The organism is Pseudotabrizicola sp. (assembly GCF_030684215.1).
In the GTDB taxonomy this organism is placed as follows: domain Bacteria; phylum Pseudomonadota; class Alphaproteobacteria; order Rhodobacterales; family Rhodobacteraceae; genus Pseudotabrizicola.
Window position 1 is genome coordinate 169,587 of the sequence record NZ_JAUXOV010000073.1, and the last position, 57,671, is coordinate 227,257.

A 57,671-nucleotide genomic window follows, 5' to 3' on the forward strand; every position below is an offset into this window, starting at 1 on the left:
CAGCGCCGGATTGTCGTCACAGATCGCCCGGATCACCTGCGGCAGTATGTAATTCGCGCAGCCATCCGGCGCGCCCAACCGGATCTGCCCCGAAAGCCCTGCGCCTGCGCCGCCCGTCAACGCCTCTGCCGCGCCCATCAACGCAGCTTCGGCGGCCTCGGCATGGGGCACAAGCTTTGCGCCTTCCTCGGTCAGGCTGTAGCCCTGCGGGGATTTCAGGAACAGGCGCGCGCCAGCCCCTTGCTCCAGCCGGGCCACGCGCCGTCCCACCGTTGCCGGGTCCAGCGCCAGCCGCCTGCCCGCGCCCGACAGGCTTTCATCCCGCGCCACCGCCAGAAACACCCGCAGATCATCCCAATCCATACCTCTGCAATCCTGCAAAACCTTTTTGAGATATTGACGCTTTATCCGACATTTCCGCAAGACTATACTGCGCCCAACTCAAGGGAGGCTTTTATGAAAAACATCGGTCACTGGATCAACGGCAAGCATGTTCCCGGCACGTCAGGGCGCTTTGCCGATGTGTTCAACCCCGCAACGGGCGAAGTGCAGGCGCGTGTCGCCCTCGCGTCCAAGGCGGAACTGGACGCCGCCACCGCAGATGCTGCAAAAGCACAGGTCAAATGGGGTGCCACCAACCCGCAGCGCCGCGCGCGGGTGATGATGAAGTTCGTCGACCTTCTGAACCGCGACATGGACAAACTGGCCGAGGCGCTGTCGTCGGAACACGGCAAGACCATCCCCGACGCCAAGGGTGATATCCAGCGCGGGCTGGAGGTGATTGAATTCTGCATCGGCGCGCCGCATCTGCTGAAGGGGGAATTCACCGACAGCGCAGGCCCCGGAATTGACATGTATTCCATGCGCCAACCCATTGGCGTTGCTGCTGGAATTACGCCGTTCAACTTTCCTGCCATGATCCCGATGTGGAAGATGGGCCCCGCATTGGCTTGCGGCAACGCGTTCATCCTGAAGCCGTCAGAGCGCGACCCGTCAGTGCCGATGATGCTGGCAGAACTGATGCAGGAAGCTGGCCTGCCAGATGGCGTGTTGCAGGTCATCAACGGCGACAAAGAGTCAGTCGATGCCATCTTGGACAATCCCGAAATCGCAGGGATCGGCTTTGTCGGATCAACCCCGATAGCCGAATATATCTACGGTCGTGGCTGTGCGAACGGCAAGCGGGTGCAGTGCTTTGGTGGTGCGAAAAACCACATGATCATCATGCCCGACGCCGATATGGATCAGGCCGCCGACGCGCTGATCGGCGCAGGTTACGGCGCGGCAGGCGAGCGGTGCATGGCGATTTCCGTCGCAGTGCCCGTGGGCGATGAAACCGCAGACCGTCTGATCGAAAAGCTTATCCCCCGGATCGAGGCGCTGAAGGTCGGCCCCTATACCTCGGGCAATGATGTGGATTACGGGCCCGTTGTCACCGCCGCCGCCAAGGCCAATATCCTCAAACTGGTGGAATCTGGTGTGGCCCAAGGCGCGAAGCTGGTCGTCGATGGCCGCGGCTTCAAGCTGCAAGGCTATGAGGACGGCTTCTTTGTTGGCCCGCATCTGTTTGACCACGTCACCACCGACATGGACATTTACCGCAAGGAAATCTTTGGCCCGGTCCTGTCAACCGTGCGCGCAAAAACCTATGAAGAAGCCCTCGGTTACGCGATGGACCACGAATATGGCAACGGCACCGCGATTTATACCCGCGACGGTGATACCGCACGCGATTTTGCCAACCGCGTTAATGTGGGGATGATCGGTATCAACGTGCCAATCCCGGTTCCGTTGGCGTATCACACCTTTGGCGGCTGGAAAAAGTCGTCCTTTGGCGACCTGAACCAACACGGGCCGGATGCGTTCCGTTTCTACACCCGCACCAAAACAATCACATCACGTTGGCCGTCGGGTATGAAGGAAGGCGCGAGCCTGAACTTCAAGCCCATGGACTGAACCTTGGCTGACCCGGCAATGCGGCGCCCCCCTTTGGGGCGCCGTTTTGCGTTGCGCCCACTTGCGTCGACTTGCCGCTGGACCGAAAGGTCAAGATCACATATCATTCTTGAATATGTTTATAAGATCTGGATGGTCAAACATGATCCCCAACCATCATTATCGCAAGGAAAACACCATGTTCAAAACCAATGTCGGCGGCATTGACCGTATTTTGCGTATCGTCGTCGGACTCGCCCTGATCGCCGGATTCTTTCTGAACGCAGACGCCAGCTATCGCTGGCTGTATCTGATCGGGATTATCCCGTTGGCGACCGGACTGATGCAAACCTGCCCGCTGTATTCGATTTTCGGCCTGAACACTTGCTCGCTCAAGAAAGGCTGAAATAACGGCCCCCGGGTCAGGGGGCCGCATCGTTTCAATCTTGCGCCCCCACCGACACCGACCAGTTTGCACGGGGTCATAGCGTCGCGCGTCTACTCTGCCGCATGCCGTCGCGGTTTGAGCATGTCTTTCAGATAGCGACCGGTGTGGCTGGCCTCATTCAGCGCCACATCTTCCGGCGTGCCTTCGGCCACGACTTGGCCTCCACCATCGCCGCCCTCTGGCCCGATGTCGATGATCCAGTCGGCGGTCTTGATGACATCAAGGTTGTGTTCAATCACCACAACAGTGTTGCCCTGCTCGACCAGTTCATGCAGCACTTCCAACAGCTTACGCACGTCTTCAAAGTGCAGACCTGTCGTCGGTTCGTCCAGAATATACAGCGTGCGCCCCGTCGCGCGACGGCTGAGTTCCTTGGACAGCTTCACCCGCTGCGCCTCACCGCCCGACAGAGTGGTCGCCTGCTGGCCCACCTTGATGTAACCAAGCCCCACCTGACACAGTGCATCCATCTTGTCGCGGATGCTGGGAACGGCTTGGAAAAACTCCAGAGACTCCTCACATGTCATATCAAGAACATCTGATATACTTTTGTTTTTGAACTTTATTTCAAGCGTCTCGCGGTTATAGCGCTTGCCCTTGCATGTCTCACAGGTCACGTAAACATCGGGCAAAAAGTTCATCTCGATCTTCAAGACGCCATCGCCTTGGCATGCCTCGCACCGCCCACCCTTTACGTTGAATGAGAACCGCGCCGGCTGATAGCCGCGCGCTTTTGATTCAGGCAGCCCGGCGAACCAGTCGCGGATCGGACCAAACGCCCCGGTATAGGTCGCGGGGTTGCTGCGCGGCGTGCGGCCAATCGCGCGCTGGTCAATGTCGATGACCTTATCGAGATGCTCAAACCCGGTGATCGTCTCACAGGGCGCGGGCGTCTCACGGGCGCCGTTCAGCTTGCCAGCGGCAGTTTTGAACAGCGTCTCAATGGTCAACGTGGATTTCCCACCACCCGAAACCCCGGTCACACACACGAACTTGCCCAAGGGGAAACTGACTGTAACATCCCTTAGGTTGTTCCCAGAAGCCCCTACAATGGTTAGCTTTTTTCCACTCCCCTTGCGCCGCGTCTTAGGCACAGCGATTTCGCGAGCACCCGACAGATACTGCCCAGTCAAGCTGGCCGGGTCGGCGGCCACCTGCGCGGGTGTCCCGTGCGAGATCACCCGACCGCCATGAATTCCAGCGCCGGGACCAATGTCGAACACATAGTCCGCCTCGCGGATCGCATCTTCATCATGCTCTACCACCAGCACGGTATTGCCCTGATCGCGCAGGTTTTTCAGCGTGGTCAGCAGGCGGTCATTGTCGCGCTGGTGCAGGCCGATAGAAGGCTCGTCCAGCACATACAAAACGCCCGTCAGCCCCGACCCGATCTGGCTCGCCAGCCGGATGCGCTGCGATTCACCCCCAGAAAGTGTGCCCGCATTACGCGACAGGGTCAGGTAGTTCAGCCCGACATTCACAAGGAATCCAAGACGTTCGCGGATTTCCTTCAGAATTGCCTTGGCGATTTCATTCTTCTGCCCGGTCAGCGCCTCGGGCACCGTCTGAATCCAGGCATGCGCCTCGCTGATCGACATGCGGACCACTTGGCCCACGTGCAAGCCGCCGATCTTTACCGCCAAAGCCTCGGGGCGCAGGCGATAGCCGCCACAGGCCCCGCAATCGCGATTGTTCTGAAACCGCTCCATATCCTCACGCGACCATGTGCTGTCGGTTTCCTTATACCGACGCTCCATGTTCGGGATCACGCCCTCAAACACCCGCCGCACCTTGTAGACGCGACCTCCCTCGTCATAGGAAAAATCAATCTCCTCACCGTGGGATCCATGCAGGAACAGCTGATGCACATGGGCGGGCAGATCTTTCCATTTCTGTTTTTTATCAAACTCATAGTGCCGCGCCAAAGCGTCAATGGTCTGTGTGAAATACGGGCTTTTCGACTTTGACCACGGCGCAATCGCGCCTTGCATCAGCGTTAGCCCCTGATCGGGCACCACAAGGCGTTCGTCAAAGAACTGCTCTACCCCAAGCCCGTCACAGACCGGGCAAGCCCCGAAGGGCGCGTTAAAGGAAAACAGCCGGGGTTCGATCTCGGCAATGGTGAAGCCAGACACCGGGCAGGCAAATTTCTCGGAATAGGTGGTGCGTGCAGGATCGCCCTCGCCCTCTGCAGGGGCGTTTTCAATCACGGCGATGCCATCGGCAAGGTTCAACGCGGTGCGAAAACTGTCGGCCAGACGGGTCTCCAACCCCTCACGCACCACGATCCGGTCAACCACCACGTCGATATTGTGGCGAAACTTCTTGTCCAGAACCGGTGGCTCTTCCAGCTCGTAAAACGCGCCATTCACCTTGACCCGTTGAAAGCCTTGCTTTCTAAGGTCAAGAAACTCCTTCTTGTATTCGCCCTTCCGGTCGCGAATGATAGGCGCCAGCAAATAGGCACGGCTGCCTTCCGGCATCGCCATCACCGCATCCACCATGTCTTGCACCTGCATCGCCGTAATCGGCAGGCCAGTGGTGGGCGAATAGGGCGTGCCGACCCGCGCAAACAGCAGGCGCATATAGTCGTAGATCTCGGTCACTGTGCCAACGGTGGACCGGGGATTCTTACTGGTGGTCTTTTGTTCGATGGAAATGGCGGGCGACAGGCCGCTGATATGGTCCACATCAGGCTTGCCCATCATGTCCAGGAACTGACGCGCATAGGCGCTCAGGCTCTCGACATATCGGCGCTGCCCTTCGGCATAGATGGTGTCGAAAGCAAGGCTCGACTTCCCAGACCCCGACAACCCGGTGATCACCACCAGCTGATCGCGCGGAATATCCACATCAATGCTCTTGAGGTTGTGCTCACGCGCGCCGCGCACCTCGATGAACTTCTGTTCCGCCATGACCTACCCCGTGATACCGCGACACAGATAGGCTCTTTCGCGCGAGTCTCCAAGATGAAATTAAGAACATATTAAGAACATGCGCAAAAGCTGTCAGATCATCCGCGCCCGCCGGCGCGCCTGCACACTGTGCAGCACAATACCAAGCGCACAGGCCAGACCCGCCACCAGCGCCAGCCCCCATGGCCCCGCCCCCAGCAGCAGAGCCGCAAGCACCGGGGTTCCGGTCGTTGTGCCCAGATTACCCAGTTGGGCGATCGCTCCTGCCGCCTGCGCCCGGCTCTGAGCGCTTTGGTTCAACTCGGGGATTGACGCAAAACTCGCCCCTTGCACCACACCCAAGGCAGCAGAAACCCAAAGCGCGCCCGCAACCATTCCCATCCCCCGCCCCCAGAACAGCGCCAGCACCACAAAGCCCGGCACTGCGATCAGATAGCCCCATTGCACCAACCGCACCGCCGACATCCGGCTCAAAAGCCAGACCCCCAGTGTCAGCGACACGGCAATCGAGATCAGCGGCATCCCCGCCGCCGTCAAAGCGCGCTGCGCAAGCGGCACATCCGGCGGTACAAGAGTCAGCACCGCAACATACAGAAACGTATAGCAAAAGAACCCCATCGCCGGGGCCGACAGGCGTGGCGAGGCATAGATCGCCACATGCTGTCGAAATATCCCGGCCTGTGCGATCTTGGGCGCCAGCGGATCACGCGGCAACAATCCCCACAGGCAAATGCCCATGGCCGCCATCCAGACTGCATGGGCCACAAACACTGCGCCCGTGCCATAGGCCGCGATCAACGGTGGCGCCAAAAGCGCCAGAACCGCGTATGTCACACCGAAAAAGCTGGACCAGAGCGTCATCGCCAACCCGCGAAACCGCTCCGCCGCCAGCCCGGCAATAACCGTGGGGCCAACCACCACGATGGCCAGATGCGACACGCCCTCAACCACGCGGCTGGCAATCATCGCGCCGTAGGTCAGACCGACAGACTGTACCGCACTCATGGCGGCCCCCATCACCAGTGCCGCCACCATGGCCCGGCGCGGCCCGATGCGGGCCACAAACAACCCCGCCGTAGTGCCAAACACCAAGCCAATAATGCCAACGATAGAGACGATCAGCCCCAGCGCCACCGCAGACGCCCCGGAATATTGCGCGCCCAATGCCTCAAACAGCACCGAAATCTTGCCAAACTGCGCCGCGGCCCCAAGCCCCGCACACCAGACCGCCAGCACCGTCACAACAGCCCGCATGCCCGGCCCCATTTTCTGTTTCTAAATATCCTCAGGGGTGAGGCCAAAGGCCGAGGGGGGGCGAGCCCCCCCTAACCCCGATCGTCACATATGCAACGCACGCCCGTAAGCATCCAGCACCGCTTCATGCATCATCTCCGACAGGGTCGGATGCGGGAAGACCGTGTTCATCAGGTCTTCTTCGGTCGTCTCCAGCGCGCGACCCACCACATAGCCCTGAATCAACTCGGTCACTTCCGCGCCGATCATGTGCGCGCCCAGCATTTCGCCGGTTTTCGCGTCAAAGATCGTCTTGATCATGCCCTCCGACTCACCAAGCGCGATGGCCTTGCCGTTGCCGATGAAGGGGAAGCGCCCAACCTTGATCTCATGGCCCGCTTCTTTCGCCTTGGCCTCGGTCATGCCGACGCTTGCGATCTGCGGATGGCAATAGGTGCACCCTGCGATGCTGCCCGGCTTGATGGCATGCGGATGGCCGCCTGCGATCAGTTCAGCCACCATCACGCCCTCATGGCTGGCCTTGTGCGCCAACCACGGTGCGCCCGCGATATCGCCAATGGCAAACAGGCCCGGAACCCCGGTGCGGCAATATTCATCCGTGACAACGTGGGTCCGGTCAATCTTGACACCCAACGCCTCCAGCCCAAGGTTTTCGACGTTGCCAACGATCCCAACGGCGGAAATCACGGTGTCAAATTCGTGCAACTCCACCTTGCCGCCCACCTCAATATGGGCGGTGACGCCAACACCGGGCTTGCGGTCCAGCTTCTTGACCGCCGCCTTTTCCATAATCTTCATGCCCTGCTTGATAAAAGACTTCTTCGCAAAGGCAGAGATTTCAGCATCTTCCACCGGCAGAATGCGGTCCATCACCTCAACCACCGTGGTATCTGACCCCAGCGTGTTGAAAAAGCTGGCAAATTCGATACCAATCGCGCCCGAGCCGATCACCAGCAGCCTTTTGGGCATCCGGGTGGCAACCAGCGCGTGCTTGTAAGACCAGACCAGATCGCCATCCGCTTCCAGTCCCGGCAATTCACGAGCCCGCGCACCGGTGGCGAGGATGATGTTCTTGGCCGTCAGCTCCTCGGTGCCCTTGTCGGTTTTGACCGATACCACACCCGCCTTTGGCAAGGTGGCAGCGCCCATGAACACCGTCACTTTATTTTTCTTCATCAGATGGCCAATGCCGCCCGAAAGCTGCTTGGCGACGGCCCGACTGCGGGCCACCACGGCAGGCAGGTCATAGCCGATCCCTGTCGCGGTCAGGCCAAATTCCTTGGCCCGCTCCATCAGGTGAAACACCTCGGCGCTGCGCAGCATGGCCTTGGTGGGGATGCAGCCCCAGTTCAGGCAGATACCGCCCAGATGCTCGCGCTCAACAATCGCGACCTTTTGGCCCAACTGGCTGGCGCGAATTGCCGCCACATAGCCGCCGGGGCCTGCCCCAACCACGATCACATCAAAGCTCTGAGCTGCCATTCGTCCCTCCCTGGAAAAAGTGGTTTACCCTTAAACTATTCCTGAAACCCAAGCAACGAAGCTGACGCCTATGCCCTATGCGCCAGGCGCATAGCTGTCACGCAGCTTGTTCACAATCTTCATATAGCCGCCGTCGGCCATGAAAGCGGCCTCGTCGGCCGTGCTGTCGCGGCCCAAGGCTGCGTTACGGAACGGAAAGCGGCCAAAGCGCGCGATGATCTCACGGTGCGCGCGGGCGTGCAGCAGCGTCTCGGCGGCTCCCTCCATCCGCTCGGCCATCAGGCTGACCGCCAGATCCTGATCGGCCATGTCTTCGGAATGCTCAAACGGCATATAGAAAAACTGGCGTTCCGGCACCGGGGCCTGCATATCCCAGCCCGCCTCCAGCGCGCGGCGCGCGGCGTCGCGGGCGCGCGGGTCATTGGCAAATGCCTGCGCCTTGCCACGATGGATGTTGCGCGAAAACTGGTCAGCGACGATCAGATAGGCCAGCGTGCCCACCACACCATCCACCCAATGTTCCAGCCCACCGTCGTTCTGCGCATCCCACAACGCGCCAAACCGCACCGCGCAGGCGTCGTCAATCTCTTCGCTGCCCGCATACCAGCCCTCGGGGCCGATTTCGCCCAGCCAGAAATCCAGAACCTCTACCGGATCAGACATGCCGTCCCCCTGTTTGTAACCAGCCTGACAGGGCAAGCGTTGAAAGGCAAATCAGTTCCGCGCCTTGCCCTGCCGCGCGTCTTCCGCCTCAACCAGTGCGGCGGTTTCCACCGCGACAATAGACGCGGTTGGCGACACGGGCGTATAGCCGGACGTAACCTCTGGCGTTTCACGCCGCTGGGTCATCCGCCAGCCCGCATAGGCCGCAAGAATTGCGAACAGAATGCCCATGAACAGGAAAAATCCAGACGATCCGATTTCTTCCATCATCCACCCCGTGATGACCGGACCAGAGATCGCGCCAAGGCCGTTTATGAACATCAGCCCGGCCGAAGCAGCGGCCATGTCACTCTTATCCAAATAATCGTTCACATAGGCCAGCAGCAACGAATAAAGCGGGTTGGACACGCCGCCACAAACGGCGGCAACGCCGACCAGAACCGCAAAGGGCGGATCAAAGATCACCGGAATCATCAGCACCACCGCGCCAAGAACCGCCAGCCACAAAACCACGATGCGGCGGTCAATCCGGTCTGAAAGCCAGCCGATCGGGTATTGTAGTACCAGCCCGCCAACATAGATCGCCGAGACAAAGACCGTCAGATCGGCAATACTAAGCCCCGCTTGTGTGCCCCAGACCGCCGCCATCCCGAACTGCGCCGAAAACACGCCGCCCAGTAGGAACATACCAACACAGCCCAAAGGTGACGCCTGATACAAGCGGCGGAACGACATCGGCTTGGTCGATTCAAAGGCCGGCGCCGGACTTGCCGACAGCAAGATCGGCGTGAAGGCCAGCGACACCAGAACCGACGGGATGACAAACAGGATATAGCCCGACGCATCTCCCACGTTCAGCAAAAGCTGCGCCGCTATAATGCCGATCATCTGCACGATCAGGTAAAGTGACAGCGCCTGACCACGGTTTTCATTGGTGGAAGCGTTGTTCAGCCAGCTTTCAGTGGCAATATACACGCCCGAGAACGAAAATCCGATGATCACCCGCAGGGCCGCCCAGACCATCCAGTCGGGGGCTGCCGCATAGAGGATCAGCACCGCAGAAATCAACGACCCAAGGGCCGCAAACACCCGCACATGCCCAACCCGGCGGATCATCAACGGCGCAAGGCGGCTGCCGAACAAAAAGCCCACAAAATAGGCCGACATCACGAGAGACATCTGAAAGGTCGAGAAATTCTCTATCCCGCCCCGAATGCCCAGCAACGTGCCCTGCATGCCATTGCCCAGCATCAAAAGGCCAAGGCCCAAAAGCAGCGCCCAAGTGTTGCGCAGAACGGTCAGCATGGTGTGGTCTTCCTTTGGTCAGTCGAGACAAGCTACGCGGATGGCGTGAAGATGTCATGTCGAACAGGGGTCAGAGTGCGCAAACCGCTCCTAGGGGATCAGCAGCGACGCATCGCCATAGCTGAAAAACCGATACTGCCCCGCGATGGCATGGGCATAGATCCGGTCCATCCGATCCTTGCCCATCAGCGCCGACACCAGCATCAGCAGCGTGGATTTCGGCAGGTGGAAATTCGTCATCAGCGCATCGGTCGCGTGAAATGTGAAACCAGGATAGATGAAGATATCGGTCGGTCCCTCCCACGGCTCCACCCGGCCCGACCGCGCTGCGGTTTCGATCAGCCGCAAGGCTGTGGTGCCGACCGGGATCACCCGCCCGCCCGCCGCGCGTGTCGCGTTGATCTGGGCCGCCGCTTCGGGCGTGACCTGCCCCCATTCGGCGTGCATCTTGTGCGTGGCTACATCCTCTACCTTGACAGGCAGAAAGGTGCCTGCGCCGACATGCAGGGTCACTTCGGTAAACTGCACGCCCTTGGCCCGCAGCGCCGCCAGCAGCTCGGCATCAAAATGCAAAGATGCCGTGGGGGCCGCGACCGCGCCCTTGTGGCGGGCAAAGACGGTTTGGTAATCGTCATCATCCTGCGCATCGGGGCTGCGTTTGGCGGCGATATAGGGTGGCAGGGGCATCGCACCCGCCTGTGCCAAAGCCGCGTCGAAATCGTCGCCCGTCAGGTTGAACTCCAGCCGCAGATCGGTGTCGGACTTTTCCGCAACGGTGGCCGAAAGCTGGGGGGAAAAGGCAATCACCTCTCCCACCGCGACCTTGCGCAAGGGCTTTGCCATGGCACGCCAGCCTGTCGCCGCTGGCTCCATAAGGGTGATCTCGATGCGCGCGACCGCCTCACCCCGTGTGCGCTGCCCCGTCAGACGCGCGGGGATAACGCGGGTGTTGTTCAGCACCAAACGATCGCCCGGCTGCAACAGATCCACCAGATCGCGCACATGCAGATCACGGAAGTTATCCGCCTCTGCCAGCAGCAGACGCGCAGCGGTGCGCGGTCGCGCGGGGCGGGTGGCAATCAACCCTTCGGGCAGATCAAAGTCGAAATCAGACAGTTTCATCAATAGCCCAATCAGTTGCCTTGGCGCAGCACAGGCGCGGGGCTGCGGAAAATCTCGCGGAACATGCCCGGCGTCAGGATCGACAGCGGGTTGACCTGAACTTGTGGCGCGTCAGACGTTCCGCCAAGCGAATAGTTGAAGCCGAACACACCTTCACCGCGCCGGGTCAGCAACGCGCCGATGCCATTGACCAGATAGATCGGCGACACAACCCCCTGCAAGGCCAGACGTTTGGTCTGGGTGCCATAAAGCCCCGCCATCGACACCCCAAGACTGGCCCCCATAGCCGAACTGCGCGTGACCTCGATCGCTTGCGGTGTGATGATAAAATCGGCTTCGGCTTCACTGAAAAAGATACCCTCGCCGTTCAACTGCTCCAGCAGCCCCACGACCGAAATCGCCGACAAAAGCTCGGCCAGCACATTGGCCCCCCGGACCCGAAGGCGCGTAATCTCTGCACGACCGTCATAAACCCCTTTTTGCGCCCGGGGTGTCAGCCGCAAATCCAGAGCGCCCCCACGGGCCGAGGCAAAGATGCCCGCCGCGCGCAAAGCCGCTCCTGCATCGGCAGATTGCAATCGCACCGCGATGCCGTTGCGCGACGGAACGGCGGTGCCAGTGACGGGAACCTCACCGTTGAGACTGGCACGAAAACTGCCGTTCAACCCGCCGCGCTGCGAGAAATCACCGCGAAAACCGGTCAGCGCAATGCCTTCACTGACAATCAGACGATCAAGGCTCAGTGACAGCGCGCCCTGGGCTTGTGCGCTGCCCTGATCCGCCCCAGCTGGCCGGTCAAAGCGGCGCAGGTCCACTGTGCCCCGCGTCACAGCCACATCGGGCGCGCGTCCCGCGCCGCGCCCGGTCAGGGTGACCGCGCCCGTCAGCCAGTTGTTCAGCTTGACCGTTGCAAAGCGCGCTGTCTGCAAACCGCCACCCGCCGACAGGGTGATGGCACCCTCTGCTTCCAGCCCGCCGCCGCGTACCGACAGCCGCGTGATATCGGGCACGCTTCCCAGCGTCGCCTCTACCTCCAGCCGCCCTGCCGATCGTGCTGGCTTTGTCCAGCCAACCGGCGGCAGGGTCAGGCCGATGCCACCCAGATCCGATGTCAGACGCAACCGCCCCGGCGCGTTGCGTTCCAGATCTATCACCACCTCGGCCCGGCCCGAGCCGCTGACCATGCCTTGCGGCAGGCCCAGCCCGAATTCGGCAACCGTGGCGGGCGACAGGGTGACAGAGCCCGCAACCCGGCTTTTGCCCTGCTGCTCGGGGCCAAAGCCTTGGGTAAAGGCCACGTCAAACGGCACCTTACCAATCCGCCCCGGCCCTTCTATCCGCAAGCCTTGCGGGTCTGCGGTCAGGGTCAGCCCTTCGGCGGTGATGGTCTTGCCCGGCACCAGCGCATCGGATGACAGGCCCAGAATCTGGCCGCGTACCTGATAGGCCACATCCTTGACCTCAACCCGCCTGACAAGGGGCAAAGACAATTGCGTGTCGACCACAGCCCGGCCCTGCCCCAGATCCGGCGCGCGCCCGGCCTTGGTCATGAAGCCAAAAGGAGGCAGATCGAGCAGCGACAGCGCGGCCGTCAGAGAACTTTCGCTGCGCAACCTGATCTCGGCCTGTGCCGGTTTGGCTGTAACATCAGGCACCGAAAACACCGAGCCTGCCACATCAATGTTACCGCCAACGGGCGCCTGAACCGTGCCGCCATCCAGAACCAGCGTATAGGCGTTGTTTTCAATCGTTGACCGTCCCCGCCCGTTGCGAATGGGGGGTAAGGTGCGCAGGAAAGTCACCTCAGCCCCGTCAAACTCATACCCCATCGCAAGCCGTGGCTCTTGCCCAGGGGTCACACGCAGCGCGGCCTTGACGTTGGTCAGCAGACCCTGCGCCACGTTTTGCCCCACCCATTCGCGCGTGCCCGGCACAGCCCCCTTGGGCCAGACCTGCAACAGCCGGTCATGGGCAATCGCATCCAGCGCCAGATCCAGCGCGACACTCCACCCCGCAGTCAAAGCCTCGACGCCACCCGCAAGCGTCAGGCGGCGGCCGGTTTCCTCGATCAGCGCAACCTGCCCGATTTCCAGCCGGAACGGTTGCAACGTCAGGCGCGCATCCATAGCCCCACCGGAAAACCGCAAGGGCCGGTCGAACAGGCCCTCTGGGTCAAGCTCTGCGCCCGAAATCTGCACCTGCCCCAAAAAGCCACTTGGCAAGCGCTGCCCAAGTGGCCCGGTCAGAATATCCCCGTCATCGCCCAGCAAATAGGAATGCCCCGACGCCTTGACCCGCAAGGTCCGGCTTTCGATCGACAGATCGCTGATCACCACCCGCCCGCGCGCCGGTTCATAGCCCAAAGACAGCGCCGCACCGTCAAAACCGATGGGCGGCGTTGCCGGGTCTGGGCGCAAAGCCCCTGCCCCAAGGGACATCTGCGCGCTGAGTGCGGTCAGCCCGTCATTGTTCAACTCTGCCGAGATCCGCCCCGAAATCGGCGCGTCCAGAACACCCAACACACCAAGAACCGGCGTCTGCGCTGCGATATCAGCCGCCGCCACCCCTTCGACCGCCGCCGTCACGCGCAGCAACGCCTGCCCCTTGGGCCGGACCAGAGTGACCAGCGCCTGAGCGGGTTCCCCCGACTCTGACGCCAGCGACAGCCCCACCTCGGCCGCCAAAGCGTCCTCGCGGTTTTCCAGCGTGATCCGGCCGTCACCCACCGTCCATATGCGGTTCAGCCGAGAATCAATCATCGTCAGGCTGGCGGCTTCGGCCTCGATCCTGTCCAGCCGCGACAACAGCGGCGTATCCAGGGCCCGGTCGATCTGGGCAAACAGATCGCTTAACCCGTTGATCGGGGGGGCCTGCCCGGTTGCGCCGATCTGAAGGTCCAGACTGCCATCCGCGCGCCGGTTCAGCGTGACCGCGCCGCCAATGATCCGCAAGGATGCCGGACGCAAGCGCCGTTCAGTGATAAACGCCCCTGCGTCAAAGCTCATGCGCAAGTCGGGCAGGGCCAGCAAGGTGCTGCCCGGCCCTTGCAACAGGCGCAGGTCCTCCAGTCGCAGGCGCGGGGTCCAGTCCTGATCCAGCGTGATCTCGATGGCACCCACCGACACGGCAGCACCGGGCAGCACGTCCTGCAGTGCCGCATTGGCGCGGGTCTCGACCTCGGCCACAGTCCAGACTGGCAGACGGATCGGCTTGCCGGTCAGCGCCAGCACCCCCAGCATTGAAAGTGCCGCCACAACCACCAGCACCAAAAGCATCACAAGACCGGCGCGGCCCGCACGGCGCATGCCAGCTTTGCGGGGCCGGGAGATATCTGCCCCCAGCCCGTCGCCCCGTGCCTCTGCCTGTGCCGGGGTGTCTTGCGCTGACATGTCCGTCATCGCGCCTGTGCCCTTCCGCCGTATACTGGCAACCCGTTTCTCGCCCCTTATCCCAATTGTCTCTTGGGCTTGCCTTTATCTTCGCGGATCGGCAACTAAAACGCAAAGGGTCGTGACCCAAAAGGCAAGGAGCCGCTGAAATGACTGCCAAGATCCCCGAGACGGGAACCATCGCCCCTGATTTCACCCTGCCGCGTGATGGCGGAGAGGCTGTTACGCTGTCAGCCTTCCGCCCCGGCAAGGTGGTCTTGTACTTCTACCCAAAGGATGACACCTCCGGCTGCACGCTCGAAGCGCAGGATTTCACCGCGCGCGCCGCCGACTTTGCCGCCGCTGGCACAACTGTCATCGGCATCAGCAAAGACAGCGTAAAGGCCCATGACAAGTTTTGTAAAAAGTACGGGCTGCAGATCATTCTGGCCAGTGATGAGGAAGGCCAGACCTGTGAAGATTACGGCGTCTGGGCCGAGAAAAGCATGTATGGCAAGATCTATATGGGCATCGTGCGCGCCACGTTCCTGATCGACGGGTCGGGGCGGATCGCCCGCGTCTGGCCAAAGGTCAAAGTGAAGGGCCATGCCGACGAGGTGCTGGCCGCAGCATTGGCGCTGTGATGGCAAGCCTTGCCGAACGCGCAGTGCAGGTGCTGACCACCGCAGACGGCCGCGCAAAATGCGCGCTGTCGCGTGCGCATGCTGCCGAATGGATGGCGTCGCGCGCCGCCGGCTCCCCGCTGCCGATCGGCAAGGCGACCCCGCCCGATGCGCCCGCCCGCCCCGAGCGGCCAGAACTTCTGGACCCGCGCGATGTGCCGCGCCGCCGTCCCGGATCGCCCACCGGGCGCGCAGCGCTTCTGCATGCGGTGGCGCATATCGAACTGAACGCGGTTGATCTGCACTGGGATATCGTCGCACGATTTACCGATCATCCGATGCCCTTGGGTTTTTACGATGACTGGGTGAAGGCAGCAGATGAAGAATCAAAGCATTTCAACCTGATGGCTGATTGTCTTGAAGCACTTGGCAGCCATTACGGCGCCATGCCCGCCCATGCCGGGATGTGGCGCGCGGCAAGCGACACCGCCACCGATCTGCATGGACGTCTGGCCGTTGTGCCCATGGTGCTGGAGGCACGGGGTTTGGACGTGACGCCGGGTATGATAGATCTTTTCCGCAAAGCCGGAGAGGCCGGGCCGGTGGCGGCACTAGAGGTGATCTATGCCGAAGAAGTCAGCCATGTTGCCTATGGCTCCAAATGGTTCAACTGGCTGTGCGGGCGCGAAGGATCAGACCCGAAAGAGGTGTTTCACCGGCTGGTGCGCCATTACTTTCACGGTACGCTCAAACCCCCGTTCAATGAAGAAAAACGCGCCGATGCGGGCCTGCCTCCGGATTTTTACTGGCCCCTGACCGAAACCGCGCCCGACCCTGCGTGAAATCAGCCAAGGCAAATCGGCGGGAACTCGCCGATCTATCCCGGCGAACGGCGGGATAACGGCAGGCTGCGGTCAAAATTGTTGCGATATCGTAAAGCGATGGCTAATCAGAAGGCGCTTGCCCCCCGCATGGGAGGTGCGGGCATTCGCCCTTCCCGTGTCTTACGAACGGAACGCCAGCAGTGCTCACGCGACTAACCTATCGCATCAATCTTGGACTTGAGCGGTATTTTCCCGAACAACGTCTGTTTCTGAAATCTGACACCGAAACCCGCTTTATCCGTCTTCGCCCGACCACGCAGGCCGTGGCCATGGCGGGGGGAGCGGTTGTGCTGGGCTGGACCATTCTGGCCACCGCGATCATCTTGATGGATTCGATCAGCGCCGGATCAGGCCGCGATCAGGCGCAACGCCAGCAGATGCTTTACGAACAACGCCTGAACGCCCTGAGCCAAGACCGCGACGCCCGCGCCGATGAGGCGGCAGGCGCACAGGAACGGTTCAACCTTGCGCTGCAACAGGTCGCCGAAATGCAGGGCCGCCTGCTGGCATCAGAAGACAGCCGCCGCGAGCTGGAAACCGGGATCGACGTGATCCAGAACACCCTGCGCCGCACCATCAAGGAACGCGACGAGGCCCGCGCACATGCCGAGGCCGCAGGTGTCGCGCAAGTCGCGGAAAACGGCACCACCAAATCAGACGCAGGACGTGCCAAGGATGCGATGGCCACGGTGGATATTCTGGCTGGTGCCTTGTCCGCCACCGCGCAAGAGCGCGATGTGATGGAAGGTGCCGCCGCCAAATCCGCCGAACGTGTCGAAACTGTGCTGGCCGAGAAAAAGGCCCTGCAAACCCGCAACAACGAGATTTTTGCCAAGCTGGAAGAAGCTGTCAGCGTTTCCATGGAGCCGCTGGACAAGATGTTCCGCGCGGCAGGCATGTCGCCCGATGACCTGCTGAACCAGGTGCGGCGCGGCTATTCCGGTCAGGGTGGGCCGCTGACCCCGCTTTCGGTGTCGACCAAAGGCTCCGTCTCCAACCCGGACGAGCAGCGCGCGAATGCGATTCTGCAGGGGCTGGACCGGATGAACCTGTATCGTCTCGCCGCATTCAAAGCGCCCTTTGCGATGCCCGTCAAAGGCAACTTCCGCTGGACCAGTGGCTTTGGCACCCGCAACGACCCAAAAGGTATGGGGCGGCGGATGCATGAAGGCACAGATATGGCCGGGGCTTACGGTCTGCCGATTCTGTCCACCGCCGATGGTGTGGTGACAGATGCGGGCTGGTCGTCGGGTTATGGCCGTCTGGTGAAGATCCGGCATGAATTCGGAATCGAAACGCGCTATGCTCACTTGTCTGCGATCCGCGTAAAGGTTGGCGATAGGGTATCGCGTGGCGACCGGATCGGTGATATGGGCAATTCGGGTCGGTCCACCGGAACCCACCTCCATTACGAAATCCGCATCGGCGGCAGAGCCGTGAACCCGATGACCTTCATAAAGGCAGCGAACCATGTTTTCTAAGAGCCGAATCAATGAACCCGGGCCGAAGGCAGACGACAAGTCCAAGGCCCCCGAAACCCAGGCTTCGAAACCGAACATGGACTTCACGCCATCAGCCCCGAAGGGCAAAGTTAACGCATCCGTCCTGTCCTCTGATCTCACGATCGTGGGCAACCTGCGTACCACCGGCGACATTCAGGTCGAAGGCACGGTCGAGGGTGACATTCGCGCCCATCTGCTGACCGTGGGCGAAAGCGCCACGATCCGCGGCGAAATCGTGGCCGATGATATTGTGGTCAATGGCCGGGTGATTGGCCGGGTGCGCGGGCTCAAGGTCCGCCTGACCGCGACTGCGCGGGTTGAGGGTGATATCATCCACAAGACCATCGCGATTGAATCCGGTGCCCATTTTGAAGGCTCGGTTCAGCGTCAGGAAGACCCGCTGGCACAAGGCCGTATCTCGGCCCCTATCGCACAGCCACAACTGGCCCCACCGAACGCCGCAACTGCGGTTCCGGCTCCAAAGCCAGCCGACGGCGTCTAAGACCCGTCACCACGGCCCCAGACACAAAGGCGCGCCCCATAACGGGCGCGCCTTTTGCATGTTCCCCGATGGCTTCCCCAGTTTAGGCCACGCTGTCAGTCAAAGGCCAGTGCGCGGCGATACAGATGCCATGTCGCATGGCCCAGCACCGGCAGCACCACAAGCAGCCCCAGAAACCCCAGTGCCATGCCTGCAAACAACAGCGCCGAAATCACCAGCCCCCAGACCAGCATCGTCCCTGGGTTTTGCGTAACAACCGCAAAACTGGTGATCATCGCGGTGATGAAATCCACTTCACGGTCCAGAAGATACGGCAGGCTGACCACCGTCAACGCAAACAGCGTGCCCGCAAAGGCGGCCCCGACACTCGTGCCAACCACCAGCATCATCATGCCCTGAGCCGTCTGAAACACCGCAAAACTGCTGGAGATATTGGTCATCGTGGCATTGCCAAGAAACACGGCAAAGATCATGTGGCCCAGAAAATTCCAGAACAGGAAAAACACCACCACCACCGCCGCCATCGACGGGATCTGACGATCCTTCTGGGAGAAAATCACCCCGGCGACCCCGGCAAGATCCAGTGGCTCCCCGGCCTCCAGTCGCCGTGATACCTCATAGAACCCGCAGGCGATGAACGGACCCAGAATGGGGAAACCTGCCCCGGCGATGATGGTCCACCACACCTGCCCCTTGGCCAGCAGCGCATAGGTGATCAGCCAGCCCGCCGCGACATAGACGGATGAAAACATCACCCCATAGAGCGGTGCGGCCAGAAAATCACGCCAGCCGGCGGAAAGCGCGGCCCGCAGGTCTGACAGGTCCAGTTCCATGATTTCGCTGGCTGGATTTGCTCCGACCTGCTTTTCACTCGCGCTCATAAAGCCTCCCATGTTCTGGTCAGGCTACGCGCAAACGATGGCTTGCTCAAAGATGTATTTCAGCTTTGGAATATATCCGCAGGCTTATTCAGCATTAGCCTCGGCGCGGCTTTTGCCCGACACATCCAGCGCCAGCGTGGCGGCCATGAACTGATCGAGGTCGCCATCCAGCACGCCACTGGTGTCTGACGTCTCAACACTGGTGCGCAGGTCTTTGACCATCTGGTAGGGCTGCAGGACATAAGACCGGATCTGGTTGCCCCAGCCCGCCTCGCCCTTATTGTCATAAGCCGCGTTGATCGCGGCGTTCCGCTTGTCCAGCTCAATCTGATACAAGCGCGAGCGCAACGCGTTCATACAGATTTCCCGGTTCTGGTGCTGCGACTTCATGCTGGAGGTGACCACGATATTGGTCGGCAAGTGGGTGATCCGCACCGCCGAGTCGGTGGTGTTGACGTGCTGCCCGCCCGCACCGGATGACCGATAGGTATCGATGCGAATATCGCGGTCGGGAATGTCGATCTCGATATTCTCATCCACCACCGGGTAGACCCAGACCGACGAAAAAGACGTGTGACGACGTGCGGCGCTGTCATAGGGGCTGATCCGCACAAGACGATGCACACCCGATTCCGACTTCAGCCAGCCATAGGCATTGTGGCCGGAAATCTTGTAAGACACCGACCGGATGCCCGCTTCTTCGCCAGCGGTTTCGGACTGCATCTCAACCTTGTAGCCCTTTTTCTCGGCCCAACGGACATACATCCGCGCCAGCATCGACGCCCAGTCACAAGATTCTGTGCCACCAGCGCCTGCGTTGACCTCCAGGAACGTATCATTGCTGTCGGCCTCACCATCCAGCAGCGCCTCCAGTTCTTTGGCGGCAGCCAGCTTGGTCAGATCGCGTAAGGCGGTCTCGGCCTCGGTCACGATCTCGGCGTCACCCTCGGCCTCCCCCATTTCGATCAGCTCGACGTTGTCGCTCAGCCCCGATGAGATCAGGTCATAGGTCGAAATCGACTCCATCAACGCCTGACGCTCTTTCATCAGCTTTTGCGCCTTGGCCGGATCGTTCCACAGGTTCGGATCTTCGATCATCGCGTTGAATTCTTCCAACCGATGCGGCGCGGTTTCCCGGTCCATCCGCTGGGACAGAAGCTTGAGCGATTTCTCAACGGCGGCAATATTGTTCTGCGTCTCGGCGCGCATGGGTCTTGATCCTTCGGGCTGATGCCCGGCACATAGCGAAAAGGGCGCGGCGCGGCAAGGGTCCGCCCCTGCCGCAGCCGCGCCCCGCTTGCTGGTTAATACAATCCGCCCGAACTGAGCGTGCCAAAATCGGCCTTGGCCGGCACCGATTTGCGCTCGCCCGTGGCCGTGGTTACTGTTGCAGCACTGCCGCCCCGGTCGGTCTCGCCATAAGCGAACAACGGCAGGTTGCCCCCCATCTGGAAGCCACCATCCACCATCGCGCCCAGACCAAAGATCGGCTCTTCGCCTTCACGGAAGTATTCGGCCACCACATTGTCGCCCTTGGCCCCATCGCCAAGACGTGCGCCGCTGAAGCGGTCGATGTTGATAAAATAGCCCCCCGGTGGCACTTTGAACTTGGCGCCGCCGTATTTCTTGATCGCCGTGCGCATGAACTGTTCAAACACCGGGCCGCAGAATCCCCCGCCCGACGCACCATTCATGGTGCGTGGCTGGTCATAGCCGATGTAGCATCCAGCCACGATGTTGCTGGTATATCCGACAAACCACACGTCCTTGGCGTCATTGGTCGTTCCGGTCTTGCCCGCCACCGGCACTGGCAGGTTAATCCCCCGTGCGGTGCCGCGTTTGACCACACCCTCCATCATCGAGGTCAGCTGATAGGCGGTGATCGCATCCATCACCCGTTCGCGCTTTGACGTCAGGCGCAAGGCGTCGCCGGGGTTCAGGCTGGCAAGCTGGCAATCTTCGCAGATCCGCTGGTCGTGGCGATAGACAGTGCGGCCATATCGGTCCTGCACCCGGTCCACGAGGGTTGGCTCTACCCGCTCGCCGCCATTGGCGAACATGGCATACGCCGCCACCATCTTGAACAGCGTGGTTTCCTGTGACCCGAGCGAGTTTGCCAAAAACGCGTTCATCCGGTCATAGACCCCAAAGCGTTCGGCATAGCCTGCCACGGTATCCATGCCGATTTCCTCGGCAATCCGCACCGTCATCAGGTTGCGCGACTGCTCGATCCCGGTGCGGATCGTGGTGGGGCCGTAGAACTTGTTCGACGCGTTCTTGGGCCGCCACAGACCTTGCGGCGTGTTCACCTCAATCGGCGCGTCAACCACGATTGTGGCGGGGGTAAAACCAGAATCCAGCGCTGCCGCATAGACAAACGGCTTGAAGCTGGAGCCGGGCTGGCGCGTGGCCTGTGTGGCCCGGTTGAACACCGAGTCCTGATACGAAAAGCCACCCTGCATCGCCAGAACGCGCCCGGTCACAACGTCCATCGCCATGAACCCGCCCTGCACCTCTGGCACCTGCCGCAACGACCAGCGCACAAAGCTGCCGTCACCATCCTTGGTCACCGCGCGCACCAGCACCACATCGCCCACCGAGACCAGATCGCTGGCCCGCTGCGCCCTTGGCCCCAGGCGCCCGTTTTCCTGCCGCTTGCGCGCCCATGTCACGTCATCGGCGGGGATGAAATGGCCATCTGCGTCTTCTGGCTGGCCCTCAATCCCGATCCGCGCCGCGCGCTCGCCGGTTTCCAGCACCACCGCAGGGAACCAGCCGTCCACATCGCGCGGCACCTCCACCTCGGCCAAAGCCGTGCGCCAGTTTTCCTCGGATGTCAGCTGATCGACCGGCACCGTCTTGCCCGTGCCACGCCAGACGCCCTGCCCCCGGTCATAACGCTCCAGCCCCCGACGCAAGGCAGCAGCTGCGGCATCCTGCAATTCCGGGTCAGCGGTCGCGCGGATCGACAGGCCCCCGCCAAAGAACTCCTCTTCGCCAAAGGTGCCCGACAGCTGGCGACGGATTTCATCGGTAAAGTAATCGCGCGGCGGCAAAGCATCGCGGAACGCCGGAAAATCGCCGTTCTGCACAGATTTCAACGGCAAAACCCGCTCTGCATCATAGGTGGCCTGATCAATATAGCCGTTCTGCCACATCTCGCGCAGCACATAATTCCGGCGTTGCGTCACGCGCTCCTTGGCGCGAACAGGGTGGTATTGGCTGGGAGCCTGCGGCATCGAGGCCAGCATGGCGGCCTCATGCGGGGCCAGATCAGTCAGCGGCTTGTTGAAATAGGTCTGCGACGCTGCGGCGACGCCATAGCTGTTCTGCCCAAGGAAGATCTCGTTCATGTATAGCTCAAGAATCTTGTCCTTGCTCAGCGTTTCCTCCAACCGGCTGGCAAGGATCAACTCCTTGATCTTGCGCTCACCGGTCTTGTCGCTCGACAGAAGAAAGTTCTTCATCACCTGCTGGGTGATGGTCGACGCCCCGCGCAGGTTTTCGCCCCGGCTGACCACCGCATCGCGCAAGGCCGATGCCATGCCCGTCACATCATAGCCACTGTGGGTGTAGAAATTCTTGTCCTCGGCGCTAATGAACGCCTGTTTAACCAGATCTGGAATTTCCTCAACCGCCACGAACAGCCGCCGTTCCTTGGCAAATTCATCAATGATCTGCCCCTCACCGGAATAGATTCGGCTGATCGTGGGCGGCGTGTATTGCGCCAGGCGCTCGTGGCTCGGCAAGTCACGGGAATACATATAGAAAATCGCACCAACCGACAGGGCTGCAAACAGCAACCCCATCGTGATCATAGTGAATATCCCACCAAAGAATGAGCCTATAAAGCGGATCAACCGATAACTCCCGTATCTTCTGCGCGCCTTATACATGCCAAGGCCGCCCCGGTCAAAACGAACGCCCCGGCACAAGCGCCGGCTCGCGCAAACGTCACCAGCCCCCGCACGCGTCTGCGCGTGCAAGTTGTTCGCAGACGGATCAGCGCTTCAAAGCTTGCAGCGCTGCATCCTCACCTGCCCAGAGTTTCAGCCCGTCGCGCAAGGCAACCGCCATTTTTGTCCGCCATTCGGGATCAATCAGCCGCGCCAGATCGCGGGCCGAAGACATGAAGCCCAACTCTATCAGCACTGACGGAATATCAGGCGATTTCAGCACCGAAAATCCTGCGGTCTGGCGCGGGTGCCGGTGCATCCGCAGCCCCGCGCCTTTGATAGCGCCTTCCAGCGCCAAAGCCAGTCGCTCTATCCTTGGCCCGGTCTCGGTGCGCGCCATATCCATCAACACCGTCGCCACCAGATCATCCTGCGCGGTCAGATCAACGCCTGACAACAGATCGGCCCGGTCATGGCGCTCGGCCAACGCCTGTGACGCCGCATCACTGGCCTCCTCGGCCAGAGAATAGATCGTGGCGCCCACCGCCTCGCCTTCCGCAATCGCATCGGCATGAAGCGACAAGAACACATGCGCTCCCGCCGCCCGCGCAATAGAGATGCGCGCCTCCAGCGGCACGAAATCATCCTCCTCGCGCGTCAGGATTACCAGAAAATCGCCGTCGCGCAGCAGTAAATCCTTCAACTCACGCGCGAATGTCAGCATCAGCCCGGCTTCGGTATAGCCGTCGCGCTCTGCCCCCGGATCAAGGCCGCCATGGCCGGGGTCCAGCACCACCACCAGCGGACCGGCCCCGCGCGGGACAGGCTTTGGCAGATCGGCAACCGCTGGCAAGGCCCAGTCCGCAGGCTCCGGCAAGGCGGCCAGCGCCGCAAACTCCGGCCCCGCTGCGGGGGCCAGACGCAAACGCACCTTTGCCCCCGAATCCACGGTCACCATATCTGCCCGAGACACCAGATAGGGCCCCGACAGCTCCATCACCAGCCGCGACCAGCCCTGCCGCACCACACCGGCGCGTATCCCGACAATCGCATCACTGGCCTGATCCACGGCAGCCAACCCCGTCCAGTCCACCTCGCGCATGTCCAGCACCAGGCGTGGCGGCTCATCCAGCACCCGCACCCGCCACGGCACCGGCTGGCTCAGGGCGAACTCAACCGCAACCCCCCCCCGTTGATCGTGCACAAAAGACCGCTCCGGCACCAGCCGCGCCAACGCCGACAAGTCCTGCGCCCAAGCGCCCAACGGCCCCAGCAACAGAAAAAGCACCAGCACAAACAACCGCATCACCACGCCCCATCCATTTTCTGTTCTTAAATAACCCCGCCGGAGGCGCACTGCGTCACCTCACGTTCCCGTCAGGGCGTAAAGCCATGAACGCCCGCAACCGCGCCAGCCCCTCAATAATATCGCCTGTCGCCCGCGCATAGGAAAAGCGCAAAGTCTGCCGCCCGCGCACAGGGTCAAAATCCAGCCCCGGCGTCACTGCCACCCCGGCTTCGTGCAAAATCTCGCGCGCGAAGGCAAGACTGTCGCCGGTCAGGTCCGACACATCGGCATAGACATAGAACGCCCCGTCCGGCGGCGCGATCTTGGTGAACCCGGCCAGGGGCAAGCCCTCCAGCATCAGCTGCCGATTCTTCGCATAGGTCGTCCGGTTTGCCTCCAACTCATCAATACACCCCAGTGCTGCCAATGCGACAATCTGGCTGGCATGGGGCGGGCAAATGAACATGTTCTGCGCCAGCCGTTCCACCGTGCGAATGTGGTCTTCAGGCACCACCATCCAGCCCACCCGCCAGCCGGTCATGCTGAAATACTTGGAAAACGAGTTGATCACATAGCAGTCATCGGTGATTTCCAGCGCCGATACCGCCCGCGCCCCATAGTGCAGCCCGTGGTAAATCTCATCCGAGACGAAAGAAATCCCCCGCCCCGCGCAATGGCTGATCAGCGCCGTCATCGCCGCATGATCCAGCATCGTGCCGGTCGGGTTGCTGGGCGAGGCGACGATCAGCCCGGCCATCTCCACACTCTCCAGATCAGCGGGCACCGGTTGCAGACGATTTTCCACCTGCGTCGGTATCCCCACCGGGCGCAAGGACAGCGCCCGCAATATCTGGCGATAACTCGGATATCCCGGCTCGCCCAGTCCCACCCGGTCGCCTGCTTCAAACAGCGCGGTAAACGCCAGCAAGAACGCCGCAGATGATCCCGATGTCACCACCACCCGCGCGGGGTCCAGATCCACCCCATACCAGCGCCGATACAGGGCCGCGATGCCGGACCGCAATTCCGGCAACCCCAGTGCCACGGTATAGCCCAAAGAGCCCGTCGCCATCGCCTGTGCCAGCGCTTCGCGTGCCGCCTCTGGTGCCGGGGTGCCGGGTTGACCCACCTCCATATGAATGATCGACCGCCCGGCTGCTTCCAACCTGCGTGCTTCTTCCATCACATCCATCACAATAAAGGGATCAACCGCGCCCCGACTTGAACTTTTCATGCTGCCCCCTCTATGGTTCGCGCGATAGTCCCGGTTCGCGGGGCAAGGTCAAGCCCGACCCCGTTCAAACACCTGCGCCGAACATCCGCCGCACCTTATCAGAGACGATCCATGATCCTGAGAACCCTGTTCGGCATCACCGCCATGATGATGACCTCCACTGCCGCACTGGCCGAGATGACGCCAGCCGAGCGTGAAGCGTTCCGGGCCGAAGTGCGCGCCTTTCTGCTGGAAGAACCCGAAGTGCTGGTCGAAGCGATGGAGGTCTTGCAAGGCAAGCAGGAACAAAACGCAGCACAGCGCGATCTGGCCATGCTGCGTGACAATGCCGATCTGATTTACCGCGACCCGAACTCGTGGGCGGGCGGCAATCTTGAAGCAGATCTGACAATTGTGGAGTTCGTCGATTACCGCTGCGGCTATTGCCGCAAGGCGCATGACGAAGTGGCTGAACTGGTGAAATCGGATGGCAATATCCGGTTGGTGCTGAAGGAATTTCCGATCCTTGGCGAACAGTCTATGCTGTCGTCGCAATTCGCCATCGCCTTGCGCCAGTTGCATGGAGATGACGCCTATAAGGCCGCCCATGATGCGCTGATCGCGTTTCGCGGTGAAATCTCGCCCGAGACTCTGACCCGGCTCGCGTCCGATCTTGGCCATGACCCGTCACCCATCATCGAACGCATGGCCGCGCCCGAGGTGCAGTCGGTGATTGACGTCAACCACGCGCTTGGCAGCATGATGGAGATCAACGGCACGCCCACTTTCGTCATTGATGAGACGATGGTGCGTGGCTATGTCCCGCTGCAAGGCATGCGCCAAATCGTCGCCGGTCAGCGCGAAGGCTGACCCCGGTCAGCGCGAGGGCTGACCCCGGTCAGCGCGAAAAATGACACTTAGCGGCGCAGATGGTCCAGCACCGATTGCGCCGCCCGCAGACCGGGGGCTGGCCCGCCACGGCCCAGACGCTCCATCGTGACCTGCATCGCCGCGCGCTGCGACGCGCCGCCGTCTTGCAGCAACGCAAGCACCGCAGGGGCGATCCGGTCGGCGCGGCAGTCGGGGCCGATGAATTCCGGCACCACGCGGGTATCCGACACCAGATTGACCAACGTGACCGTGTCGATAAGCGCCGCCCTTCGCATCAGCCACAAGGTTAGCGGGTTCATGTCATAGGCGATCACCATCGGGCAATCATTCGCCGCAAGTTCCAGACTGACCGTGCCAGAGGCCGCAATGGCCACATCTGCCGCTGCAAAGGCCGCGCGTTTGGTGGCGGCATCCTGAATGATGTGCGGCGCGATTGCCCAATCGGCGGTCAGTTCACGCACCAGACCCGCCACGCCTCGCACCGTCGGCAGCGCCACGCGGGCAGTCGGATGCACCGCGCGTATCCGCGCCACCACCTGCCCCAGCACCGGAGCCAGCCGCGCAACCTCACCCTTGCGCGACCCTGGCAGCGCAAGGATCAGCGGTCCATCCCCTGCAATCAGCGCACGCTCTGACGGTGTTGCCAAAGGCTCTGCCACCACCGGATGCCCGACGAAATCACAGGTCATGCCCGCCGCGGTCATCAGCGGTGGCTCGAACGGCAACAGCGCCAGCACATGATCGACCACGCGCGCCATTCTGGCCGCCCGCCCCGGACGCCAAGCCCAGACCGAGGGGGCCACATAATGGATCACCGGCGTCTTGGGTCGCGCCACTTTCACGATCGCCGCCACGCGCAAGCAAAAATCAGGGCTGTCGATGGTGACAAGTGCCTGCGCGCCCGAGTCCAGCATCGCCTGCGCCGCCTGCGCGATCCGGCGTTTGAGCGCAAAATACTTTGGCAGCACCTCGACCAGACCCATCACCGAAAGCTCTTCCATCGGAAACAGGCTTTCCAAGCCTTCGGCCTGCATCAACGGCCCGCCAATGCCCTGGAACGTCACCCCCGGCGACAGCGTCTTCAGCCCCACCATCAAGGCCGCGCCCAGACGGTCGCCCGACGGCTCGCCCGCGATCACAAACAGCGTCAGCGCGCCCACAAGAACAGGCCCGCATCATTGGCCGCCGTGATCATCGCGTCACGGTCCAGACAGATCACGCCACCCGCCTGCCACGCTATGCCGCCAAGCCCAGCCCCGGCCACCCGCGCCACCGTACCGGGCCCGATGACAGGCAGATCAACACGCAAATCCTGCCCCGGCTTTGAGGCTTTGTAGAACAGCCCGCGCGTGCCCAACGGCCGCAAAGCTGCGGGTACCGCCACCAGCCCGCTCAGCATCGCATCGGTCCCCGGCAAAGCCTCAACTGCCAGACACAAGCCTTGCGCCACCACACAGCCCTGCCCGACATCAACCGCACCAAGCGCCGCCACAATCGCCTCTGCCCGCGCGGCATCGGCTTCGTCCTGCGCAGTCACAGCCCCGCACAGCACCCCCGCACCAGGCACCAGATCCGGCGCGATCTGCGCTGTGCCCTGCACCGCAAAGCCCGCTTCTTCAAACAACAGGATCACCGCGCGCAAAGTGGCGTCATCGCCCTGCGCCATCGCCCCCATCAGGCGCGGCACCAGTGCGGCGGTTGCGGCATCAAACAGCGCCGGGTCCAGCCTTGGCCGCTGCACCGCCCCGGCAAAGGTGACAGTGGTAACCCCGGCATCTTCCAGCGCATGAAAGAACGGCACCAGCCGTTCCACCCGGAACACCATATCCGGCGTCAACCCTTCGGGCGTGAACCCGTCCAGCGCGCAAACCAAAGGCGCATCCAGCGCCTGCGCCACAGCAGCAGGCAGACGCCCGGCCCCGGCAATCACAGCTGTCCGGCTCATTTCGGGGTCAGAAAGCTGCGGTCGCTGGCCGAGAGGATAAAGTCGGTCATCTCTTGCACATGCGCGCTTTCGGATTCTTCCGCCAGCCGCCGGGCCCGGTCAAGGAAAGACCCTTCTCCCTGCGCCAGCATCTGATAGGCGGCGCGCAGAGCGGTGATCTCTGACCGTTCTACCCCGCGCCGTTTCAGCCCCACAAGGTTCAGCCCGTCCAGCACCCCGCGCGGGCCCTGCACCAGACCATGCGGCAGCACATCATTGGTGACCATGGTCACCGCGCCGATGATCGCGCCGCGCCCCACGCGCACCCATTGATGCACCCCCGACAGGCCGCCGACGATCACATCATCGCCAATCTGGCAATGCCCGGCAATTGCCGCCTGATTGGCAAGGATCACACGGTTGCCCATGGTGGCGTCATGACCAACGTGCGCGCCGGTCATCAGCAGGCAATCATCGCCCACCGTTGTCACCCCGCCGCCACCTTCAGTGCCGGTGTTCAGCGTGGCGCCTTCACGGATCTTGCAGCGTGCGCCCACAATCAACCGCGTGCGTTCGCCCTTGAACTTCAGATCCTGCGGTACCTCGCCCACACAGGCAAAGGGGTAGATCACGGTATCCGCGCCCACTTCTGTCCAGCCTGTGACCACGGCATGCGATTTCACCACCACACCCGGCGCCAAAGTCACTTCGGCCCCGATCACCGCAAAGGGACCAATTTCGACCCCGGCACCAATCACGGCACCCGGCTCTACCACGGCCATGGAATGAATGCGGGCGGTGGGATCAATGGTCATGCGTCAGGCCTTTTTCGGCACGTCGAACATCGCGGTAAACTCGGCCTCGCAGGCCAGCTCGTCCCCGACCATGGCGCGGCCCTCAAACTTCCAGACCCGGCCGCCACCGCGCAGCGCGCGCACATGCAGTTCCAGCACATCACCCGGAACGACTTTGCGGCGGAACTTCACGCCATCAACGCCCATGAAAAACACATTGGCGTTTTTGTCGACCAGATCCATCGACAGGCCGACCAGAATGCCACTGGTCTGTGCCATGGCCTCGATGATCATGACACCAGGGAAAATCGGCACGCCCGGAAAGTGCCCGGTGAACTGCGGTTCGTTCATGGTCACGCATTTGATGCCGACGCAGCTTTGGTTGACGTGAATATCGACGACCTTATCGACCAGCAAAAACGGGTAACGATGCGGCAAGATGCGCTGGATCAACGCGATGTCGGCAGTCTGGCCCATGGTTGCTGGTGTGTCGGTCATTCACGATCCCCGTCTGAAAATTATGTACCGACTTCGCGGCGCTTCTGGCTTTGCTAACAAGTGAAACGCTGCGGGGCAAGGCGTTGCACCTGACAAAGCCGCCACGGGTCCCGGTCAGGGTTGCGCGGGCACGGGTGCAGGCGAGGCCGGATCATCGGCTGGCCCAGATTCGGGCCCAGATTCAGGTTCGGGCACGGGTTCCAACAGAACGTCTTGCCCCAGTTCCGCATCCAGCCGCGCAATCGCCTGATCGGTGATGTCGATACGGTCAAAGCTCAGGATCACCGCAGAACGGTCGATGATGGCCACCGCGCCCAGATCCTGCATCAACTCGGCCAGAACGGGAACGGCGGCTTCAAAGAACCGTTGCTGCTCGGCATCGCGAGCGCGGGTAAGCGCACGGCTTTTTGCCTCTTGCGCCACGCGCAACTCCTCGACCCTGGTGTCAAACTCACGGGCCAGTTCGCGAAATTCATCGGTTGGAAGATTGGCCCGACGCTCGGTCAAGGCGCGCTCTTCAGCTTCCAATGCGGCCTCAAGCCGACGGTTTTCGGCGATCAGATCCGCCGAGGCAGCCTCTACCTGTTGCAAGATAGCGCGCCCGACCAGAGAATCCTCGAACAGACGGATCCGGTCAAGCGTGACAACGGCAGACGGTATCATGCCGTCTTGCGCAAAAACCGGGGTCATCATCGGGGCCGCGACAGCCGCCCCGATACCAAACGCAGCAACGCGCAAAGCCGCCCGAAACATCAGAACTGAGTCGAGATCGTAAGATCGAACTTCTGTTCTTTATCGTAGGCTTCTTTTTTCAACGCGCGCGAGAAGTTGAAGCGCAACGGCCCGATTGGTGCATCCCACAGCACGGAAACCCCAACCGCAGCACGCGGGTTGAACCCGGTGTCAATTGGTGCGCCCAAAGCGTCAACCACATTGCCTTTCAGCCCCCAGACCGAACCCACGTCAAGGAACACGCCACCGCTCAGCCCATATTCTTCGGGCAGGCCGATCGGGAAATCAGCTTCGAAACGCGCTACAGCATAGAAGTTGCCGCCCAAAGCGTCGCCGGTAACCGTGTCGCGCGGACCAATGCCGTTGCCTTCAAAGCCACGGATCTTGCCGTTACCAAAGAACCGCTCGGTGACGCGGCTGTTATATCCGCCCAAGGGCGACAGAGCCCCGGCTTCAAAAATCGCACGAAGGGTAACTTCTTCGTTCAGGATCTTTCGCTCGCCCAAGGCCTGCACTTCTGAGGACAGATATTTTGTATCGCCGCCAAGGCCCGCAAAATCCTGGCTGAAACGGAACACCATGCCCCGATCCGGGCTAAGCCCGCCAATCCGGGTGTCGTAGCTATAGGTATAACCTATGGCCGAGGTGAACTCCCCATCCCGCGCGGATTCCGCTGCAAGGGTTGGGTTTACCTCGGTCAGGGGGTTTATGGTACCGTCGCCGTCAACGTCCTTGCCATTATAATTCTTGATCGTGTCTTTCGACAGACGATAGCGCAGCTCCAACCGGCTTACATCACCAACCGGGAAGGACAGTGCCGTCCGGACGCCCACATTGGCAGTGTCGTAAATCGCGTTCTTCTGGCTGGTGATGTTGTAAAACGCCCCCAGTGACAGCGACAGATCACGCCCCAGAAATGCCGGTTCGGTGATCGAGATCGCCGAACTGGTGCTGTCCGATCCGGTTGCGATCGACACCGCAAGCGCCTGACCACGCCCAAGGAAGTTTTGCTCTGAAAAGCCGATATTCACACCGATACCGGCATCCACACCATAGCTTGCGCCAAAAGACAGCGATCCGGTGGGCTGTTCTTCCACGTTCACGTCAACGATCACCTGATCAGACGCCGAACCCGGGCGCGCATCAACCTGCGCGTCCGAGAAGAAGCCAAGCGCACGGATGCGTTCGGCTGACTGGCGCACTTCACGCGGGTTGAAGGGGTCGCCTTCGGCGCTGCGGAACTGACGACGGATCACCTGATCCAGCGTTGTAGTGTTGCCCTCGATGTCGATGCGCTCCACGAAGACACGCTCACCGCGCACCAACGCAAATTCCAGATCCAGCGTGCCGTCGCGGTCGTTGCGCGTGATCCGAGGATCGACACGCACAAAATTCAAGCCCTTGCGCAGCGCAAGATTTTCCATCCGCGCAATGGTATTTTCCACCACCAGCGGAGAATATGGCACGCCCGAGCGCACCCGCGACAACGCCGCAAATTCGTCCGACTCGACACCGCTGACTTCGGAAACCGTGGTGATGTTGCCAAAGCGGTATTGCCGTCCTTCACGGATCGAGAAGCTGACAAACACCGCATCGCGTTCGCGCGACACCTCACCCGAGGCATCCGTCACCTGAATATCGACATAGCCGCGTGCAAGATAGAAATCGCGCAACAGCTGTTTATCCAACTCCAGTCGTTCTGCCACAAAGGTATCGCGCTGGATGATGTTACGCAAAAGCCCCGCTTGCTTGGTCTGAAGCACCTGCCGCAAGCGACGGTCGCTAAAAGAGCGATTGCCGACGAAAGACAGGCGCTCGATTTCGGTCACGCGGCCTTCGGTTATTTCAAACGCCAGATCGACCCGGCCACCACTGCGGCGGATCAGTTTCGGCGTCACCGTGGCGGCGATCCGGCCACGGGCGCGATACGCCTCACCAATCGCGGCGGCATCTGCTTCGGCTACGCTGGGCGAATACACCCTGCGCGCTTGTGACTGAATGATCTTTGCCAGATCTTCGTCCTTCAGGCGGCGATTGCCTTCAAAGTTGATCACGTTGACGATCGGGTATTCCTTGACCCGGATCAGCAACTGATTGCCCTGCGGCACGATCTCGACGGTTTCGAACAACCCCGACCGGATCAGTCCCTGATACGCATCATTCAACTGCCCCTGAGACAGCGACTGTCCGCGCCTGATTCCTGCAAAGCCAAGGATAGTCGCATTGTCGACAAGCTGATTGCCTTCAATCACAACCTGACTGAATGCATACTCCTGCGCGAAAGCGGGCACGAAGAACGCCGCCGAAGCCGTTGCGGTGGAAAGGAAAAGCGCGGTCAGGATACGCTTGCGAACGCCTGCCTTGCCATGTGCAACTTTCGCTGCGACACCCGCTGTATCGTGCATGACAACGCCCCATATCATCAATCTGTTGTGTCTTCACTAGCCCGAAGTGCCGGGCTTGTCAAAGCGTTGGAAGACAAAGGGGGAAGACTAATACGATGCGTGGCCCGTATGCAGCAACCGCGCCAGACCATTGGCCCGGCACGGTTCAAAACCTGACTCGTCAGGTCGTCGCCCGATCAGTGATTGATAAGCGTGGTGCCCAGAAACGCCCCTGCCAACAGGCCCACAATGACCGTACCCAGCGTGAATATCCTGTCGGCATTCAGCCAGACCAGAAAAGACAGCCCACGATACCCTTGCATGACCAATTGCATGACATAACCCCTTCAGATGCAAGGATACGTTAGCGCGAAAATACGGCCTGATTATGGCAATCAGGCCTGACACTCAGGGGCAGAACAGGTCATTCGTCAGGGCAAAAACCATCAGCGACAGCAACACCACCAGCCCCGCCATCATCATGACCTGCAACGCGCGGTCCGAAGGTGGCTTGCCCGTCACTGCTTCATAGGCGTGAAATATCAGATGCCCGCCATCCAGCACCGGAATCGGGAACAGGTTCATAAGACCCACCGCCACTGACAGCAGCGCGATGAACTGGATGAACGTCTCTAACCCCTGACTTGCCGCTGCCCCCGAGCTTTCGGCAATGCCGATCGGCCCGCGCAGGTTGCAGCTGGAGATCTTGCCGGCAACCATGTGCCACAGCCCGGAAAGCGAGGTAGTGGCAATGCGCCAAGTCTGCTCGCCCGCAAGCCCGACAGCCTCAAACACTCCCGGATGCCGGGTTTCCGGCTCGAACCCCAAACCGCCATTCAAACCGATCAGCCAGCGCGTCTCAAACCCGCCCTCTGCCTTTGGCAGGTCCATCTTGCGCGGGGTCAAGGTGGTGTCAAACGTCTCACCTGCACGCCAGACCGTCAGGCGCAGGCTGCGACCTTCGGATGCGGCGACGATTCCGGGCAATTCGGCAAACACCGCAACTGGCGCCCCATCGACCGCCAAAATGACATCACCCGGCTGCAACTTGGCGTCAAAGGCTGCACTTTGCGGCTGCACACCAGAGGCCATTGGTGGCAAGGGGTGCGGACCCTCAAACGTCACCACCTGCCCTGCCCGGTCCACGCTGTAGGTCACGCTTGGCCCGGCAGGCAAATCCGCCGCCACCGCAATCAGGCGGGTCAGATCGGGAGTTTCCGCGCCGTTGATCGACAAGATCCGGTCGCCCGGCTGCAATTGCTGACCTTCAAACGGCTGGGGTGAGATTTTGCCGACCACCGGGTCATCGCTGAACACGCCCGACCACAGGATAAGCCCTGTCAGGATCAGCACTGCGCTGATGAAATTGAACGCAGGCCCCGCCGCCACGGTCAGCGACCGCGCCCAAAGCGGTGCGCCATGCATCGTGCGCCGCCGCTCGGCATCCGACAGGCCAGAGATCACCTCGCCATCCTTGGCCGAGGCAGCATTGCTGTCGCCGAGAAACTTGACATAGCCGCCGAACGGCAGCGCAGCGATCTGCCATTTGGTTCCACGGCTGTCCACGCGCGAGTACAGGATTGGACCAAAGCCAAGACTGAACACCTCGGCATGAATGCCCGTCCAGCGGCCCACGATGTAATGGCCGTATTCATGAATGGCGACGATGATCGACAGCACCACGACAAAGGCCACCACGGTCCAGACGAAACCGCCAAAGCTGGGAACAAGACCAATCAGATCCAAGGGCTTTCCTTTGTGTCAGATGCCGCCAATGGGCCGCAATGTCAGAATTATCGCCGTGCGGCCAGCGCTGTTGCGGCCTCACCTGCCCGTATTCGCGCAAGATGGTCCGCGCGAAGGATGTCCTCAAGGGTCATCACGTCAGTTTCAAGGCACATCTCCGGCATAAGCCGGGCAAGCGTGGTTTCCACCACCCCCGCCATGTCCATAAACCCGATCTGGCCCGCCAGAAACTGATCCAGCGCAATTTCCTTGGATGCATTGAACACTGCCCCTGCCAGCCCGCGCATCGACATCACATCGCGGCACAGACGCAACGCCGGATAGCGGTTCAGATCGGGGGCGCGGAAACTGAGCGTGGCAATCTGCGCCAGATCCAGCCGCGCGACCGGCAGGGCCGCACGCTCGGGCCAGTTCAGCGCATAACCGATGGAATGGCGCATGTCGGGCGCGCCCATATGGGCCATGATCGCGCCATCCTGAAAGCCGACCAACGAATGGATCAGCGATTCAGGGTGGATGATCACCTCTATCTGGTCGGGACGCACATCGAAATACTCGCGTGTTTCAATGACTTCCAACGCCTTATTAAACATTGACGCTGAATCGATTGTGATGCGCTGCCCCATCGCCCAATTCGGATGCGCCAAGGCTTCCTTGACGGTGGCATTGGCCAATGCCTCCATCGGCCAGTCGCGCAGCGCTCCTCCGCTCGCGGTCAGGATAATGCGCTCAACCGCTGCAATGTCCTCACCCGCCAGTGCCTGAAAGATTGCCGAATGCTCGGAATCTACTGGCAGAATGCGCGCGCCATGCGCTGCCGCCGTTGCCATAAGAAGGGGCCCGGCGGTCACCAGACTTTCCTTGTTGGCAAGCGCCAGCGTGCGCCCATGGCGCAGGGCGCGCAGGCCGGGCACCAGACCCGCCGCGCCCACAATCGCGCTCATGACCCAATCAGCGGGGCGGTCGGCGGCATCAGCGATGGCAGCGTCGCCCGCCGCCACCTCAACCCCCGACCCTGCCAAAGCGTCGCGCAGCGCGGGCAGACAAGACTCGTCCGCGCAGACCGCGACCTCGGCCCGCAACGCGCGCGCCATTTCCGCCAGTCGCGCAACATTGCGTCCGCCAGTCAGCGCCACAGTGCGAAACGTCTGCGGCCCGCCCGCACGGGAGATCAGGTCAAAGGTGCTTTCCCCCACCGATCCGGTCGCCCCAAAAATCGAAATACTGCGCATGCCCTTAGCCCCCCAACGGCGCGGGCATTGGCAAAGATGTGAACAATCCCAGCAACATGACCAGCACCACGGCCCCGATCATCGCATCAAACCTGTCCAGAAAACCGCCATGACCGGGGATCAGGCCCGAGCTGTCCTTGACCCCGGACCGCCGCTTGATCCAGCTTTCGGCGATATCGCCCAACTGTCCGGCAAAGGCGACGAAGGGTGCAAGTGCCACCGCCATCCAGGGAGCATGGCCTGTGGCCACAAAAATCAACGACACGATCAGCGCGCCAACCCAGCCCGCCACCGTGCCGGACCATGTCTTTTTCGGGCTGATCGCAGGCCAGAACTTCGGCCCACCCACCACGCGCCCGACGAAATAGCCCATCACATCCGACACAATCACAATGGCCACAATCCACAGGATCGCCGGCACGCCGGGGCTGCGCAATTCGATAAGGCCATAACCCGCAACCATGATGGCGATGCCGTAAAGCGTGGCAATCCGCCGGTCGCGGCGCGGGGTCAGCGCCAGAGCCAGCCCCGGCAGGATCAACAGGGTCGTGGCCAGATCATCACGAAACACCTCAGCCCCAGCCAGACAGGCGGCCGCAAACAGACCCACCGCAAAGGGCGTCCGCTTGCGCCCCGGAGCGGTCATATTCGCCAGTTCCCAAAACATCACCCCGGTCAGCGCAATCACCAGTATCGAAAACGGGGTGCCGCCAAGCCACAACTCTCCCGCACCCACGGCAAGCATGAAAATGGCGGAGATCGCCCGCTTTTTCAGATCTCCCCAGCGGGCAATCGCATCTGTCATCCGGCGGCAACCCCGCCATAGCGCCGTTCACGATTGCCAAAGCGCGACACGATTTGCGCCAGCTCCTCAGGCGAGAAATCCGGCCACAGTGTCGGTGTGAACTCGTATTCCGCATAAGCTGTCTGCCACAGCAGGTAATTCGAGGTCCGCGTCTCGCCGCTGGTGCGGATCACCAGATCGGGGTCGGGCAGGTCTGCGGTATCCAGACGCGACCCGATCATCACATCATTGACCGCTTCGGGTGCCAGCCGCCCCGCAGCCACATCAGTTGCAATTGCACGCATGGCGCGCGTAATTTCATCGCGCCCGCCGTAGTTGATGGCGACCGTCAGGTTCAACCGGGAAAACTGCGCTGTGCGCGCCTCGATCCCATCCATCAGTTTGCGCAGACGCGGGTTCAGCGGGGTGCGATCGCCAATAAAGCGCATCCGCACGCCCTCAACCGCCAGCCGGTCTGCCTCACGTTCAATGTAGCGTGCGAAAATCGACATCAGACCCACGACCTCTTCGGTCGAGCGCTTCCAGTTTTCGGTGGAAAACGCATAGATCGTCAGCCAGCGGATGCCCAGATCCGGCGCGCAGCGCACGATTTCCTTGACCCTTTCGGCCCCTTTGCGGTGACCGACCAGACGGGGCCAGCCACGGTTTGTGGCCCAACGTCCATTGCCATCCATGATGATGGCGACATGCTCTGCCAACCGGGGTGGCTTTTGTTCTGCCGATGTGGTGGACGCCAATCCCCTGTCCCTTTTTTGTCAATCTATCCAGCCTGTTACGCCCGGAAATTCTGTTAAAAACATTGTGTTTTGCCAGCAGAACATGGCGTGAGCGCTGACGTCAGACCTGCATGATTTCTGTTTGCTTGCCTTCAAGCGTCTGATCCACCAGCTTGATATACTTGTCGGTCATTTCCTGAACCTCGGCTTCCCAGAACTTGACGTCATCTTCGGACAAGCCATCGTTCTTGGCTTTCTTGATCTGGTCCATCCCGTCGCGGCGCAGGTTGCGCACGGCCACGCGCGCGTGCTCGGCGTAAGAGGCGGCGACCTTGGTCAGTTCTTTGCGGCGCTGTTCGTTCAACTCGGGGATCGGCAGCATGATGATGGTGCCATTGGTCTGCGGGTTGATCCCAAGCCCGGATTCGCGAATGGCCTTTTCAACCTTGTTGACCATACCCTTGTCCCAGACGTTGATCGTAACCATTCGCGGCTCTGGCACGTTGACGGTGCCAAGCTGGTTGACCGGCGTCATCTGGCCATAGGCATCAACCTGAATAGGCTCCAGCATCGAACCAGAGGCGCGGCCGGTGCGCAGCGACGCAAATTCGGTGCGCAATGCATTGATCGCTCCATCCATGCGGCGGGTCAGATCTTCGGTATCCAGCTCAAAATCGTCAGCCATCGGTTCATTCCTTCGTCAGCGTCCGGCAGAGTGCTGCTGTGTCGGGCGTTTTCCGTTTCTATAAGCGATGCAGACGCATGGGTATAGCCCCTGCTAAACCCGGCGTGCCTCGATTGACAAGGTTCAGTCATGCACAATTGTATAAGTGCCCTGCCCCGCCATGATCCCCTTGAATCCACCGGGTTCAGACAGTGCAAACACAACCAGAGGCATCCGGTTGTCGCGGCACAGCGCAATCGCAGAGGCATCCATCACCTTGAGATTGCGGCGCAGCACATCATCATAGGTGATATCGGCGTAGCGCTTGGCATCGGGGTTGGTCTTGGGGTCGCTGTCGTAAATGCCATCAACATTCTTGCCCATGAAGATCGCCTCGCAAGCCATTTCCGACGCGCGCAGAGCGGCGGCGGTGTCGGTGGTAAAATACGGGTTGCCGGTGCCGGCAGCAAAAATGCAGACCCGCTTTTTCTCAAGATGGCGCACGGCGCGGCGGCGGATATAGGGCTCGCACACCTGATCCATCGGGATGGCGCTGATCACACGGGTATAAACCCCAAGTGATTCGAGGGCGGCCTGCATGGCCAGCGCGTTCATCACCGTGGCCAGCATGCCCATGTAATCGGCAGTGGTGCGTTCCATTCCCTGCGCCGACCCTTGCAAGCCGCGAAAGATATTGCCGCCGCCGATCACCATGCAAATCTCGACCCCGAGATCATGCACCGCTTTGATTTCGCGCGCCACACGCTCTACCGTTGGCGGATGCAGGCCGTATGCCTGGTCGCCCATCAGCGCCTCACCCGAGATTTTGAGCATCACGCGGTTGTATTTCGCACCGCCATCTAGGGCCGCTGGTGTCATGGGCTTTCCCCGTAGTTCGTTTTGAGATTGGACAGTTTTGAGATTGGACTGCGGCGCAAAATGTCGCAAAACGACGGCGGGTTCAACCTGTGACTGGCGTCAGAGCGGGGGTTTCACACCCCGTACCCCTGTGGAGTAATTTTGCCAAGATGAAAGTGCCTGCCAATATATCGCGTGAGGCCCCTGTGCTGATCGTCGGGCCGACGGCCAGCGGCAAATCCGCATTGGCAATGGATCTGGCCGCGCGCGACGGGCGGGTGATTGTGAATGCCGATGCCTTGCAGGTCTATGGCTGCTGGCGGCTGCTGACGGCGCGGCCTTCGATGGCGGATGAAGCGGCGCTGCCGCATGTGATGTATGGCCATGTCGGGCGGGATCAGCCCTATTCTGTCGGGCATTGGCTGCGTGAGGTCCGGGCGTGGCTGGACCGCCCGGTGGTGATCGTGGGCGGCACTGGCCTGTATTTTCTGGCGCTGACCGAAGGGCTGGCGGAAGTGCCGGAGACCCCGCCGACTGTGCGGGCCGAAGCCAACGCGCTGCGACTGGGGGATTTGGCCGCGATGGTGGCCGCACTTGACTCGCAGACGGCAGCGCGGATCGATCTTGCCAATCCGGCCCGCGTACAGCGCGCGTGGGAGGTGTTGCGGGCAACGGGGCGTGGGTTGGCCGCATGGCAGGCGGACACACCCGCGCCACTGATCGCGCGCAAGGGGGCCGAGGCTCTGGTGCTGCGCCCGCAGGTGGCGTGGCTGAACGCGCGCATCGACCGCCGATTCGATCAGATGATCGCACAGGGCGCGCTGGAGGAAGCGCGGGCCGAGGCCCCGTTCTGGCACCCCGACCGCCCGTCGGCCCGCGCGATTGGTGCCCCCGAGCTGATCGCGCACCTGCGCGGCGACCTTCCACTGGAGGCGGCGGTGGAGGCGGCCAAACTGGCCAGTCGCCAATATGCCAAGCGCCAGCGCACCTGGTTTCGCAACCGGATGCGGGACTGGACCCCTGTTCCACCGTCCTGAGATCACCCGGCAAGTGCAACTTATCCACAGGGGGGCATCTGATCTGTGGAGAAGGTCATAATTTTGCTTGGGTTGTGTGGCACGGCCTGATTATCTGAGCGAAGCCCAACCAGCAGGATCTTATGAACGACCTAAGCGGCCTAGCGCAACTGCGTGTCACTGCCATCCCCCGGCTCGCCTCTGGCGGGCGCTGGCGGGTCGAAGCGATGCGTGCCATTTCGGAACCGATGTTCTTGTGGTTCACCAAAGGACAGGGGCGTATCACCATTGCCGGTGTTACCCGGGGCTATACCGCACATAATGCGGTGTTCATTCCGCCGGGTGTGATGCACGGGTTTGAGGTCGGACCGCAAGTCTTTGGCACGGCGGTGTTCTTCGGCCGTGACTCCTCGGTCACCCTGCCAGAGACCGCGCAGCATCTGCGCATCCGCGAGGTGCATGCCCAGCAAGAGATCAACGTGATTCTCGACTCGCTTCAACGCGAGATCGACAGCGATATTCCCGCCCATGACCGCGCCACCCGCCACCACCTTGGGTTGTTGGGCGTCTGGCTGGAACGTCAGACCGTCAAAGCCGCGCCCGAGACGCCCAAACCCGACGCTGCGCGGCGTCTGGTCGCGCGCTACACCGCGCTGTTGGAACAAGGGTTTCGCAACGGCACCGGGGTTGGTGAATTTGCAGCCGCTCTTGGGGTGACACCGACCCATCTGACGCGCTGTTGCCGAATTGCCTGCAACAGGTCTGCGATCGAGGTGCTGCAGGACCGGCGCATCTTTGAAGCCCGCAAGATGCTGTCAGAGACCAAACTGCCGGTGGCCCGCATCGGTGAGGCGCTTGGCTTTGCCTCGCCGGCCTATTTTACCCGGTCTTTCCAGCACCTGACCGGGCGCTCGCCGACCGCGTTTCGCCGCGAAATCTGACCAAAGGCACAAAAGCAGGCCAACCCGCGCGGCGGGGCTTTTTGCCATTTTCTTGTAGATTCCGGCACTTGTCAGGGCATCTTGGTGCGAATTCGCTGCCAACAGGTCGACACCATGTCGTATTTAATGCACAAAGAGGCGACTTCGGGCGTTGACGCAAGAAGCAAAGTGTTGCGCAATGGGGCCAATGCCCCGGCGCACTCAGACCTGTGCCGGGCAATAACAGACTGGTCACGCCCCACCGGGGCGTAGCCCGGCACAAAGATCAAAACAATAACAAGATGGCACTGCCATCAGGGAGACATATGATGACCGAACAGACCGAGATGCTGCATCCGGCGGCGACCACCCTTGCCCGTGAAGTGCGGGCTGGTAAGCTCAGCCGTCGGGAGTTTCTGAGCCGCGCCACAGCTTTGGGTCTTACCGCGCCGGCAGCCTATGGCCTGCTGGGGCTGGCCGCCCCTGCCAAGGCTCAGGATGCAAAGGTTGGTGGCATTTTGCGTGTTGGCATGGAAGTGAAGGCGCAAAAAGACCCGCGCACTGCCGACTGGCCGCACATTTCCAACGTCTATCGTGGCTGGCTGGAATATCTGGTGCAGTACAACCCAGATGGCAGCTTTGAAGGCCGCTTGCTTGAATCGTGGGAGGCGAATGAAGACGCCACCCAATACACGCTCAAAGTCCGCCCTGGCGTGACCTGGAACAACGGCGACGCTTTCACCGCAGATGATGTGGTGCGGATGTTCGAGCGCTGGACCGATGCCTCGGTTGAGGGCAATGCCATGGCCTCGCGGTTCATGGGTCTGGTCGATGAGGCCACCAAATCGCTGCGTGATGGCGCAGTGGTCAAGATTGACGATCTGACCGTGCAACTGGTGATGTCACTGTCGGATGTTGCCGTTATTGCAAACCTTGCCGATTATCCGGCTGCTGTGGTGCATTCGTCTTACGTCGATGGCTCTGACCCGTCGGCCAATCCGATCGGGACCGGTCCTTATCTGCCAAAGGAAATCGGTGTCGGTCAGCGCGCCATTCTGGCCCGCAACGAAGATCATACGTGGTGGGGTGGCACCGTGCCACTGGATGAAATCCACTACATCGACTTTGGCACCGATCCGGCCGCCATGGTCGCCCTTGCCGGTTCGGATGAAATCGACTGCAACTACGAGTCCACCGGCGAATTCATCGACGTGCTGGACGGTCTGGGCTGGAACAAGCTGGAGGCAGTCACCGCATCGACCATCGTGATGCGGATGAACTCGGCAAATGGCGATCTGTATAAGGAAAAGTCCGTTCGTCAGGCACTCCAGCGCGCGGTTGATCCGGCTGTTATTCTGGAACTTGGCTATAACGGCCTTGGGACCACGGCAGAAAACCACCACGCCTGCCCGGTTCACCCCGAATACGCCGAAATTCCAAAGGTTGCGCCAGATCCGGCTGGGTTGAAGCCTGTGCTGGAAGCGGCGGGAATGGCGAATACGGAATTCGAGTTGATCTCGCTGGATGACGGCTGGGAAGCGGCCTCGACCGATGCCGTCGCCGCACAGTTGCGCGACGCAGGCGCCAATATCAAGCGCACGGTCATGCCGGGGTCGACCTTCTGGAACGACTGGCAAAAATACCCGTTCTCCTCGACCACATGGAACCACCGCCCGCTGGCGGTGCAGAACATGTCGCTTGCCTACACCTCTACAGGCTCTTGGAATGAAACCGGCATGGCCAATGCCGATTTCGACGCCGCCATGACCAAAGCCCTGTCGCTGGCCGATGCTGATGACCGGCGTGAGGTGATGGTGACATTGCAGACCATCCTGCAGGACGAAGGTTATATCATCCAGCCGTTCTGGCGCTCGCTGTATCGTCATGCCCGCGACGGGGTGAACATCGACATGCATCCGTCGTTTGAACACCACCACTACAAGTGGTCGGTGGCCTGATCAGACCCCTTGGGACTGCGGCACCCGTGCTGCAGTCCCTTTCCCTAAGCTGCCCATTTTTCCCCCACCCTTTGCAACCAACAGCAAGGGAAGGATAAAGCCATGCTGCCGTTTCTGTTGCGCCGGGTTGGCGTGATGATCCTGACCGCTCTGACGCTCAGTTTCGTCGTGTTCAGCCTGACAAACCTTGCCCCCAATCTGGAAAAGCTGGCCCGCACCGAAGGGTCGGTCCGCATGACCGATGACGCGGTGCTGTCATGGATTGAAAACAACGGCCATGGTGGGCTGATGGTGACGCGCTATGGCCAATGGCTTGGCGTGGTGCCCGGCTGGGTCCGCACCGATGACAGGGGCGTAACCCGAGGCCGCTGTATCACGCGCGACGTGACGGCGGAAGCAGCGCCACGCTATTGCGGCATCCTTCAGGGTGACTGGGGCACCTCGACCGTGTTCCGCGAGCCTGTGTCAAAGACCATTGCCGACAAACTGGGCGCAACCGGCTGGCTGATGATGTGGGTGATGCTGGTCATGGTACCGGTGTCGCTGATCATCGGAGTGCTATCTGGCATGCGTGAAGGCAGCCGCACCGACCGGGTGCTGTCCACCTTTGCGATCGCCACCACCGCCACGCCGGAATATGTCTCGGGCGTGATCCTTGTGGTGATCTTTGCCTCGGCCACCACGGGGATATCGCCCCTCCTTGCCGAATGGGGCTGGATCAGTGGCCGCACGCTTTTCCTTGGCACCGCCACATCGGCCACCGACAAGATCACCTTCTGGAACTTTGCGCTTCCGGTGATGACCATTGCCCTTTACGGCATCGGCTATATCGCCCGGATGACACGGGCGAGCATGACCGAGGTGATGACCCAGCAATACATCCGCACCGCGCGGCTCAAGGGCGTGGCCTTCCATCAGGTGATCCTCAAGCACGCCCTGCGCAACGCCCTGATCGCTCCGTTTACAGTGATCATGTTGCAGTTCCCGTGGCTCTTGAACGGTGTGGTCATCGTGGAGACGCTGTTCAACTACAAGGGCTTTGGCTGGACACTGGTGCAAGCCGCCGGCAACAACGACATTCAGCTTTTGCTGGCCTGTTCGGTGGTCGCGGTCTTTGTCGTTCTGGTCACCCAGCTCATATCCGATGTCGGCTATGTGTTCCTGAACCCCCGAATCCGACTGAGCTAAGGAAAGACCTATGGAACCTCTCTCCTGGCCCATGATTTTTGCCAAGATGGCCGTGCAGTTCTGGCCAGTCTGGACAGCACTTGTGGTGACTGTCGCCCTGTCGCTGCACTTCCGCCGCCGCCTTGGGCTTTATGGCAAGCTGTTTGACTCCACCGTTGGCATGATTGGCTTTGTGATCGTGATGTTCTGGGTGTTCACCGCAATCTTCGCCGATGTGATCATTACCTTCAACCCGCTGGGGCAACTCTCGGGGCTCAAGAACGCGCTGCCCGGCACCCCCGTCCCAGGTTCAGATCAGTGGTATCTGTTGGGCGGCGATCACCTTGCGCGCGATGTGTTCAGCCGAGTGGTGATGGGCGCACGCCGGGTGCTGACCATCGCGCCCGCAGCCACCGTGATCGCCTTCATGGTCGGCATCACGCTTGGCCTGCCTGCGGGCTATTTCGGCGGCAAACTGGATACCGGCCTCAGCTTCATCGCCAACCTCGTGCTGGCCTTCCCGGTGATCTTGCTGTTCTACCTGCTGGTCACGCCTGAAATCCGCTCCACCGGCGTCCCCATAGCGCTGGCGGCCGTGCTGTTCCTGTTCCCGGTGATCTTCGTCTCAGTGCTCCTGAACAGCCGCTATTTCACCACGCCATCCAAGCGCAACCTCTACGTCGGCGTCTCGCTGGCAATCGGGCTCTGGGCCTATTCCGGCCTTGCTTTCAACGCCGACCCCACCGGTATATGGGCGATGGATCCGAACCTACTGAACGTCTTTGTCTCGGTGGTCTTCGTCAATGCCCCCACCGTGTTCCGCATCGTGCGCGGCATCGTGATGGACCTCAAATCCCGCGACTACGTCGCCGCGGGCCAGACACGCGGCGAAGGTGCGTGGTATATCATGCTGTGGGAAATCCTGCCCAATGCGCGCGGCCCCCTGATCGTCGATTTTTGTCTGCGCATCGGCTACACCACCATTCTCCTCGGCACGCTGGGCTTCTTCGGCCTCGGCGTCTCGCCTGAATCGCCGGACTGGGGCAGCACCATCGACGATGGCCGCCGCTTGCTCTCGATCTACCCCCACCCCGCCGTGGTTCCCGCACTTGCGCTGATGAGCCTCGTGCTGGGCCTCAACCTGCTCGCCGATGGCCTCCGCGAAGAGTCCATGCGCGACTGACACATTTTCTGTTTCCAAATATCCCGGGGGTCCGGGGGCTGGCCCCCGGTCCCGACCTCTCCCAAAGGCACCACCCCAAAAGGACAAGCACATGACCGACTGGGACCCTTCAAAACCGATCCTTGAAATTGAGAACCTCTCGATTTCATTCTTTACGCGTCTGCGCGAAATTCCGGCGGTGATGGATTTTTCCTGCACCGTCATGCCGGGCGAATCCATGGGGCTGGTTGGCGAATCCGGATGCGGCAAGTCCACGGTTGCACTGGCTGTCATGCGCGATCTTGGCAAGAATGGCCGCATCACCGGTGGCAGCATCAAGTTCAAGGGCCGCGACCTTACTCATATGACCGAGGACGAACTGCGCCATATCCGTGGCTCGGAAATCGCGATGATCTACCAGGAACCGATGGCCAGCCTGAACCCCGCGATGCGCGTGGGCGACCAGCTTGCCGAGGTGCCTATGATCCATCAGGCCATGGCCCGCGCCGACGCCCTCAAACTCGCGCGCCAGATCATCGCCGATGTGCGCCTGCCCGACCCTGATCGCATCCTGCGCGCCTATCCGCATCAGCTGTCGGGCGGCCAGCAACAGCGTATCGTAATCGCAATGGCGCTCATGGCCAAGCCTGCCCTGCTGATACTGGACGAACCGACCACCGCGCTCGATGTGACGGTTGAGGCAGGGATCGTCGATCTGGTCAAGGATCTGGGCAGCAAATACGGCACATCGATGCTGTTCATCAGCCACAACCTTGGCCTGATCCTCGATGTCTGCGACCGGCTGTGTGTGATGTATTCCGGCGAGGCCGTCGAGACCGGCAATGTCACCCAGGTCTTCGACAAGATGCGTCATCCCTATACACAGGCGCTGTTCCGTTCGATCCCGCTGCCGGGAGCCGACAAGAACACCCATCCGCTGATTGCCATTCCGGGCAACTTCCCGCTGCCGCATGAACGCCCCACAGGCTGCAATTTTGGCCCGCGCTGCGATTATTTTCTGGATGGCACGTGTAATACGGGCGATATCCCGATGGACCCGGTGCCAACCCATGACCGCCACGCCACCCGCTGTCTTCGCTGGAAAGACATCGACTGGGATGCGCCTGCAAAGGTCGGCAAGGTTACCGAAAAGCTGCCACGCGGGCGGTTGGTTCTGAAGATGGACGATCTGAAGAAATACTACGCCGTCTCCTCCGGGGCGTTTGGCGGCGGGGCGGAAAAAGTGGTCAAGGCCAACGAATCGCTGTCGTTCGAGGCACATGAAAATGAAACCCTCGCCATCGTGGGTGAATCTGGTTGCGGCAAATCCACCTTTGCAAAGGTGCTGATGGGGCTGGAAACCGCGACAAGCGGCCAGATCATGCTGTTTGACGAAAACGTGCAAGACACCCCCATTCAGGCCCGCAACACCGACACGGTGTCAAAGCTGCAAATGGTGTTCCAGAACCCGTTTGACACATTGAACCCGTCGATGACCGTGGGCCGCCAGATCATCCGCGCGCTGGAGATTTTCCAAAAGGGCACCGATGATGCCGACCGGGTCGAGCGGATGCTGGTCCTGCTCGACATGGTAAAACTGCCGCGCGCCTTCGCCGACCGGATGCCACGCCAACTGTCGGGCGGGCAAAAGCAGCGCGTCGGCATCGCGCGCGCCTTTGCCGGAGGCGCCAAGGTGGTGGTGGCGGATGAACCTGTATCGGCGCTTGACGTCAGCGTGCAGGCCGCCGTGACCGATCTGTTGATGGATATTCAGCGCGAAAACCACACGACGCTGTTGTTCATCAGCCATGATCTGTCGATCGTGCGCTATCTGTCAGACCGGGTGATGGTGATGTATCTGGGCCATGTGGTCGAACTGGGCACCACCGATCAGGTCTTCGCCCCGCCCTATCACCCCTATACCGAGGCGCTGCTGTCTGCCGTGCCGATCGCCGATACGCGGGTGAAAAAGCGCCGCATCGTGCTGGAAGGCGATATTCCGTCGGCGATGAACCCGCCGCCCGGCTGCCCGTTCCAGACCCGCTGCCGCTGGAAAACCCAAGTGCCGGGCGGGCTGTGCGACACCGTGCTGCCGCCGGTACAGGTGCTGGCAGGCGGGCATCAGATCAAGTGCCACCTGTCAGCCGAGGCTTTGGCAGGGATGGAGCCGGTGATCACGATTGCCGCCGAGTAGGCGGGTGGCCGATGGCGGAGCCTCCGGCGGGAGTATTTTGAAAGCAGCAATCCGGCAGGGGGTCAGCCCTTGATGCTCGCCACTGGCAACAGGGCGGCGGCGATGCGACGTCCCTCGGACAACAGCACGTTATAGGTGCGGCAGGCGGCGGGGGAGTTCATGACTTCGACGCCAATCCCCCCTGCCTCCAGCGCGGCGCGGAAAGCTGCGGGCGTATGTGCTATTTCCGCGCCGGTGCCGACAAACAACACGTCGATGCGGCCTGCGAGCGACAGCGGCGTTTCGCTATCGTCAAACCCGCCCCACGGGCCTGCATCCCAAGGTGTGATCAGGCAGGCACCGCGCAGCACATGGCCGTCTACCCGGAAAAAGCCGGGGCCGTAGCCGTCAATGACTTTGGCGGTGCCATAGCTGATTTCAGTCAGGCGCATGGGATCAGGCGTCGATATTGGCGTATTCGTCGGGCGTGCCCTTTTTGGGCTTGTCGGTGCGGTCGAGGCCGATCAGCAGAACCAGATTCTTGGCAACATAGACCGAGGAATAGGTGCCGATCACGATGCCAAAGGTGATGGCAAAGACAAAGCCGCGGATCACATCGCCGCCAAAGATCAGCATAGCGATCAGCGCGATCAGTGTGGTGCCGGTGGTCATCAAGGTGCGTGACAGCGTCTCGTTGGCCGACAGGTTCATCACTTCGCGCAGCGGCATGGTTTTGAACTTGATCAGGTTTTCGCGCAGCCGGTCAAAGATCACCACGGTGTCGTTGATCGAATAGCCAAGGATCGTGAGCAAAGCCGCCACAATGGCCAGATCGAATTTGATCTGAAACAGCGCGAATACCCCGATGGTGATGATGATGTCATGCACCAGGGCCGCAACCGCGCCGACGGCATATTGCCATTCGAACCGCAGCCAGATGTAGATGAGGATCGCGCCCGACGCGCCCAGAACCGCCAGAATGGCGCTCAGGATCAATTCGCCCGATACCTTTGGCCCCACCGATTCCACCGATGGAAAGGTGATCGATGGATCTACTTTTTGCAGCGCCGCTTCCACTGCAAGGATGGTTTCGGGAGTCACCGCCTCTGAGCCGTCTTGGGCGGCGATGCGGACCTGTGCCACGAACTGATCGGCATCAAAGGTCGGATCAAACACTTCTGTGATCGAGATGTCGCCCAGCTCCAGCCCTGACATCGCCTGACGGTAAGCGCCCACATCGACTGCCGAGCGGCTTTCGGTGCGGATTGTGGTGCCACCCTGAAAGTCGATGCCGAAGTTCAGACCCATCACCGCCCACAGCACAAGCGAGACGACCATCATCACAGCCGACAAGGCCAGTGTAACGCGCTGATAGGCGAAGAAGTTGATATTGGTGTGTTCGGGCGCAAGCCGCAGACGAAAAGCCATGGTTTTCTTCCCTTACACGATAATGGTCTTGGGGCGGCGCCAGTTCAACCACACTTCAACCAGCACGCGCGTGACAAACAGCGCCGTGAAGACTGAGGTTATGATCCCGATGCCCAGAGTGATTGCAAAGCCGCGAACTGGGCCGGAGCCTACGGCAAACAGCACGGTTGCGGTGATGAATGTGGTGATGTTAGCGTCGATAATCGCAGACATCGCCTTTTCATAGCCCAGTTGAACCGCCCGCCCCGGCGTTTTGGCGTTACGCAATTCTTCGCGGATCCGTTCAAACACCAGCACGTTGGCATCGACCGCCATGCCGATGGTCAACACGATCCCCGCAATACCGGGCAGCGTCAGCGTGCCGCCAATCGTCGACAGCGCGCCAAACAGCAGCGCCACGTTGATGCCAAGCGCCACGGTGGCAAAGGCACCGAAAAGCCCGTAACAGGCGATCATGAAGAATACGACCGCGCCCATGGCGATCAGGGCGGCGGTTTTACCTGCATCAATGCTGTCTTGACCCAACTCCGGGCCGACGGTGCGCTCTTCAAGGAACGTCAGTTCCGCAGGCAGGGCGCCTGCGCGCAGCAAGATCGCCAGCTCTGTACTGTCCTCAACCGTGAATGAGCCGGTGATAATGCCCGATCCGCCGGGAATATGGCTTTGGATGACCGGGGCAGAGATCACTTCGGAATCCAGCACTATGGCGAAAGGTGCGCCGATGTTGGCAGCGGTGTAATCGCCGAACTTGCGCGCGCCTTGCGGGTTGAAGCGGAAGTTCACGGCGGGGCGGTTGTTCTGGTCAAACGCGGGCTGCGCATCGACCAGTTCTTCGCCGGTCACAACCGGGGTTTCCTCGACTATGTAATAGGTGCCGCGTTCATCCATTGAGGGAAGCAGCAGATTGCGCGGGCCGGGGCTTGCGCCGGCATCCGTCGTGCGCCCGATCACCGGGTTGAAGGTCAGCTTGGCGGTGGTGCCGATCAGCGCCTTCAGCTCGGCAGCCGATCCAATACCGGGCACCTGGATCAAAATGCGGTCTGCGCCCTGGCGTTGAATGGTGGGTTCGCGCGTGCCGACTTCATCGACCCGGCGGCGCACGATTTCAAGGCTTTGCTGGATGGTGCGGTCATCTGTGGCTGCGCGTTCAGCCTGTGACAGCTGAATCACGATATCCAGACCCTGTGCGCTGATGTCGATATCGTTCTGCCCCACGCCGGTCAGGCTGACCACTGGGCTTGCCAGACCACGCACCGCTTCCATAGCGGTTGCCATCCCGGCCGCTTCAGAGATTGCCACCCGCAAGGTGCCGTCCGGGCTGGGTTGGCGGCGCACATTGCCGACCACGTCGCGCTTGTCACGCAGCGCATCGCGCACCTCGGGCCACAACGCATCCATCCGGGCCTTGTACACATCCTCGACCCTTACCTCAGCCAAGAGATGCGCGCCGCCGCGCAGGTCAAGACCGAGGTTCACCAGCGAAGACGGCAGGTAATTGGGCCATAGCGCCAGATCGGCAGCCTCTTCTGGCGTCACCATGCCGCCCGACGCCTCAACAGCGGCGCGGGCATCGTTGTGACGTTCGATATTGGTGTAGTTCAGGTTAGGCGCAGCCGCGACGATACCCCATGTACAAATCACAAGGATGATCACACGCTTCCACAGCGGCATCGAGTTCATCGCGGCAATCCCTTCAGGCGGCGGCTGGTTCGGTCTTGTTCATCACCTGAACAATCGTGGCTTTCACCACCTTGACCTTCACGTTGTCGGCGATTTCGACAACAACCGTGCCGTCCTCGTTCACGTGGGTCACTTTGCCCACGATCCCGCCTTGGGTCAGCACCTGATCGCCACGGCGCAGCGCCTCTACCATCGCCTTATGTTCCTTCAGCTTTTTCTGCTGCGGGCGGATCAACAGGAAATACATGATCCCGAAAATCAGGATCAACGGCACAAAGCTGGTGAAAGCAGCAGCACCGCCACCGGCGGCTTGAGCATAGGCGGGGGTTGCGAACATGGGCATCCTCATCACTGTCGGCGGGGGTATTCCCCGGATTTCATTGCCGCGCACCCTATCTGCAGGGCTTTGCGGCTGCAAGCCGGGCCTGTGTGCGGCCCTTGGCCTGCCATATATGCGGGGTGGCCCCGAATTGGTAGAGCTTTTGGTCAGCTTTTCGCACCCCCTTTTTCCGCGCGCCCATTTCGGGCATAAGCCCCCAAGACACAGCAAGAGGCCATCATGCACGACATCAAAGCCATCCGCGAAAACCCTGCCGCATTCGACGCCGCGCTGCGCCGCCGGGGATTGTCCGCGATGTCGTCGGAGATTCTGGGGCTGGATGCCGACCGCCGGGCCAAGATCGTGGCTGCGGAAACCGCGCAGGCCGAACAAAACCGCGCCAGTAAAGAAGTGGGCGCGGCAAAGGCACGCGGCGATGACGTCGAATTTGGACGCCTGCGCGCACTGGTCGCCCAGACCAAAGCCGATATCGCGCGCCTGACCACCGAGGCGGGCGAGCAAGATACCGCCCTGCGCACTCTGCTCATGGGCATCGACAACCTGCCCCTGCCCGAAGTCCCCGATGGCAAGGATGAGGCCGATAACGTTGAGGTGCACCGCTGGGGCACCCCGCGCAGCTTTGACTTCACCCCGGTAGAGCATTTCGACATCGCAGGCGTCAAACCCGGTATGGATTTCGCCACCGCCGCCAAACTGTCGGGCAGCCGCTTTGTAGTGCTGCGCGGTGCCGTGATCCGGGTTCACCGCGCTTTGGCGCAGTTCATGCTGGACACCCATATCGAAGAACACGGGCTAACAGAGATGTGGACGCCCGTTCTGGTCAAGGACGACGCGATGTATGGCACCAACCAACTGCCCAAATTCGCCGAAGACAGCTATCAGACCACCAACGGCTGGTGGCTGATCCCCACGTCAGAGGTGACGCTGACCAACACCGTCGCAGGCGAGATTCTGGACGAAGGCCAACTCCCCATCCGCATGACCGCCCACACCCAATGCTTCCGCTCGGAAGCCGGCTCGGCGGGCAAGGATACCAGCGGCATGCTGCGCCAGCACCAGTTTGAAAAGGTGGAAATGGTCACGATCTGCACGCCAGACACCCATCTGGCCGAACAAGACCGTATGCGCCGCTGCGCCGAGGGGATCCTTGAAAAGCTGGAGATCCCCTACCGCACGGTTGTGCTTTGCACCGGCGATATGGGCTTTGGCGCACAGCGCACCTTTGACCTGGAGGCATGGTTGCCCGGCCAGAACACCTACCGCGAGATTTCCAGCGTCTCTACCTGCGGCCAGTTTCAGGCGCGCCGGATGAACGCCCGCTTTCGCGCGCCGGGGGGCAAGCCGGATTATGTGGCCACGCTCAACGGCTCGGGCCTTGCCGTGGGGCGCTGCCTGATTGCGGTGCTGGAAAACGGCCAGCAGGCCGATGGCTCTGTCGATCTGCCAGCCGTGTTGCACCCCTATCTGGGCGGGCGCACTAAAATCGCCCCTGATGGGCAGTTGGCGTGAAACCAAAACGCGCGGCGGGCGTTTGTCCGATGACATTATTGCCCACGATCTTTCAATAAGGCACCCCATGACCCTCCGCGCGATTCTTCTGATCCTGACCACCCTTGCCTTTGCGGTGGCCCCGTTCATCACGCCACCCTTTACAGGCTATGCGCCCGGCGATTTCCCGGTGCAGATCGCCCGCCCGGCCATCCAACCCGCGGGTTATGCCTTTGCGATCTGGTCGGTGATCTACCTGTGGCTGATCGCACATGCCGCTTATGGCTATTGGAAGCGCGCGCACAGCATGGATTGGGACGCTGTCCGCCTGCCCCTGATCGCCTCGCTCGCCATGGGAACGATCTGGCTGGCCATAGCGGGGGCCTATCCGCTGCTTGCGACGCTTGGCATCCTGTTCATGCTGGCCACCGCCATGGTCGCCTTTCTTCAGGCCGATGAGTTTTACGACCGCTGGATGCTGTCGGCCCCGCTCGCGATCTATGCGGGGTGGCTGTCGGCGGCCTCTGCCGTGTCGGTCGGTGTTGTGCTGGCGGGGTATGGCGTGCTGTCCAATACCGAAAGTGCCTTGGTGATGATCGCTGTCGTCTTCGGCGTGGCGGGTCTGGTCCAATGGCTGCGCCCTTATATGCCGATTTACGGCGCAACGGTGGTCTGGGCGCTGATCGGTGTCATCGCCGCAAATGCCGAAACCAACTTCGTCGTGGCCACAACCGCCGCCGCTGCAGCCGCCGCTATGGCCGCCGTGACCTTCTACGCGTGGCACAAGCGCCGGATTGCACTCTGACGCTTGACCTTCCCGTGGGGCTAAGGCAAGGCAGCCCCCATGTTACGCATTGAAGATATCACCTATAACGTTGAAGGCCGCCCCCTGTTCGAAGGGGCGTCGGCCACCATTCCCACCGGCCACAAGGTCGGCCTTGTGGGCCGGAACGGCGCGGGCAAAACCACGCTGTTCCGCCTGATCCGGGCCGAGCTGGCGTTGGAGGGTGGAACCATCACCCTGCCCAACCGCGCCCGCATCGGCGGCGTCGCACAAGAGGTGCCGTCTTCCTCGACCTCGCTGCTGGACACGGTTCTGCAAGCGGATGAAGAACGCAGCGCCCTGCTGGCCGAGGCGGACACCGCCCACGACCCGCACCGCATTGCCGAAATTCAGGCGCGCCTGTCCGACATTGACGCATGGTCTGCCGAAGGCCGCGCCGCCTCTATCCTCAAGGGCCTTGGCTTTGACGCCGAGGCGCAAAAGCGCCCCTGCTCCGATTTCTCGGGCGGCTGGCGGATGCGTGTGGCGCTTGCGGGCGTGTTGTTCGCGCAGCCCGATTACCTGCTCTTGGACGAACCGACCAACTATCTCGACCTTGAAGGCGCACTGTGGCTGGAGGCGTATTTGCAGAAATACCCCCATACCGTGCTGATCATCAGCCACGATCGGGGCCTTCTGAACCGCGCTGTTACCGGCATCCTGCATCTGGACCAGAAAAAGCTGACCTACTGGTCCGGCCCCTATGACCAGTTCGCGCGTCAGGTGGCCGAACGCCGCGCCGTGCTGCAAGCCGAGGCGAAAAAGCAAGAAGCCCGCCGCGCCCACCTGCAATCTTTTGTGGACCGCTTCAAGGCCAAGGCCTCCAAGGCCGTGCAGGCGCAAAGCCGCGTGAAGATGCTGGAAAAGATGGAAACCATCACAGCGCCGGAAGATGCCAAAAAGGTGGTCTTCACCTTCCCCGCGCCCGAAGAACTGTCGCCGCCCATCATCAACATGGAGGGGGCTGCTGTCGGCTATGGCGGCCCCGCGGTCCTGAAAAACCTGTCCTTGCGCATTGATCAGGACGACCGCATCGCGCTTCTTGGCCGCAATGGCGAGGGTAAATCGACCCTGTCGAAACTGCTGGCCGGCAAGCTGGAGACGATGGCGGGCAAGATCACCCGTTCGTCAAAACTGCGCATCGGCTATTTCGCCCAGCATCAGGTGGACGAGCTTTATATCGACGAGACTCCCCTGCAACACCTGCAACGCCTGCGCCCGGCTGAAGGCCAGCCCCGGCTGCGCGCACGTCTTGCGGGCTTTGGTCTGATGGCGGATCAGGCCGAAACCGTGGTTGGGCGTCTGTCGGGCGGGCAAAAGGCGCGGCTCTCGCTGTTGCTGGCCACACTCGACGCACCCCACTTGCTGATTTTGGACGAACCGACCAACCACCTCGACATCGAATCACGTGAGGCACTGGTCGAGGCGCTGACCGAATATTCCGGCGCCGTGATCCTTGTCAGCCACGACATGCACCTTCTGGGTCTTGTCGCCGACCGCCTCTGGCTGGTCAAAGGCGGCGCTGTAACGCCCTATACCGAAGACCTTGAGGCTTACCGCCGCATGCTGCTGGCCGGGGATGAGGTGGAAAAACCCGCCGCCAAACCAGTGGAAAAGGTCAAAAAAGCCAGCCGCGATGAGGTTCTGGCCCTGCGCGCCGAAGTCCGCAAATGCGAAGACCGCCTGACTAAGCTGAACGAAATGCGCGACAAGCTGGCCAAAAAGCTTGCCGACCCCGAGCTTTATGAGGCCGCGCGCCTTGGCGAGTTGGAAACCTGGAACAAGAAATACGCCGAGGTGATGAACGGTCTCGATCGCGCCGAGGCGATGTGGCTGGCGGCACAGGAAAAGCTGGAAAGCGCGGCCTGAGCCGCGCCAAACCTCTCACCCTCAAGATTTTCTGGCAAGAAATCACATCCCCCGTTCCCAAGCTTGCCACTGCTGCATAGGCTGCGCATATGGAAACTGCCTTTCTCATCACCGCCTTTGCCACGCTGTTTGTGGTGATAGACCCGCCGGGGCTGGTGCCGCTGTTCATCGCACTGACCCGTGGGATGACAGCAGAGCAGCGCCGCGCCATGGCACAGCGGGCCTGCTTGATTGCGGCGGCCCTGCTGACCATGTTCGGTCTGGCAGGTGAGGCGATCCTTGGATTCATCGGCATTTCCATGTCGGCTTTCCGCATTGCGGGGGGGATCCTCTTGTTCCTGACCGCGCTCGACATGTTGTTTGAACGCCGCACCCAGCGGCGCGAGGGCCAAACCGCGGATGAGGATCACGACCCATCGGTGTTTCCACTGGCAATCCCGCTGATTGCCGGGCCGGGGGCAATTGCCTCGATCATCCTGCTGATCGGTCAGGGCGGCGGTGACTGGACCGCCACAGTCGCCGTGCTGGGCCTGACGTGGGGGATGATCCTTGTGACCTTCTTTTTCCTGCTCGCTTCGCCCCCGCTGGAACGGATGCTGGGCCGCACCGGCACCATCGTGATCACCCGACTTCTGGGGATGCTGTTGGCCGCGCTGTCTGTTCAATTCGTGATCGACGGCATCCGGCAAACCGGCCTGATTTGACTTTGCCACGATTGCACTTTGCCCGCCCCATCCCTAGCTTTACCCCATAGCGAAAGGAATGCGTATGGACGGCGACATGATCGCAAGACTGGCCTACCTTGGCCTGCTGCTCGCGGCGGTCGGTGGATATATCATCGTGGAATTTCGTGGCCGCATGGGCCAAGCCCTGCGCACCGCCGCCGCATGGGGGTTGATCGTGGTCGGCCTGATGGCCGGCTATGGTCTGTGGCACGACCTGCGCCCCGGCCTGTTGCCACGCCAGGCGGTGGTTGAGGGCGGCGAGATCCGCCTGCCCCGCGCGGCCGATGGCCATTATTACCTGACCCTGACCATAGGCGGCACACCGATGCCCTTCATGGTAGACACCGGCGCCAGTCAGGTTGTTCTCAGCCTTGCCGACGCAAGGCGTCTGGGCATCGATCCCTCAACGCTCGCCTTCATCGGAGAGGCCCGCACCGCCAATGGCATCGTGCGCACCGCGCGGGTAACCCTGACCGATGTGGCACTCGGCCCCCACAGAGACGACCGGCTCGGTGCGGTAGTCAACGAAGGCGATCTCGACACCTCGCTTTTGGGGATGTCCTATCTTGGCCGCTACAGTATCGAGATCACCAGTGGCGAAATGATCTTGCGACGCTGAGCGTGGCGCTGGCCGCGCCGACAGATGCGCTCCGCGCGGGAGTATTTTCAAAGCAGCAAAGCCCGGATGCAGCACTTTGCATTGCTGCTTTCCAAATACTCCCGCCGGAGGCGTCCCGACCCAAACCAACGGTGCGCCGTGGGAGTTTCAGCCTTTTTCAGCCTTCTTTTCCCATTTGCCCGATTCTTCCGACCAGTATTGCGCGGGCAGGCCAGCATCGGTCAGGCGCTTCCACTGACCGCGGGCATGGGTCAGGCGGTCTGGGTTGTCGGCGTCGAAAAGAATCCAGACCCGCTCCATCCTTTCGGCCTCGGACTGTTCCACCTCAGCTCCGTCGATCAGGATGATCCCCTGTGCGCCGTTGGTCGCGGGGCCTGTTCCGATCAGCAGCGGTTGGCGGCGGTCATGCGGCCCGCCTTCGCGGCCATGCGGCAAAAAACTGACCTCGGGCGTGGCCCAGAGCCGCGCGTCCAGCCGGTTCAGCTCTGCCTCTTGCGTGCCCCGGATCATCAACCGCCAGCCCTGCGCCATCGCGCGCGAGATCAGCACCCGCGCGGTCTGCTCGGCCGATGACCGGGTCAAGTGGTAGAACATCACGGTGCCCATAGGGCTTACTTCCCCTCAAACCGGTCGCGGATCAACCGGTCCAGCGCCATCACGCCCCAGCCGGTTGCGCCTTTGGGTGCAAGCGTGCTGTCGGCTTTCAACAGCGCAGTGCCTGCGATGTCCAGATGGCACCACGGCACATCTGGTTTCACAAAGCGCGCAAGGAATTGCGCCGCTGTGATCGCGCCACCATCGCGCCCGCCCACGTTCATCATGTCAGCAATGCGGGATTTGAGCTTGGCATCATACGCCTCGGCCATCGGCAAGCGCCATGCGCCCTCGCCCTCGGCCTTTGCGGCCTTGAGGAACGCATCACACAACGCGTCATCATTGGAAAACACGCCGGTATTTTCATGCCCCAAAGCAATGATGACAGCGCCCGTCAACGTGGCAAGGTCAATCATGGCGGTCGGCCGGAAGCGTTCTTGCGCATACCACAGCACATCAGCAAGCACCAAGCGCCCCTCGGCGTCGGTGTTGATCACCTCGATCGTGTCGCCCTTCATGGATTTTACCACGTCGCCGGGGCGTTGCGCGCGCCCGTCGGGCATGTTTTCCACCAGCCCGACCAGCCCCACCACATTGGCCCGCGCCTTGCGCAAGGCCAGCGTGCGCATCACGCCCGCCACCACTGCAGCACCGCCCATATCCATTGTCATGTCTTCCATCCCGCCCGCAGGCTTGATCGAAATGCCCCCCGTGTCGAAAACCACGCCTTTGCCGACCAGCGCAAAGGGGGCCTCCCCCTTTGGGCCGCCGTTCCATTGCATCACCACAACCTTGGACGGCGTCTCTGACCCCATGCCGACACCCAGCAAAGCGCCCATGCCGAGGCGTTCCAGTGCGTCTTCTTCCAGGATCTCAACCTCCAGCCCCAACTCGTGCATGGCGGCAAGGCGGGCCGCGAAATCGTCGGTGGTCAGCACGTTGGCAGGCTCGTTCACCAGATCGCGGGTGAAAAACACACCCTCGGTCACCGCGGCACCGGCATTGGCCGCAGCGGCCACCTTTTCCGGCTCGGCCACCATCACCGTCACCGGCCCCACCGGCTTTGCCGGGGTGGTTTTGTGCGGGCTGAAATCATAGGCCCGCATGGCCAGACCAAAGGCGATATCGGCGGCCTGCGGGTGCGTGTCGGCCAGCACAAGCGTGGCCACGCCTGACAGGTTGCG

50 protein-coding genes (2 of these 50 cut by a window edge) are annotated in these 57,671 nt (G+C 61.4%); 18 read left to right on the forward strand and 32 right to left on the reverse strand.

What is annotated here, in order from left to right; all coding sequences use genetic code 11:
• A protein-coding gene (locus Q8K08_RS17665) for a LysR family transcriptional regulator (RefSeq protein ID WP_304804129.1) crosses the window boundary here: on the reverse strand, nt 1-363 show its beginning. The gene continues 558 nt to the left of window position 1, outside the view; the window shows 363 of its 921 coding nt (coding positions 1-363); it begins with the start codon at nt 361-363; its stop codon lies off the left edge, out of view.
• Nucleotides 364-456: 93 nt separating this feature from the next.
• Between Q8K08_RS17665 and Q8K08_RS17670 the strand changes: the two genes are divergently transcribed.
• The gene (locus Q8K08_RS17670) at nt 457-1,956 is read left to right on the forward strand and encodes a CoA-acylating methylmalonate-semialdehyde dehydrogenase (RefSeq protein WP_304804131.1); all 1,500 of its coding nucleotides are present in this window, start codon (nt 457-459) and stop codon (nt 1,954-1,956) included.
• A 178-nt stretch (nt 1,957-2,134) separates the two neighbouring features.
• A complete protein-coding gene (locus Q8K08_RS17675; protein ID WP_304804133.1) occupies nt 2,135-2,341 on the forward strand; it encodes a DUF2892 domain-containing protein in 207 nt (68 codons plus the stop codon).
• A gap of 92 nt (nt 2,342-2,433) precedes the next feature.
• Here the strand turns inward: Q8K08_RS17675 and uvrA are convergent, their stop codons facing one another.
• The 7 genes from uvrA to Q8K08_RS17710 all read right to left on the reverse strand — a co-directional run bounded on the left by uvrA (nt 2,434) and on the right by Q8K08_RS17710 (nt 14,522).
• The gene (gene uvrA / locus Q8K08_RS17680) at nt 2,434-5,298 is read right to left on the reverse strand and encodes an excinuclease ABC subunit UvrA (protein ID WP_305250977.1); all 2,865 of its coding nucleotides are present in this window, start codon (nt 5,296-5,298) and stop codon (nt 2,434-2,436) included.
• 93 nt (nt 5,299-5,391) lie between these two features.
• Nucleotides 5,392-6,552, reverse strand: a complete 1,161-nt coding sequence (locus Q8K08_RS17685) for an MFS transporter (RefSeq protein WP_305250978.1) — start codon at nt 6,550-6,552, stop codon at nt 5,392-5,394.
• Nucleotides 6,553-6,636: 84 nt separating this feature from the next.
• Nucleotides 6,637-8,034 (reverse strand): dihydrolipoyl dehydrogenase, encoded by a 1,398-nt coding sequence (gene lpdA, locus Q8K08_RS17690; RefSeq protein WP_305250979.1) that lies wholly within the window; start codon nt 8,032-8,034, stop codon nt 6,637-6,639.
• A gap of 75 nt (nt 8,035-8,109) precedes the next feature.
• Nucleotides 8,110-8,697: a DUF924 family protein gene (locus Q8K08_RS17695; RefSeq protein WP_304802239.1), complete on the reverse strand. Its 588-nt coding sequence runs from the start codon at nt 8,695-8,697 to the stop codon at nt 8,110-8,112.
• A gap of 51 nt (nt 8,698-8,748) precedes the next feature.
• Nucleotides 8,749-10,002: an MFS transporter gene (locus Q8K08_RS17700; protein WP_305250980.1), complete on the reverse strand. Its 1,254-nt coding sequence runs from the start codon at nt 10,000-10,002 to the stop codon at nt 8,749-8,751.
• 90 nt (nt 10,003-10,092) lie between these two features.
• Nucleotides 10,093-11,124, reverse strand: coding sequence for a tRNA preQ1(34) S-adenosylmethionine ribosyltransferase-isomerase QueA (gene queA, locus Q8K08_RS17705; RefSeq protein WP_304799783.1), 1,032 nt, complete (start codon nt 11,122-11,124; stop codon nt 10,093-10,095).
• 11 nt (nt 11,125-11,135) lie between these two features.
• Nucleotides 11,136-14,522, reverse strand: a complete 3,387-nt coding sequence (locus tag Q8K08_RS17710; protein WP_305250981.1) for a DUF3971 domain-containing protein — start codon at nt 14,520-14,522, stop codon at nt 11,136-11,138.
• A gap of 140 nt (nt 14,523-14,662) precedes the next feature.
• Here Q8K08_RS17710 and Q8K08_RS17715 point away from each other — a divergent pair, with 140 nt between their 5' ends.
• The 4 genes from Q8K08_RS17715 (at nt 14,663) to Q8K08_RS17730 (ending at nt 18,003) form a co-directional block, all read left to right on the forward strand.
• Nucleotides 14,663-15,136 carry a peroxiredoxin gene (locus Q8K08_RS17715; RefSeq protein WP_304800001.1) on the forward strand — a complete coding sequence of 158 codons (474 nt, stop codon included), beginning with the start codon at nt 14,663-14,665 and terminating at the stop codon, nt 15,134-15,136.
• On the forward strand, nt 15,136-15,957 hold the full coding sequence (locus tag Q8K08_RS17720) for a ferritin-like domain-containing protein (protein ID WP_305250983.1): 822 nt from the start codon (nt 15,136-15,138) through the stop codon (nt 15,955-15,957). The genes Q8K08_RS17715 and Q8K08_RS17720 overlap by 1 nt, the downstream gene beginning before the upstream one ends.
• Before the next feature lie 182 nt (nt 15,958-16,139).
• Nucleotides 16,140-17,480, forward strand: a complete 1,341-nt coding sequence (locus tag Q8K08_RS17725; protein WP_304800005.1) for a M23 family metallopeptidase — start codon at nt 16,140-16,142, stop codon at nt 17,478-17,480.
• Nucleotides 17,470-18,003 (forward strand): polymer-forming cytoskeletal protein, encoded by a 534-nt coding sequence (locus Q8K08_RS17730; RefSeq protein WP_304800007.1) that lies wholly within the window; start codon nt 17,470-17,472, stop codon nt 18,001-18,003. The genes Q8K08_RS17725 and Q8K08_RS17730 overlap by 11 nt, the downstream gene beginning before the upstream one ends.
• Before the next feature lie 95 nt (nt 18,004-18,098).
• Here Q8K08_RS17730 and Q8K08_RS17735 read toward each other — a convergent pair whose 3' ends face one another.
• The 5 genes from Q8K08_RS17735 to Q8K08_RS17755 all read right to left on the reverse strand — a co-directional run bounded on the left by Q8K08_RS17735 (nt 18,099) and on the right by Q8K08_RS17755 (nt 25,302).
• Nucleotides 18,099-18,884, reverse strand: coding sequence for a DUF2189 domain-containing protein (locus Q8K08_RS17735; RefSeq protein WP_370870562.1), 786 nt, complete (start codon nt 18,882-18,884; stop codon nt 18,099-18,101).
• Between the two features lie 84 nt (nt 18,885-18,968).
• Nucleotides 18,969-20,093 carry a peptide chain release factor 2 gene (prfB, locus tag Q8K08_RS17740; RefSeq protein ID WP_305250985.1) on the reverse strand — a complete coding sequence of 375 codons (1,125 nt, stop codon included), beginning with the start codon at nt 20,091-20,093 and terminating at the stop codon, nt 18,969-18,971.
• Between the two features lie 95 nt (nt 20,094-20,188).
• Nucleotides 20,189-22,744, reverse strand: coding sequence for a penicillin-binding protein 1A (locus Q8K08_RS17745; protein ID WP_305250987.1), 2,556 nt, complete (start codon nt 22,742-22,744; stop codon nt 20,189-20,191).
• A gap of 142 nt (nt 22,745-22,886) precedes the next feature.
• Entirely contained in the window at nt 22,887-24,086 is a 1,200-nt protein-coding gene (locus Q8K08_RS17750) for an N-acetylmuramoyl-L-alanine amidase (protein WP_304800013.1), read from the reverse strand.
• Between the two features lie 55 nt (nt 24,087-24,141).
• Entirely contained in the window at nt 24,142-25,302 is a 1,161-nt protein-coding gene (locus tag Q8K08_RS17755; RefSeq protein ID WP_305250989.1) for a pyridoxal phosphate-dependent aminotransferase, read from the reverse strand.
• A gap of 111 nt (nt 25,303-25,413) precedes the next feature.
• On the opposite strand from Q8K08_RS17755, the gene Q8K08_RS17760 reads away from it, so the two are divergent.
• Nucleotides 25,414-26,151 carry a DsbA family protein gene (locus Q8K08_RS17760; protein ID WP_304800018.1) on the forward strand — a complete coding sequence of 246 codons (738 nt, stop codon included), beginning with the start codon at nt 25,414-25,416 and terminating at the stop codon, nt 26,149-26,151.
• A gap of 47 nt (nt 26,152-26,198) precedes the next feature.
• Here the strand turns inward: Q8K08_RS17760 and lpxB are convergent, their stop codons facing one another.
• The 13 genes from lpxB to pyrH all read right to left on the reverse strand — a co-directional run bounded on the left by lpxB (nt 26,199) and on the right by pyrH (nt 38,546).
• On the reverse strand, nt 26,199-27,323 hold the full coding sequence (gene lpxB / locus Q8K08_RS17765) for a lipid-A-disaccharide synthase (protein WP_305251095.1): 1,125 nt from the start codon (nt 27,321-27,323) through the stop codon (nt 26,199-26,201).
• Nucleotides 27,320-28,117 (reverse strand): LpxI family protein, encoded by a 798-nt coding sequence (locus Q8K08_RS17770; RefSeq protein ID WP_304800020.1) that lies wholly within the window; start codon nt 28,115-28,117, stop codon nt 27,320-27,322. The genes lpxB and Q8K08_RS17770 overlap by 4 nt, the downstream gene beginning before the upstream one ends.
• Nucleotides 28,114-28,911, reverse strand: coding sequence for an acyl-ACP--UDP-N-acetylglucosamine O-acyltransferase (gene lpxA, locus Q8K08_RS17775; RefSeq protein WP_304800022.1), 798 nt, complete (start codon nt 28,909-28,911; stop codon nt 28,114-28,116). Before lpxA ends, Q8K08_RS17770 begins: the two co-directional genes overlap by 4 nt.
• 3 nt (nt 28,912-28,914) lie before the next feature.
• Nucleotides 28,915-29,388 (reverse strand): 3-hydroxyacyl-ACP dehydratase FabZ, encoded by a 474-nt coding sequence (gene fabZ / locus Q8K08_RS17780; RefSeq protein ID WP_304800024.1) that lies wholly within the window; start codon nt 29,386-29,388, stop codon nt 28,915-28,917.
• 114 nt (nt 29,389-29,502) lie between these two features.
• Nucleotides 29,503-30,141 (reverse strand): OmpH family outer membrane protein, encoded by a 639-nt coding sequence (locus Q8K08_RS17785; RefSeq protein WP_305250992.1) that lies wholly within the window; start codon nt 30,139-30,141, stop codon nt 29,503-29,505.
• Nucleotides 30,141-32,525, reverse strand: a complete 2,385-nt coding sequence (bamA, locus tag Q8K08_RS17790) for an outer membrane protein assembly factor BamA (protein WP_305250993.1) — start codon at nt 32,523-32,525, stop codon at nt 30,141-30,143. Before bamA ends, Q8K08_RS17785 begins: the two co-directional genes overlap by 1 nt.
• A 176-nt stretch (nt 32,526-32,701) precedes the next feature.
• Nucleotides 32,702-32,839, reverse strand: coding sequence for a hypothetical protein (locus Q8K08_RS17795; RefSeq protein ID WP_304800030.1), 138 nt, complete (start codon nt 32,837-32,839; stop codon nt 32,702-32,704).
• A 73-nt stretch (nt 32,840-32,912) separates the two neighbouring features.
• Nucleotides 32,913-34,250: an RIP metalloprotease RseP gene (gene rseP / locus Q8K08_RS17800; protein ID WP_304800032.1), complete on the reverse strand. Its 1,338-nt coding sequence runs from the start codon at nt 34,248-34,250 to the stop codon at nt 32,913-32,915.
• 47 nt (nt 34,251-34,297) lie between these two features.
• Nucleotides 34,298-35,482, reverse strand: a complete 1,185-nt coding sequence (dxr, locus tag Q8K08_RS17805) for a 1-deoxy-D-xylulose-5-phosphate reductoisomerase (protein WP_305250996.1) — start codon at nt 35,480-35,482, stop codon at nt 34,298-34,300.
• Between the two features lie 4 nt (nt 35,483-35,486).
• Nucleotides 35,487-36,287 (reverse strand): phosphatidate cytidylyltransferase, encoded by an 801-nt coding sequence (locus Q8K08_RS17810; RefSeq protein WP_305250998.1) that lies wholly within the window; start codon nt 36,285-36,287, stop codon nt 35,487-35,489.
• Nucleotides 36,284-36,961, reverse strand: a complete 678-nt coding sequence (uppS, locus tag Q8K08_RS17815) for a polyprenyl diphosphate synthase (protein ID WP_370870564.1) — start codon at nt 36,959-36,961, stop codon at nt 36,284-36,286. Before uppS ends, Q8K08_RS17810 begins: the two co-directional genes overlap by 4 nt.
• Nucleotides 36,962-37,124: 163 nt before the next feature.
• Nucleotides 37,125-37,688: a ribosome recycling factor gene (gene frr / locus Q8K08_RS17820; RefSeq protein WP_305251001.1), complete on the reverse strand. Its 564-nt coding sequence runs from the start codon at nt 37,686-37,688 to the stop codon at nt 37,125-37,127.
• 123 nt (nt 37,689-37,811) lie between these two features.
• Complete coding sequence (gene pyrH, locus Q8K08_RS17825; protein ID WP_305251002.1) at nt 37,812-38,546, reverse strand: UMP kinase; 735 nt, start codon at nt 38,544-38,546, stop codon at nt 37,812-37,814.
• Nucleotides 38,547-38,695: 149 nt separating this feature from the next.
• Between pyrH and miaA the strand changes: the two genes are divergently transcribed.
• From miaA to Q8K08_RS17855, 6 genes are all read left to right on the forward strand, one after another.
• Complete coding sequence (gene miaA / locus Q8K08_RS17830) at nt 38,696-39,562, forward strand: tRNA (adenosine(37)-N6)-dimethylallyltransferase MiaA (protein ID WP_305251004.1); 867 nt, start codon at nt 38,696-38,698, stop codon at nt 39,560-39,562.
• A 122-nt stretch (nt 39,563-39,684) separates the two neighbouring features.
• On the forward strand, nt 39,685-40,482 hold the full coding sequence (locus Q8K08_RS17835) for an AraC family transcriptional regulator (protein ID WP_304797623.1): 798 nt from the start codon (nt 39,685-39,687) through the stop codon (nt 40,480-40,482).
• A gap of 308 nt (nt 40,483-40,790) precedes the next feature.
• Nucleotides 40,791-42,419, forward strand: a complete 1,629-nt coding sequence (locus Q8K08_RS17840) for an ABC transporter substrate-binding protein (RefSeq protein WP_305251006.1) — start codon at nt 40,791-40,793, stop codon at nt 42,417-42,419.
• Between the two features lie 102 nt (nt 42,420-42,521).
• Nucleotides 42,522-43,607 carry an ABC transporter permease gene (locus Q8K08_RS17845; RefSeq protein WP_304797627.1) on the forward strand — a complete coding sequence of 362 codons (1,086 nt, stop codon included), beginning with the start codon at nt 42,522-42,524 and terminating at the stop codon, nt 43,605-43,607.
• A gap of 10 nt (nt 43,608-43,617) precedes the next feature.
• Complete coding sequence (locus tag Q8K08_RS17850) at nt 43,618-44,769, forward strand: ABC transporter permease (protein ID WP_304797629.1); 1,152 nt, start codon at nt 43,618-43,620, stop codon at nt 44,767-44,769.
• Between the two features lie 91 nt (nt 44,770-44,860).
• Entirely contained in the window at nt 44,861-46,942 is a 2,082-nt protein-coding gene (locus tag Q8K08_RS17855) for an ABC transporter ATP-binding protein (RefSeq protein WP_304797631.1), read from the forward strand.
• Nucleotides 46,943-47,004: 62 nt separating this feature from the next.
• Here the strand turns inward: Q8K08_RS17855 and Q8K08_RS17860 are convergent, their stop codons facing one another.
• The 4 genes from Q8K08_RS17860 to yajC are packed head-to-tail and all read right to left on the reverse strand — an operon-like array spanning nt 47,005 to nt 50,366.
• A complete protein-coding gene (locus tag Q8K08_RS17860) occupies nt 47,005-47,373 on the reverse strand; it encodes an Mth938-like domain-containing protein (RefSeq protein WP_305251010.1) in 369 nt (122 codons plus the stop codon).
• A 4-nt stretch (nt 47,374-47,377) separates the two neighbouring features.
• Nucleotides 47,378-48,349 (reverse strand): protein translocase subunit SecF, encoded by a 972-nt coding sequence (secF, locus tag Q8K08_RS17865; protein ID WP_305251012.1) that lies wholly within the window; start codon nt 48,347-48,349, stop codon nt 47,378-47,380.
• A 12-nt stretch (nt 48,350-48,361) separates the two neighbouring features.
• The gene (gene secD / locus Q8K08_RS17870) at nt 48,362-50,029 is read right to left on the reverse strand and encodes a protein translocase subunit SecD (RefSeq protein WP_305251014.1); all 1,668 of its coding nucleotides are present in this window, start codon (nt 50,027-50,029) and stop codon (nt 48,362-48,364) included.
• A 13-nt stretch (nt 50,030-50,042) separates the two neighbouring features.
• Nucleotides 50,043-50,366 (reverse strand): preprotein translocase subunit YajC, encoded by a 324-nt coding sequence (gene yajC / locus Q8K08_RS17875; protein WP_304797023.1) that lies wholly within the window; start codon nt 50,364-50,366, stop codon nt 50,043-50,045.
• Nucleotides 50,367-50,588: 222 nt separating this feature from the next.
• Between yajC and serS the strand changes: the two genes are divergently transcribed.
• The 5 genes from serS to Q8K08_RS17900 all read left to right on the forward strand — a co-directional run bounded on the left by serS (nt 50,589) and on the right by Q8K08_RS17900 (nt 55,893).
• Nucleotides 50,589-51,878 carry a serine--tRNA ligase gene (gene serS / locus Q8K08_RS17880; protein WP_304797021.1) on the forward strand — a complete coding sequence of 430 codons (1,290 nt, stop codon included), beginning with the start codon at nt 50,589-50,591 and terminating at the stop codon, nt 51,876-51,878.
• Between the two features lie 67 nt (nt 51,879-51,945).
• Nucleotides 51,946-52,662 (forward strand): hypothetical protein, encoded by a 717-nt coding sequence (locus tag Q8K08_RS17885; protein ID WP_305251017.1) that lies wholly within the window; start codon nt 51,946-51,948, stop codon nt 52,660-52,662.
• Nucleotides 52,663-52,701: 39 nt separating this feature from the next.
• Nucleotides 52,702-54,549: an ABC-F family ATP-binding cassette domain-containing protein gene (locus Q8K08_RS17890; RefSeq protein ID WP_305251018.1), complete on the forward strand. Its 1,848-nt coding sequence runs from the start codon at nt 52,702-52,704 to the stop codon at nt 54,547-54,549.
• A gap of 89 nt (nt 54,550-54,638) precedes the next feature.
• Nucleotides 54,639-55,253, forward strand: a complete 615-nt coding sequence (locus Q8K08_RS17895) for a MarC family protein (protein WP_304804386.1) — start codon at nt 54,639-54,641, stop codon at nt 55,251-55,253.
• Between the two features lie 64 nt (nt 55,254-55,317).
• On the forward strand, nt 55,318-55,893 hold the full coding sequence (locus Q8K08_RS17900; RefSeq protein ID WP_305251020.1) for a TIGR02281 family clan AA aspartic protease: 576 nt from the start codon (nt 55,318-55,320) through the stop codon (nt 55,891-55,893).
• Nucleotides 55,894-56,040: 147 nt separating this feature from the next.
• On the opposite strand, the gene Q8K08_RS17905 is transcribed toward Q8K08_RS17900, so the two are convergent.
• Nucleotides 56,041-56,499 carry a DNA polymerase III subunit chi gene (locus tag Q8K08_RS17905; RefSeq protein WP_304804391.1) on the reverse strand — a complete coding sequence of 153 codons (459 nt, stop codon included), beginning with the start codon at nt 56,497-56,499 and terminating at the stop codon, nt 56,041-56,043.
• Between the two features lie 5 nt (nt 56,500-56,504).
• Nucleotides 56,505-57,671: the 3' portion of a leucyl aminopeptidase gene (locus Q8K08_RS17910; protein WP_304804393.1), read on the reverse strand. 306 nt of this gene lie beyond the right edge of the window; 1,167 of the gene's 1,473 nt are visible here — the last part of the coding sequence; its start codon lies off the right edge, out of view — the gene reads right to left on this strand; its stop codon occupies nt 56,505-56,507.

Excerpts from the sequence above, each read along its gene's own strand:
- Q8K08_RS17760 (WP_304800018.1), top strand. The coding sequence starts at position 25,414 with ATGATCCTGAGAACCCTGTTCGGCATCACCGCCATGATGATGACCTCC.
- lpxA (WP_304800022.1), bottom strand. The coding sequence starts at position 28,911 with ATGACCATTGATCCCACCGCCCGCATTCATTCCATGGCCGTGGTAGAG.
- Q8K08_RS17895 (WP_304804386.1), top strand. The coding sequence starts at position 54,639 with ATGGAAACTGCCTTTCTCATCACCGCCTTTGCCACGCTGTTTGTGGTG.
- Q8K08_RS17730 (WP_304800007.1), top strand. The coding sequence starts at position 17,470 with ATGTTTTCTAAGAGCCGAATCAATGAACCCGGGCCGAAGGCAGACGAC.
- Q8K08_RS17750 (WP_304800013.1), bottom strand. The coding sequence starts at position 24,086 with ATGCGGTTGTTTGTGCTGGTGCTTTTTCTGTTGCTGGGGCCGTTGGGC.
- Q8K08_RS17710 (WP_305250981.1), bottom strand. The coding sequence starts at position 14,522 with ATGACGGACATGTCAGCGCAAGACACCCCGGCACAGGCAGAGGCACGG.
- Q8K08_RS17840 (WP_305251006.1), top strand. The coding sequence starts at position 40,791 with ATGACCGAACAGACCGAGATGCTGCATCCGGCGGCGACCACCCTTGCC.
- Q8K08_RS17890 (WP_305251018.1), top strand. The coding sequence starts at position 52,702 with ATGTTACGCATTGAAGATATCACCTATAACGTTGAAGGCCGCCCCCTG.
- Q8K08_RS17905 (WP_304804391.1), bottom strand. The coding sequence starts at position 56,499 with ATGGGCACCGTGATGTTCTACCACTTGACCCGGTCATCGGCCGAGCAG.
- dxr (WP_305250996.1), bottom strand. The coding sequence starts at position 35,482 with ATGCGCAGTATTTCGATTTTTGGGGCGACCGGATCGGTGGGGGAAAGC.
- Q8K08_RS17735 (WP_370870562.1), bottom strand. The coding sequence starts at position 18,884 with ATGAGCGCGAGTGAAAAGCAGGTCGGAGCAAATCCAGCCAGCGAAATC.
- Q8K08_RS17720 (WP_305250983.1), top strand. The coding sequence starts at position 15,136 with ATGGCAAGCCTTGCCGAACGCGCAGTGCAGGTGCTGACCACCGCAGAC.
- Q8K08_RS17885 (WP_305251017.1), top strand. The coding sequence starts at position 51,946 with ATGACCCTCCGCGCGATTCTTCTGATCCTGACCACCCTTGCCTTTGCG.
- serS (WP_304797021.1), top strand. The coding sequence starts at position 50,589 with ATGCACGACATCAAAGCCATCCGCGAAAACCCTGCCGCATTCGACGCC.
- Q8K08_RS17860 (WP_305251010.1), bottom strand. The coding sequence starts at position 47,373 with ATGCGCCTGACTGAAATCAGCTATGGCACCGCCAAAGTCATTGACGGC.
- Q8K08_RS17810 (WP_305250998.1), bottom strand. The coding sequence starts at position 36,287 with ATGACAGATGCGATTGCCCGCTGGGGAGATCTGAAAAAGCGGGCGATC.
- lpdA (WP_305250979.1), bottom strand. The coding sequence starts at position 8,034 with ATGGCAGCTCAGAGCTTTGATGTGATCGTGGTTGGGGCAGGCCCCGGC.
- bamA (WP_305250993.1), bottom strand. The coding sequence starts at position 32,525 with ATGCACGATACAGCGGGTGTCGCAGCGAAAGTTGCACATGGCAAGGCA.
- secD (WP_305251014.1), bottom strand. The coding sequence starts at position 50,029 with ATGAACTCGATGCCGCTGTGGAAGCGTGTGATCATCCTTGTGATTTGT.
- yajC (WP_304797023.1), bottom strand. The coding sequence starts at position 50,366 with ATGTTCGCAACCCCCGCCTATGCTCAAGCCGCCGGTGGCGGTGCTGCT.
- Q8K08_RS17715 (WP_304800001.1), top strand. The coding sequence starts at position 14,663 with ATGACTGCCAAGATCCCCGAGACGGGAACCATCGCCCCTGATTTCACC.
- Q8K08_RS17700 (WP_305250980.1), bottom strand. The coding sequence starts at position 10,002 with ATGCTGACCGTTCTGCGCAACACTTGGGCGCTGCTTTTGGGCCTTGGC.
- Q8K08_RS17770 (WP_304800020.1), bottom strand. The coding sequence starts at position 28,117 with ATGAGCCGGACAGCTGTGATTGCCGGGGCCGGGCGTCTGCCTGCTGCT.
- pyrH (WP_305251002.1), bottom strand. The coding sequence starts at position 38,546 with ATGACACCAGCGGCCCTAGATGGCGGTGCGAAATACAACCGCGTGATG.
- secF (WP_305251012.1), bottom strand. The coding sequence starts at position 48,349 with ATGGCTTTTCGTCTGCGGCTTGCGCCCGAACACACCAATATCAACTTC.
- Q8K08_RS17675 (WP_304804133.1), top strand. The coding sequence starts at position 2,135 with ATGTTCAAAACCAATGTCGGCGGCATTGACCGTATTTTGCGTATCGTC.
- prfB (WP_305250985.1), bottom strand. The coding sequence starts at position 20,093 with ATGCGCGCCGAGACGCAGAACAATATTGCCGCCGTTGAGAAATCGCTC.
- Q8K08_RS17695 (WP_304802239.1), bottom strand. The coding sequence starts at position 8,697 with ATGTCTGATCCGGTAGAGGTTCTGGATTTCTGGCTGGGCGAAATCGGC.
- Q8K08_RS17685 (WP_305250978.1), bottom strand. The coding sequence starts at position 6,552 with ATGCGGGCTGTTGTGACGGTGCTGGCGGTCTGGTGTGCGGGGCTTGGG.
- fabZ (WP_304800024.1), bottom strand. The coding sequence starts at position 29,388 with ATGACCGACACACCAGCAACCATGGGCCAGACTGCCGACATCGCGTTG.
- miaA (WP_305251004.1), top strand. The coding sequence starts at position 38,696 with ATGAAAGTGCCTGCCAATATATCGCGTGAGGCCCCTGTGCTGATCGTC.
- frr (WP_305251001.1), bottom strand. The coding sequence starts at position 37,688 with ATGGCTGACGATTTTGAGCTGGATACCGAAGATCTGACCCGCCGCATG.
- Q8K08_RS17785 (WP_305250992.1), bottom strand. The coding sequence starts at position 30,141 with ATGTTTCGGGCGGCTTTGCGCGTTGCTGCGTTTGGTATCGGGGCGGCT.
- Q8K08_RS17845 (WP_304797627.1), top strand. The coding sequence starts at position 42,522 with ATGCTGCCGTTTCTGTTGCGCCGGGTTGGCGTGATGATCCTGACCGCT.
- Q8K08_RS17755 (WP_305250989.1), bottom strand. The coding sequence starts at position 25,302 with ATGAAAAGTTCAAGTCGGGGCGCGGTTGATCCCTTTATTGTGATGGAT.
- Q8K08_RS17900 (WP_305251020.1), top strand. The coding sequence starts at position 55,318 with ATGGACGGCGACATGATCGCAAGACTGGCCTACCTTGGCCTGCTGCTC.
- Q8K08_RS17795 (WP_304800030.1), bottom strand. The coding sequence starts at position 32,839 with ATGCAATTGGTCATGCAAGGGTATCGTGGGCTGTCTTTTCTGGTCTGG.
- Q8K08_RS17670 (WP_304804131.1), top strand. The coding sequence starts at position 457 with ATGAAAAACATCGGTCACTGGATCAACGGCAAGCATGTTCCCGGCACG.
- Q8K08_RS17835 (WP_304797623.1), top strand. The coding sequence starts at position 39,685 with ATGAACGACCTAAGCGGCCTAGCGCAACTGCGTGTCACTGCCATCCCC.
- uppS (WP_370870564.1), bottom strand. The coding sequence starts at position 36,961 with ATGGATGGCAATGGACGTTGGGCCACAAACCGTGGCTGGCCCCGTCTG.
- Q8K08_RS17855 (WP_304797631.1), top strand. The coding sequence starts at position 44,861 with ATGACCGACTGGGACCCTTCAAAACCGATCCTTGAAATTGAGAACCTC.
- uvrA (WP_305250977.1), bottom strand. The coding sequence starts at position 5,298 with ATGGCGGAACAGAAGTTCATCGAGGTGCGCGGCGCGCGTGAGCACAAC.
- Q8K08_RS17850 (WP_304797629.1), top strand. The coding sequence starts at position 43,618 with ATGGAACCTCTCTCCTGGCCCATGATTTTTGCCAAGATGGCCGTGCAG.
- queA (WP_304799783.1), bottom strand. The coding sequence starts at position 11,124 with ATGAAACTGTCTGATTTCGACTTTGATCTGCCCGAAGGGTTGATTGCC.